52 protein-coding genes, 1 other RNA gene and 1 pseudogene (2 of these 54 only partly in view) are annotated in these 57671 nt (G+C 45.9%); 15 read left to right on the top strand and 39 right to left on the bottom strand.

Annotated elements, in window-relative coordinates; all coding sequences use genetic code 11:
• Both ispA and dxs read left to right on the top strand, forming a co-directional pair.
• Positions 1-213: the 3' end of a (2E,6E)-farnesyl diphosphate synthase gene (gene ispA / locus PK654_RS03630; protein WP_271697715.1), read on the top strand. Its footprint begins 672 nt before the window's first position; the window shows 213 of its 885 coding nt (coding positions 673-885); the start codon falls outside the window, past its left edge; the stop codon is at positions 211-213.
• 20 nt (positions 214-233) lie between these two features.
• Positions 234-2120 carry a 1-deoxy-D-xylulose-5-phosphate synthase gene (dxs, locus tag PK654_RS03625; RefSeq protein WP_271697714.1) on the top strand — a complete coding sequence of 629 codons (1887 nt, stop codon included), beginning with the start codon at positions 234-236 and terminating at the stop codon, positions 2118-2120.
• A 69-nt stretch (positions 2121-2189) separates the two neighbouring features.
• Here the strand turns inward: dxs and PK654_RS03620 are convergent, their stop codons facing one another.
• The 15 genes from PK654_RS03620 to PK654_RS03550 all read right to left on the bottom strand — a co-directional run bounded on the left by PK654_RS03620 (position 2190) and on the right by PK654_RS03550 (position 15935).
• Entirely contained in the window at positions 2190-3299 is a 1110-nt protein-coding gene (locus tag PK654_RS03620) for an HD domain-containing phosphohydrolase (protein WP_271697713.1), read from the bottom strand.
• Positions 3300-3557: 258 nt separating this feature from the next.
• A complete protein-coding gene (gene pgpA / locus PK654_RS03615) occupies positions 3558-4061 on the bottom strand; it encodes a phosphatidylglycerophosphatase A (RefSeq protein ID WP_271697712.1) in 504 nt (167 codons plus the stop codon).
• Entirely contained in the window at positions 4058-5032 is a 975-nt protein-coding gene (gene thiL, locus PK654_RS03610) for a thiamine-phosphate kinase (RefSeq protein ID WP_271697710.1), read from the bottom strand. The genes pgpA and thiL overlap by 4 nt, the downstream gene beginning before the upstream one ends.
• A gap of 77 nt (positions 5033-5109) precedes the next feature.
• Positions 5110-5577, bottom strand: a complete 468-nt coding sequence (nusB, locus tag PK654_RS03605) for a transcription antitermination factor NusB (protein WP_271697709.1) — start codon at positions 5575-5577, stop codon at positions 5110-5112.
• Positions 5577-6047, bottom strand: a complete 471-nt coding sequence (gene ribH / locus PK654_RS03600; protein ID WP_271697708.1) for a 6,7-dimethyl-8-ribityllumazine synthase — start codon at positions 6045-6047, stop codon at positions 5577-5579. The genes nusB and ribH overlap by 1 nt, the downstream gene beginning before the upstream one ends.
• 138 nt (positions 6048-6185) lie before the next feature.
• The gene (gene ribBA / locus PK654_RS03595; protein ID WP_271697707.1) at positions 6186-7298 is read right to left on the bottom strand and encodes a bifunctional 3,4-dihydroxy-2-butanone-4-phosphate synthase/GTP cyclohydrolase II; all 1113 of its coding nucleotides are present in this window, start codon (positions 7296-7298) and stop codon (positions 6186-6188) included.
• Positions 7299-7322: 24 nt separating this feature from the next.
• A complete protein-coding gene (locus tag PK654_RS03590) occupies positions 7323-7979 on the bottom strand; it encodes a riboflavin synthase (protein WP_271697706.1) in 657 nt (218 codons plus the stop codon).
• Between the two features lie 5 nt (positions 7980-7984).
• A complete protein-coding gene (ribD, locus tag PK654_RS03585) occupies positions 7985-9094 on the bottom strand; it encodes a bifunctional diaminohydroxyphosphoribosylaminopyrimidine deaminase/5-amino-6-(5-phosphoribosylamino)uracil reductase RibD (protein WP_271697705.1) in 1110 nt (369 codons plus the stop codon).
• A gap of 1 nt (position 9095) precedes the next feature.
• Entirely contained in the window at positions 9096-9545 is a 450-nt protein-coding gene (gene nrdR / locus PK654_RS03580; RefSeq protein WP_271697704.1) for a transcriptional regulator NrdR, read from the bottom strand.
• Positions 9546-9688: 143 nt separating this feature from the next.
• Positions 9689-10939 (bottom strand): glutamate-5-semialdehyde dehydrogenase, encoded by a 1251-nt coding sequence (locus PK654_RS03575; protein WP_271697703.1) that lies wholly within the window; start codon positions 10937-10939, stop codon positions 9689-9691.
• A gap of 10 nt (positions 10940-10949) precedes the next feature.
• Positions 10950-12089, bottom strand: coding sequence for a glutamate 5-kinase (gene proB, locus PK654_RS03570; protein ID WP_271697702.1), 1140 nt, complete (start codon positions 12087-12089; stop codon positions 10950-10952).
• A 119-nt stretch (positions 12090-12208) separates the two neighbouring features.
• Entirely contained in the window at positions 12209-12613 is a 405-nt protein-coding gene (gene crl, locus PK654_RS03565; protein WP_271697701.1) for a sigma factor-binding protein Crl, read from the bottom strand.
• 193 nt (positions 12614-12806) lie between these two features.
• Complete coding sequence (gene frsA / locus PK654_RS03560) at positions 12807-14048, bottom strand: esterase FrsA (protein WP_271697700.1); 1242 nt, start codon at positions 14046-14048, stop codon at positions 12807-12809.
• 91 nt (positions 14049-14139) lie between these two features.
• Positions 14140-14598, bottom strand: coding sequence for a xanthine phosphoribosyltransferase (gene gpt / locus PK654_RS03555; RefSeq protein ID WP_271697699.1), 459 nt, complete (start codon positions 14596-14598; stop codon positions 14140-14142).
• Between the two features lie 47 nt (positions 14599-14645).
• Positions 14646-15935: an NCS2 family permease gene (locus tag PK654_RS03550; RefSeq protein WP_271697698.1), complete on the bottom strand. Its 1290-nt coding sequence runs from the start codon at positions 15933-15935 to the stop codon at positions 14646-14648.
• A 1188-nt stretch (positions 15936-17123) separates the two neighbouring features.
• On the opposite strand from PK654_RS03550, the gene PK654_RS03545 reads away from it, so the two are divergent.
• The gene (locus PK654_RS03545; protein WP_271697697.1) at positions 17124-18593 is read left to right on the top strand and encodes an aminoacyl-histidine dipeptidase; all 1470 of its coding nucleotides are present in this window, start codon (positions 17124-17126) and stop codon (positions 18591-18593) included.
• A 197-nt stretch (positions 18594-18790) separates the two neighbouring features.
• Here PK654_RS03545 and purL read toward each other — a convergent pair whose 3' ends face one another.
• A complete protein-coding gene (gene purL / locus PK654_RS03540; protein ID WP_271697696.1) occupies positions 18791-22681 on the bottom strand; it encodes a phosphoribosylformylglycinamidine synthase in 3891 nt (1296 codons plus the stop codon).
• 278 nt (positions 22682-22959) lie between these two features.
• On the opposite strand from purL, the gene mltF reads away from it, so the two are divergent.
• Positions 22960-24540 (top strand): membrane-bound lytic murein transglycosylase MltF, encoded by a 1581-nt coding sequence (gene mltF / locus PK654_RS03535; RefSeq protein WP_271697695.1) that lies wholly within the window; start codon positions 22960-22962, stop codon positions 24538-24540.
• 266 nt (positions 24541-24806) lie between these two features.
• Positions 24807-24950: a hypothetical protein gene (locus tag PK654_RS03530; RefSeq protein ID WP_271697694.1), complete on the top strand. Its 144-nt coding sequence runs from the start codon at positions 24807-24809 to the stop codon at positions 24948-24950.
• Positions 24951-24971: 21 nt separating this feature from the next.
• Here PK654_RS03530 and tadA read toward each other — a convergent pair whose 3' ends face one another.
• The 9 genes from tadA to grpE form a co-directional block, all read right to left on the bottom strand.
• On the bottom strand, positions 24972-25502 hold the full coding sequence (tadA, locus tag PK654_RS03525) for a tRNA adenosine(34) deaminase TadA (protein WP_271697693.1): 531 nt from the start codon (positions 25500-25502) through the stop codon (positions 24972-24974).
• 137 nt (positions 25503-25639) lie between these two features.
• Positions 25640-26065, bottom strand: a complete 426-nt coding sequence (locus PK654_RS03520; RefSeq protein WP_271697692.1) for a type IV pilus modification PilV family protein — start codon at positions 26063-26065, stop codon at positions 25640-25642.
• Positions 26049-26447: a hypothetical protein gene (locus PK654_RS03515; RefSeq protein ID WP_271697691.1), complete on the bottom strand. Its 399-nt coding sequence runs from the start codon at positions 26445-26447 to the stop codon at positions 26049-26051. Before PK654_RS03515 ends, PK654_RS03520 begins: the two co-directional genes overlap by 17 nt.
• The gene (locus PK654_RS03510; RefSeq protein ID WP_271697690.1) at positions 26444-27061 is read right to left on the bottom strand and encodes a PilW family protein; all 618 of its coding nucleotides are present in this window, start codon (positions 27059-27061) and stop codon (positions 26444-26446) included. The genes PK654_RS03515 and PK654_RS03510 overlap by 4 nt, the downstream gene beginning before the upstream one ends.
• On the bottom strand, positions 27042-27545 hold the full coding sequence (locus PK654_RS03505) for a prepilin-type N-terminal cleavage/methylation domain-containing protein (RefSeq protein WP_271697689.1): 504 nt from the start codon (positions 27543-27545) through the stop codon (positions 27042-27044). The genes PK654_RS03510 and PK654_RS03505 overlap by 20 nt, the downstream gene beginning before the upstream one ends.
• Positions 27546-27767: 222 nt before the next feature.
• Complete coding sequence (gene dnaJ / locus PK654_RS03500) at positions 27768-28910, bottom strand: molecular chaperone DnaJ (RefSeq protein WP_271697688.1); 1143 nt, start codon at positions 28908-28910, stop codon at positions 27768-27770.
• A gap of 213 nt (positions 28911-29123) precedes the next feature.
• Positions 29124-31043 carry a molecular chaperone DnaK gene (gene dnaK, locus PK654_RS03495; RefSeq protein ID WP_271697687.1) on the bottom strand — a complete coding sequence of 640 codons (1920 nt, stop codon included), beginning with the start codon at positions 31041-31043 and terminating at the stop codon, positions 29124-29126.
• A gap of 227 nt (positions 31044-31270) precedes the next feature.
• Positions 31271-32548 carry a dicarboxylate/amino acid:cation symporter gene (locus PK654_RS03490; protein WP_271697686.1) on the bottom strand — a complete coding sequence of 426 codons (1278 nt, stop codon included), beginning with the start codon at positions 32546-32548 and terminating at the stop codon, positions 31271-31273.
• A 304-nt stretch (positions 32549-32852) separates the two neighbouring features.
• The gene (gene grpE / locus PK654_RS03485; RefSeq protein WP_271697685.1) at positions 32853-33473 is read right to left on the bottom strand and encodes a nucleotide exchange factor GrpE; all 621 of its coding nucleotides are present in this window, start codon (positions 33471-33473) and stop codon (positions 32853-32855) included.
• Between the two features lie 167 nt (positions 33474-33640).
• On the opposite strand from grpE, the gene nadK reads away from it, so the two are divergent.
• The 3 genes from nadK to bamE all read left to right on the top strand — a co-directional run bounded on the left by nadK (position 33641) and on the right by bamE (position 36863).
• The gene (nadK, locus tag PK654_RS03480) at positions 33641-34525 is read left to right on the top strand and encodes an NAD(+) kinase (RefSeq protein ID WP_271697684.1); all 885 of its coding nucleotides are present in this window, start codon (positions 33641-33643) and stop codon (positions 34523-34525) included.
• Positions 34526-34658: 133 nt separating this feature from the next.
• Entirely contained in the window at positions 34659-36320 is a 1662-nt protein-coding gene (recN, locus tag PK654_RS03475) for a DNA repair protein RecN (RefSeq protein ID WP_271697683.1), read from the top strand.
• A gap of 183 nt (positions 36321-36503) precedes the next feature.
• The gene (gene bamE / locus PK654_RS03470; RefSeq protein ID WP_271697682.1) at positions 36504-36863 is read left to right on the top strand and encodes an outer membrane protein assembly factor BamE; all 360 of its coding nucleotides are present in this window, start codon (positions 36504-36506) and stop codon (positions 36861-36863) included.
• A gap of 102 nt (positions 36864-36965) precedes the next feature.
• Here bamE and PK654_RS03465 read toward each other — a convergent pair.
• Together PK654_RS03465 and PK654_RS03460 are read right to left on the bottom strand one after the other, a co-directional pair.
• Positions 36966-37260, bottom strand: a pseudogene (locus PK654_RS03465) (RnfH family protein).
• Between the two features lie 19 nt (positions 37261-37279).
• Entirely contained in the window at positions 37280-37708 is a 429-nt protein-coding gene (locus tag PK654_RS03460) for an SRPBCC family protein (RefSeq protein ID WP_271698772.1), read from the bottom strand.
• A gap of 106 nt (positions 37709-37814) precedes the next feature.
• On the opposite strand from PK654_RS03460, the gene smpB reads away from it, so the two are divergent.
• Positions 37815-38300 (top strand): SsrA-binding protein SmpB, encoded by a 486-nt coding sequence (gene smpB, locus PK654_RS03455; RefSeq protein ID WP_271697681.1) that lies wholly within the window; start codon positions 37815-37817, stop codon positions 38298-38300.
• Here the strand turns inward: smpB and pbpC are convergent.
• Complete coding sequence (gene pbpC / locus PK654_RS03450) at positions 38297-40462, bottom strand: penicillin-binding protein 1C (protein WP_271697680.1); 2166 nt, start codon at positions 40460-40462, stop codon at positions 38297-38299. The genes smpB and pbpC overlap by 4 nt on opposite strands.
• A gap of 18 nt (positions 40463-40480) precedes the next feature.
• On the bottom strand, positions 40481-45118 hold the full coding sequence (locus PK654_RS03445) for an alpha-2-macroglobulin family protein (protein ID WP_271697679.1): 4638 nt from the start codon (positions 45116-45118) through the stop codon (positions 40481-40483).
• 246 nt (positions 45119-45364) lie between these two features.
• Here PK654_RS03445 and ssrA point away from each other — a divergent pair.
• Positions 45365-45731, top strand: a transfer-messenger RNA (tmRNA) gene (ssrA, locus tag PK654_RS03440).
• A 70-nt stretch (positions 45732-45801) separates the two neighbouring features.
• Here ssrA and PK654_RS03435 read toward each other — a convergent pair.
• Positions 45802-45960: a hypothetical protein gene (locus tag PK654_RS03435; protein WP_271697678.1), complete on the bottom strand. Its 159-nt coding sequence runs from the start codon at positions 45958-45960 to the stop codon at positions 45802-45804.
• 647 nt (positions 45961-46607) lie between these two features.
• On the opposite strand from PK654_RS03435, the gene PK654_RS03430 reads away from it, so the two are divergent.
• Both PK654_RS03430 and PK654_RS03425 read left to right on the top strand, forming a co-directional pair.
• Positions 46608-47660: a type IV toxin-antitoxin system AbiEi family antitoxin gene (locus PK654_RS03430; protein ID WP_271697677.1), complete on the top strand. Its 1053-nt coding sequence runs from the start codon at positions 46608-46610 to the stop codon at positions 47658-47660.
• On the top strand, positions 47632-48477 hold the full coding sequence (locus PK654_RS03425) for a nucleotidyl transferase AbiEii/AbiGii toxin family protein (protein ID WP_271697675.1): 846 nt from the start codon (positions 47632-47634) through the stop codon (positions 48475-48477). The genes PK654_RS03430 and PK654_RS03425 overlap by 29 nt, the downstream gene beginning before the upstream one ends.
• A 240-nt stretch (positions 48478-48717) precedes the next feature.
• Here the strand turns inward: PK654_RS03425 and PK654_RS03420 are convergent, their stop codons facing one another.
• The 5 genes from PK654_RS03420 to PK654_RS03400 form a co-directional block, all read right to left on the bottom strand.
• On the bottom strand, positions 48718-49029 hold the full coding sequence (locus PK654_RS03420; RefSeq protein ID WP_271697674.1) for a hypothetical protein: 312 nt from the start codon (positions 49027-49029) through the stop codon (positions 48718-48720).
• Between the two features lie 299 nt (positions 49030-49328).
• On the bottom strand, positions 49329-50588 hold the full coding sequence (locus PK654_RS03415; RefSeq protein ID WP_271697673.1) for a type II toxin-antitoxin system HipA family toxin: 1260 nt from the start codon (positions 50586-50588) through the stop codon (positions 49329-49331).
• Positions 50585-50908 carry a helix-turn-helix domain-containing protein gene (locus PK654_RS03410; protein WP_271697672.1) on the bottom strand — a complete coding sequence of 108 codons (324 nt, stop codon included), beginning with the start codon at positions 50906-50908 and terminating at the stop codon, positions 50585-50587. Before PK654_RS03410 ends, PK654_RS03415 begins: the two co-directional genes overlap by 4 nt.
• A gap of 176 nt (positions 50909-51084) precedes the next feature.
• Positions 51085-51417, bottom strand: a complete 333-nt coding sequence (locus tag PK654_RS03405; RefSeq protein WP_271697671.1) for an antibiotic biosynthesis monooxygenase family protein — start codon at positions 51415-51417, stop codon at positions 51085-51087.
• On the bottom strand, positions 51398-51754 hold the full coding sequence (locus tag PK654_RS03400) for an NIPSNAP family protein (protein WP_271697669.1): 357 nt from the start codon (positions 51752-51754) through the stop codon (positions 51398-51400). Before PK654_RS03400 ends, PK654_RS03405 begins: the two co-directional genes overlap by 20 nt.
• Before the next feature lie 88 nt (positions 51755-51842).
• On the opposite strand from PK654_RS03400, the gene PK654_RS03395 reads away from it, so the two are divergent.
• The 3 genes from PK654_RS03395 (at position 51843) to PK654_RS03385 (ending at position 55551) form a co-directional block, all read left to right on the top strand.
• Entirely contained in the window at positions 51843-52532 is a 690-nt protein-coding gene (locus PK654_RS03395) for an ArsR/SmtB family transcription factor (protein WP_271697668.1), read from the top strand.
• Positions 52533-53204: 672 nt separating this feature from the next.
• On the top strand, positions 53205-53363 hold the full coding sequence (locus tag PK654_RS03390; protein WP_271697667.1) for a hypothetical protein: 159 nt from the start codon (positions 53205-53207) through the stop codon (positions 53361-53363).
• Complete coding sequence (locus tag PK654_RS03385; protein ID WP_271697666.1) at positions 53353-55551, top strand: hypothetical protein; 2199 nt, start codon at positions 53353-53355, stop codon at positions 55549-55551. The genes PK654_RS03390 and PK654_RS03385 overlap by 11 nt, the downstream gene beginning before the upstream one ends.
• Positions 55552-55634: 83 nt before the next feature.
• Here PK654_RS03385 and PK654_RS03380 read toward each other — a convergent pair whose 3' ends face one another.
• The 4 genes from PK654_RS03380 to PK654_RS03365 all read right to left on the bottom strand — a co-directional run.
• Positions 55635-56411 carry an alpha/beta fold hydrolase gene (locus tag PK654_RS03380; RefSeq protein ID WP_271697665.1) on the bottom strand — a complete coding sequence of 259 codons (777 nt, stop codon included), beginning with the start codon at positions 56409-56411 and terminating at the stop codon, positions 55635-55637.
• Between the two features lie 142 nt (positions 56412-56553).
• Complete coding sequence (locus PK654_RS03375; protein WP_271697664.1) at positions 56554-57093, bottom strand: ATP-binding protein; 540 nt, start codon at positions 57091-57093, stop codon at positions 56554-56556.
• 39 nt (positions 57094-57132) lie between these two features.
• On the bottom strand, positions 57133-57621 hold the full coding sequence (locus PK654_RS03370; RefSeq protein WP_271697663.1) for an HAD family hydrolase: 489 nt from the start codon (positions 57619-57621) through the stop codon (positions 57133-57135).
• 20 nt (positions 57622-57641) lie between these two features.
• On the bottom strand, positions 57642-57671 hold the final stretch of the coding sequence (locus PK654_RS03365; RefSeq protein WP_271697662.1) for a nuclear transport factor 2 family protein. The gene runs 357 nt beyond the window's last position; only the last 30 of its 387 coding nucleotides appear in the window; the start codon falls outside the window, past its right edge; the stop codon is at positions 57642-57644.

Here is a 57671-nt window from a genome sequence, read left to right as displayed (position 1 = left end):
GATATCATCAGCGATACAGAAACCCTTGGAAAACCACAAGGTTCAGATCAAGATCTGAACAAATCTACCTATCCTTCACTGTTGGGACTGGAAGGTGCACAGCAAAAAGCACAAGCTCTTTTGCAACAAGCCCTTCAAGCACTGGACGCAATCCCATACAATACTCAATTACTCGAAGAGTTCGCCCGATACGTCGTCGAGCGCAAAAACTAACACAATAAGCGCTGAATACTATGACTCTTGATATAGCAAAATATCCTACATTAGCACTGGCAGATAACCCTGAAGAGCTGCGTTTGCTGCCGAAAGACACACTACCTAAACTGTGTGACGAACTGCGAACCTACCTTCTGAACTCAGTAAGTCAGTCCAGCGGCCATCTGGCTTCCGGTCTGGGGACAGTGGAACTTACTGTCGCCCTCCATTATGTCTACAACACCCCGTTCGATAAACTGATCTGGGATGTTGGTCATCAGGCTTACCCGCACAAAATTCTGACCGGACGCAGAGATCAACTGCCAACTATTCGTCAGAAAGAGGGGTTACACCCTTTCCCGTGGCGTGAAGAGAGCGAGTACGATGTTCTTTCAGTTGGTCACTCATCCACTTCTATCAGTGCGGCACTTGGTCTTGCTATTTGCGCCGAAAAAGAGGGCAAAGATCGTAAAGTGGTCAGCGTAATCGGTGATGGTGCCATTACCGCCGGAATGGCCTTTGAGGCTATGAACCATGCCGGTGATGTTCATCCGGACAATATGCTGGTTATTCTTAACGATAATGAGATGTCCATTTCAGAAAACGTCGGTGCACTGAATAACCACCTCGCACAAGTGCTTTCCGGCAGCTTATATACCTCAATCCGTGAAGGCGGTAAAAAAGTGCTGTCTGGTGTTCCGCCAATTAAAGAGCTGGTCCGCCGCACGGAAGAGCACCTGAAAGGCATGGTGGTTCCGGGAACCATGTTTGAAGAGCTTGGCTTTAACTATATTGGTCCGGTAGACGGACACGATGTAAACGAACTGGTTAAAACACTTAAAAACATGAAGGAACTGAAAGGCCCTCAGTTCCTGCATATCATGACCAAGAAAGGCAAAGGTTATGAACCGGCAGAGAAAGATCCTATCGGCTACCACGGCGTTCCCCGTTTCGACCCTGCCGAGAGCAGCCTGCCAAAAAGCAACGGCAGCAAGCCTTCATTCTCACAGGTCTTTGGTGACTTCCTGTGCGATATGGCTGCTCAGGATCCAAAACTGATGGCAATTACCCCCGCGATGCGTGAAGGTTCAGGTATGGTTCGTTTCTCGAAGCAGTTCCCTGAGCAGTATTTTGATGTTGCTATCGCTGAACAGCACGCCGTTACTCTGGCTACCGGTATGGCCATTGCAGGAAACAATCCCATTGTGGCTATCTACTCCACCTTCCTGCAGCGAGGCTATGACCAGCTGATTCATGATGTCGCCATTATGGACCTACCGGTGATGTTTGCTATCGACCGCGCAGGTATTGTCGGCGCTGATGGCCAGACCCATCAGGGCGCTTTTGATCTTAGCTTCCTGCGCTGTATTCCGAATATGGTGATTATGGCACCGAGTGACGAAAACGAATGTCGACAGATGCTGTATACCGGCCACAAACATAACGGGCCAAGTGCGGTACGCTACCCACGCGGTACCAGCATTGGCGCCTCCATTGAAAAAGAGATGACGGCTCTGGAAATCGGCAAAGGGCGCATTGTCCGCCAGACTCAAGACTCAACTCAAAATGAGAAAATCGCTATTCTGAGCTTCGGAACCATGCTGGAAAGCAGCCTTCAAGCAGCAGAAAAGCTCGATGCTACCGTGGCTGATATGCGCTTTGTTAAACCTCTGGATGAGGCTCTTATCCGGGAACTGGCAGAAAACCACGATGTTTTAGTTACAGTGGAAGAGAATGCCATTGCCGGTGGTGCCGGTGCCGGTGTGCTTGAGTTTATGATGAAAGAGAAGCTGATTAAACCGGTACTCAATATCGGCCTGCCCGATCAGTTTATTGCTCAGGGCTCTCAGCAGGAGATGCACCAGGAGCTGGGACTGGATGCAGAAGGGATAGAAAAAGCTATCCGTGACTATATTCACAAGTAAGCTTGTATAGCAGGCGCTTACTTAAGAATAAGGCTTCAGTTTTGAAGCCTTTTTTGTACCCGCTAATTATTAACGTGACAGTATCGACGCCATCACTTTATTGAACACCTCTATCCAAAAAGGACAAAACTGACTGCCGCCAGCTAAATTAATCTCCTGAATGGCTCTTTTCATAGGCCTTTTAAGGTGAACATCGTGTGCTCTGTTATGAGTCATGGCTTCGAATGCGTCAATCAGGGCGAGGATCTTAGCACCGTCAGTTATTTCATCTCCGGACAAGCCTTGCGGGTACCCTGTGCCGTCAAACCTTTCATGATGCTGATGGATATACTGACGCGCTTCAGCCCAGTGAGGCATCTCTGATAAAAAGGCCACACCCCGCAGTACATGGCCACGCAACCTTGCTATTTCAGCGTCAGTAAACTGGCCGTTTTTTCTCAGCAGGGCCAGCGGAAGAAGAGACATTCCCACATCGTGCAGATAGACCGCAGCCCTAAGCTGCTTTTCGTCCACCCGGTTACCGGCAAATTTGTTTAGCAACAGGGCAAGTTTAAGCTGTCTGCCACTCCTTCCCTGCCAGTTATCAACTCTCTGCTCCACCGGTTCCATTATGTTGTGAAAAAACACCAGATCCGGCTCAACTTCGCTATCCCAGTCGATCTGCAACTCATCCATCTCATGAGGCAAGTACGCCTTATCGTTCTGCTCTGCTAACGAAGGCTCAAGAATAACCAGTGCCCTATACAGTAATGCTTGATATCCGTCGGTCTGATCAGGGTTTACCTGAGCGATATAATCTGTCGCGGCAGCAAACATCTCATCGTCATACTCTGCTGCACCTTTTCGCACACAGTCATCAACAAATGCCTGCACATGGTCAAAGACTGTCAGCAATAAATCCGATATCAGGCTGTCATATTGAATAACACCATCTCTCATCATTCCTAGGATATCTTCTGTGGCAGTCAACAAGGGAAGCAGCGGAGACATCTGCCCCACCGCAACATCACCCTTAATGGTGTGTACAGAACGAAATACCTTATCAAGCAACTTACGATCTTCAGGCTCATGACTCAGCATAATAAGAGTGTTAGCCGTCTCTTCACTCAGCAGGTTCAATTCATCAACGATGTCGAACAGTAAATCATCTTCCAGCTCTTGCGGGGTAAATACTTTCATCCTTGGGTTCCACTCTTATCGACAAGCTAAACCTGATATCAATAGGATCACTTTGCCGTCCAACGTTAGGTATATAGAATTATAATTTCATCAGAAAAAGTATAACTGAGAGCTATGAATTTGAGGTGGGATAACCTCTAAATATAGACAAATAGTTTCACTGAAATCTATCAGACTTGGGAGTTTAAGAGGGAGAGGACAGAAAAAGGAGGGAAATCAGGACGATAATATAAGTAATCGCCCTGCTAAATCATTAATTTAGGCCAGCCAGCCTGCATAGCGGCCAATCAGATACAGGGCAATGGCAGACATCACACCGGCAACAATATCGTCCAGCATAATACCCAGCCCGCCATGAACACGCTTATCCAGCCAGCCGATAGGCCATGGTTTTACCATGTCAAAAAAACGGAACAAGATAAAACCGGCGATTAGCCATTTCCACTCAGTAACGGGAAGCTTAAACAGCGGCACAATGCTCATGGTAATCCAGAACCCGGCAAACTCATCCCAGACAATAGAGCCGTGATCATGTACGCCCATATCATCAGAAGTTACCTGACAAATCTTCACCCCAATAAAACAGGAGAGCACAACCAGCAACAGATATACCGGTAACGGAGCCTGAACCAGCAGCAGATAGAAAGGAACCGCCGCAAGGGTACCCATGGTGCCGGGTATCACCGGTGATAGCCCGCTGCCAAACCCGGTTGCCAGCAGATGCCAGATATTTGATAAAGAGAGTTTGTCTAAAGGGTTCATTGATTTACCTTAAAGTGATCGTAGCCGTCCAGTTTCCAGTCCAGCTTTTTCCCCTGTTTTGACAGCTGAAAATAGCCCTCAGGGCGTATCTGGCCTATACAGGTAACTTTGGTGCCGATATGAGACAGAGAGCTTTCAATACTGCCGCGGAATGCATCCGGTACAGTAAAGCAGAGTTCGTACTCCTCTCCGCTGGTCAATGCCATTTGCTGAGCCTGTTCCAGCGACGAACAGAAATCAATCAGAGAGCCTGACAGAGGCAGGGCATCCACATCGATATGGGCTCCGACTCCTGAACTGCTCAGGATATGTTGCAGATCAGAAACTAAGCCGTCTGAAATATCAATACAGGAAGAGGCGATATTCAGCAGTGCCTGACCTGCCAGAATTCTTGGTGTCGCCAGATAGTGTTCCTGTTCCAGTTTAGCCGCCCCCGGTTTGTCTCTCTCTTCAGGATTGAGAATAACATCCAGTCCGGCTTTGCTGCGGCCAAGATCCCCAGTGACATAGATCCAGTCGCCAAGTTGCGCTCCGCTGCGGCACAGCGCGCGGTTTTCAGGTACAAAGCCCTGAACCGTCAGCGTGATACTTAACGGGCCTTTGGTGGTGTCACCGCCTATCAGCTGAATACTAAAATAGTCTGCCAGCTTAAAAAACGAGTCACTAAAAGCCCGCAACCACTCATCATTCTGCTCCGGCAGAGTCAGGGCAAGGGAAGCCCATGCAGGCGTTGCCCCCATAGCAGCGAGGTCACTCAGGTTAGAAGCCAGTGCCTTATGGGCAACAAGTGCCGGGTCAGCATCTGCGAGGAAGTGAGTACCCGCTACCAAGGTATCTGTTGTAATCGCTATCAGGGAGTTTTCCGGCGCTTTCACAAGGGCACAATCATCGCCCACGGCCAGATGTACATCTCTGCGCTGGCTTTGGCGATGATTAAAATATTTATCAATTAAACTAAATTCACCGGACATAGTTACTGTTTAGCAATATTAATTAGGCAATAAAAAATAGGGCCAGCATTTGCTGGCCCTGTATTATAGTCGGATAACTATTTCTTGCGAACATGTGGTGCGGCTTTATCCAGCACCCCGTTAACAAATTTGTGACTGTCTTCCGCTGCGAACACTTTAGCCAGTTCAATCGCTTCATTGATAACCACCTTATAAGGCACATCATCACGGCGTGTCATTTCATACATAGCTAAACGCAGAAGAGCCAGCTCCATCATATCCAGATCCTGCATCGGACGGGAAAGATACGGACGAAGTTTACTATCCAGTTCAGTGTGACTTAGTACAACCCCGCTCAGCAGGTCGCGAAAATAAGCTACGTCTGTTTCCGGTGCAGCAAGTGAAGGTTCATCAGCATGATGCTCTTCTTCTTCATACTTACCACCTGATAAAAAGTGCTCTTCAAGTGTGGCAACATTTTCTTTAGTCACTTGCCAAGAATAGATTGCTTGTAAAGCAAATTGACGTGCATTACGACGTGCGGCTGGTTTCACACTGGCCCCCATTAGGAATCGATTTCTGAAAGAACGTTGATCATTTCAAGCGCGCTTAGTGCAGCCTCTGCACCCTTATTACCAGCCTTGGTTCCTGCGCGTTCAATGGCCTGATCAATAGTATCAACGGTCAGCACACCAAATGCTACTGGAAGGCTATATTCCAGAGAAACTTGTGCCAGACCTTTATTACATTCACTACAAACATAGTCAAAGTGAGGAGTACCACCACGGATAACAGAACCCAGTGAAACAATCGCATCAAACTTACCAGTTTTAGCTACACGTTGAGCAGTCAGAGGCAGTTCTACTGCACCCGGACAACGTACAACGGTAATATTGTCTTCACTAACCTGTCCATGACGCTTTAAAGTGTCGATAGCACCAGAAAGTAAACTTTCATTAATAAAGCTATTGAAACGGGAAATAACGATAGCAATTTTTGCGTTCGGAGCCGGGAATCCACCCTCGATCACTTTCATAAGCCTTCCTTCAACTAATCCATAAAGTGAGAATCGCCGGATTCTAGCACAAATTTGTGAGCAATATCTAGGAAAACAGCCCTATTGCTCAACTCCGGCGTGAAATAAATTTTCTGACGGTTTTCTCTGAATACCTGACTACTTGGTGACGTACTCAACCACTTCCAGTCCAAAACCGCCAAGAGCATGATAACGCTTGTCATCTGAGGAGAGCAGCTTCATTTTACTGACGCCTAAATCCGCCAGAATCTGGGATCCAATGCCGACGCGACGAGATGTTCCCTGCTTCTTAGCCATAGTAGGAACTTCACCTTTATCCTGCTGTTCGAACATTTTCACACGGTGGATCAGCAAATCGGTCGGTTCTTCATGGCCAAGGATAACCAGCACCCCGCCCTCTTCTCCGATACGTTTCATAGCCGTGTCCAGTGTCCAGCTGCGGTCAGCATTACGGTTGGAGCGCAGCAGATCGGTAAAGATATCGTGCAGGTGCACACGAACCAGACAAGCTTGATCAGCAGAGATGGTTCCCTTACGAAGAGCATAGTGAACTTCGTTATCAATAGTGTCGCGATACGTTACCAGTTCAAAATCACCAAACTCAGTCGGAAGCTTACACTCTGCCACTCTTTCAATAGTGGTTTCTGTGTTGTTACGGTATTCGATCAGAGAAGCAATTGTACCCAACTTAATATCGTGTTTTTCAGCGAACACTTCCAGATCCGGACGGCGTGCCATAGTGCCGTCTTCATTGAGAATCTCAACAATCACAGAAGCTGGTTCAAGGCCGGCAAGTCTGGCCAGATCACAGCCGGCTTCAGTATGTCCGGCACGGGTCAAAACACCACCTTCCTGAGCCGCCAGCGGGAAGATATGCCCCGGTTGAACCAGATCCGCCGCTTTGGCATCTTTTGCAACTGCGGCCTGAACCGTTACTGCCCTGTCTGCTGCTGAAATCCCCGTGGTTACACCCTCTGCAGCTTCAATAGAAACCGTAAAGTTAGTGGTGTACTGAGCGTTATTGTCCTGAACCATAGGTGCAAGTCCAAGATTAATGCAACGCTCTTTTGTCAGAGTCAGGCAGATAAGCCCGCGGCCGTGAGTGGCCATAAAGTTGATCGCTTCCGGCGTGATATGTTCTGCGGCCATAATGATATCGCCTTCATTTTCGCGATCCTCATCATCCATCAGGATAACCATCTTACCTAAACGAATATCTTCAATAATTTCTTGCGGCGTACTAATCGGCATTGTTCTGTCCTTTTTTATTATTTATTATGCAAATCCATTTTGTTGCAGGAACTCCATGGTCAGCCTTGAAGGCTTCTCCTCTTTACCACTATTACCTTGTAGTAAACGTTCCATATAACGGGCTAACACATCCACTTCCAGATTGACTTTTTTACCCACCTGAAAAGTATCTATGGTTGTCTCTTCTGAGGTGTGAGGCACAATAGTCAGCTTAAACGCATTCTCGCGTAAATCATTAACCGTCAGACTGATTCCGTCAACGGTAATAGAACCTTTATACGCGACATAACGGGAGATCTCTTCCGGCATATCGATCCAGTATTCCACCGCTCTGCCAACCTGATGACGCTCGGCAATAACGCCCACACCGTCAACGTGACCAGAAACAATATGGCCGCCAAAACGGGTTGTCGGCAACATCGCCTTCTCAAGGTTTACAGGGTCGCCCACATTGGCAGAGTCAAACCCGGTTAACTTAAGGGTTTCAAGGGATAAATCTGCGCTATAGCTGTTTTCGCTAAACTGCACCACAGTCAGGCAGACACCGTTGGTGGCAATACTGTCACCCAATTTTACATCGGACATATCCAGCTTGCCGCTATTAACGGTAATAGAGATGTCTTCTCCCTTGGGCGTAATGGCAGCAAGGGTACCTGTCGCTTCTATAATTCCTGTAAACATAATACTCAGTTTTTCTTTATTGCCGCGATTAGCCGGATATCTTTGCCGACCATTCGCATATCTTTAATTTCCAGGTCAATCACCTGATCCATGCTCTCAAGACCAAGCAGGTTAATCAGGCTACGGCCATCAGCGCCCATTAATTTAGGTGCCAGATAAATAATAAGTTCATCTACCAGATTTTGCTTAATAAAACCGGCCGCTAATGTAGCCCCGGCCTCAACCCAGATATGATTAATATTGTGTTCGCCACACATTGTGTCCAGAAGTGGAGCCAACTCTAATCTGCCTTCAGAGTCTGCAGAGCCTTTAATATCAGCCGGAGCTGTGTCTGAGACAGTTAAGATTTTACCGTCACAGCGAAACAGTTTTAATGAAGGATCAAGTTGGTGTTGACGATCAAGAATAACCCGTAACGGCTGACGAAGGTTCTGTTGTGGATACTCCATTTGCACTGAAGCGGGCAGATCATCCCAGCGCACATTCAGAGAAGCGTTATCGTCGGTTACGGTTTTACTGCTGGAGAGAATCGCTCCGGACATGGCTCTGAAACGCTGCACATCTTTGCGCGCTTCAATTGAGGTAATCCACTGGCTCTGGCCATTACTTAGTGCGGTCTGCCCGTCAAGGCTGGCAGCCAGTTTAAGCTGCACGAAAGGCTTGCCGGTTTTCATTGTTTTGATAAACGCAGGGTTAAGGGCTTCAGAGTCTGACTCTAGCAAACCAACCTCAACCTCTATACCAGCCTCTCGAAGAATTTTAATGCCCCTGCCCGCTACCTGCGGGTTAGGATCCTGCATCGCGCAAATCACCTTAGCCACTTTGGCCTTGACCAGAGCTTCAGCGCAGGGAGGTGTCCGGCCATAATGGGAGCATGGCTCAAGGGTCACGTATGCGGTGGCACCTTCGGCTTTCTCTTGTGCCTGACGCAAGGCGAATACTTCGGCATGGGGCTGACCCGACTGATAGTGATACCCTTCACCAATAATCTGCTCATCTTTGGTGATCACACAGCCCACCATAGGGTTGGGTGCAGTGGTGTAACGTCCTTTCTTGGCCAGTTTCAGGGCTCTGGACATCATTTCGATATCGAATGCAGAAAATTTGCTGCTCATATCAATCTTCCAGCTTGGCGATCTCTTCACCAAACTCACGGATATCTTCAAAACTGCGATAGACAGAAGCAAAACGAATATAAGCAACCTTATCCAGAATCTTCAGTTGTTCCATCACCAGATTACCAATCATTGCACTTGGTACTTCGCGTTCACCTGTTGCTCTCAACTTAGATTTGATATTGCTGATAGCCAACTCGATAGAGTCAGCACTTACCGGGCGTTTCTCCAGCGCTCTCTGAATACCACCCACCATTTTATCTTCATTGAAAGGTTCACGGTTACCGTTGGATTTAATCACCTTAGGCATAACCAGTTCTGCAGTTTCAAAGGTGGTAAACCTCTCACTACAGGCAAGACATTGGCGGCGACGGCGTACCTGATGGCCATCAGCCACCAGACGGGAATCGATCACTTTTGTATCATTCTCAGAACAAAACGGGCAATGCATATTACCTCCATAGCACTATTGCTTGGTACACTTCTGTACCAGAGTAGATTATTGTTTTTATTAGTCGGCACAGTGTAACGGAATTAAAAAACACTGGCGAGAGAAACAAAAAGGGCTCCTGTGACAGAGCCCTCTATTTTCCTTTAAGGTCGCGGCAGGTAATTCGCCTTGCCAACCCATTTATAGCTTGTCAGCTCTTCCAGCCCCATTGGGCCACGGGCATGCAGTTTCTGGGTAGAAACAGCTACCTCTGCGCCAAGGCCAAATTGCGCACCATCGGTAAAGCGGGTAGATGCGTTAACATATACCGCCGCAGAGCCGACAGAGTTAATAAACCGCTCTGCACTCTCAAGATTGTTGGTCATTATCGCATCGGAATGACTGGCGTTATGTACCCGCATATGATCAATGGCTTCAGCCAAGTCTTCTACTACTTTAACGCCAAGGGTAAAGCTCAGCCATTCCGTATCGAAGTCCCCTTCCCCTGCATCACGAACGCCGGAGAAACCAGCCAGTACCGCTTTTGCTTTGGCTTCAGCAACCAGTTCTACCTTATCGGCCAGCTTATTAGCCAGCATAGGCAGGAACTTCTCTGCAACAGCCTGATGCACCAGTAGTGTATCCAAAGCATTACAAGCTGAAGGACGCTGAACTTTGGCGTTCTCAACCACTTCAAGGGATTTTTCAAGATCAGCGCTGTCATCAACAAAGATATGACTGATACCAAAGCCACCGATAATGACAGGAATGGTGCTGTTCTCTTTACACATTTTATGCAGGCCTGCACCACCACGCGGAATGATCATATCTACGTAATCATCCAACTTAAGCAGTTGTGATACTAACTCGCGATCTGGTTTTTCAATATACTGAACCGATGCAGCCGGCAGTTCCGCCTTTTCCAGTGCATTCTGAATCACTTTTACCAACTCCATATTGGAGTGGAAAGTCTCTTTACCACCACGAAGGATGCTGGCGTTGCCGGTTTTCAGGCACAGTGCGGCAATATCGATGGTGACATTCGGACGAGCTTCATAGATAACACCCACCACGCCAAGAGGGACTCGGCGACGGCTAAGTGACATGCCATTTTCCAGCACTTTGCTGTCTATTTCACTGCCCACAGGATCATTCAGGCCAATGACGTTACGAACGTCACCGGCAATACCTGCCAGGCGCTGCGGGTTTAAAAGCAGGCGATCCAATAAAGCTTCTGTCAGCCCGGCCGCTCTGCCGTTTTCAATATCCTTTTGGTTAGCCGCCAGAATACTCTCAGCATTTGCTTCCAGCTCATCAGCAATAATGGCCAGTGCCTTATTCTTTTGCGCCGTTGGTGCTGTTGCCAGATGAAAAGCAGCCTCTTTGGCCGCTTTTCCCATTTGAATGAGTTCCATGTTCTGTTCCTTACTCATGAATCACCACCAGGTCATCTCTGTGGATCACTTCCGAACCATAGTCATAACCTAGTGTTGAGTTAATATCTTTACTGTGTTTACCGGCAATCTTGATCAGATCGCTACTTGAGTAGCTGGAAATGCCTTTAGCAATCAGCTCTCCCTTGCTGTTTTTCACCCTTGCCACTTCACCGCGGGCAAAGCCACCGGTCACCTTAACCACACCTTTTGCCAGCAAACTGCTGCCACGCTCTACAACCGCTTTAATGGCTCCGTCATCAATAACGATATCACCGGAGGCAATTGGCCCGGCCAGAATCCATCTCTTTCGGTTTTCCAGTGACTCAGGCAGAGGCAAAAAACGGGTTCCGTGAGGCTGTTCTGCTAACGCATCACAAATAACATTGTCAGCACTTCCGGCGGCAATAATCACTTCAATACCAGCCCTGCGGGCAATATCGGCCGCCTGAAGCTTAGTCGCCATTCCGCCGGTACCAAGAGTGGTTCCGCTGCCACCCGCTATTTTAATTAGGGTTTCATCAATAGTAGTGACTTCGCGAATAAGCTCGGCGTCAGGATTGCTTCTCGGATCAGCAGTAAATAAGCCCGGTTGATCCGTCAGTAGTAACAACTTATCTGCACCACATAAAATTCCCACCAGAGCTGACAAGTTATCATTGTCGCCAACCTTGATTTCAGAGGTTGCTACGGCATCATTTTCGTTAACGATAGGAATAATATCGTTATCTACCAGCGCATTAATGGTGTCACGGGCGTTGAGAAAACGCTCCCGGTCTTCAAGATCGGCCCGTGTCAGCAGCATCTGTCCAATTTTGATTCCGTAGATAGCAAACAGAGATTCCCAAACCTGAATCAGCTGGCTCTGGCCGACTGCAGCCAGTAACTGCTTACTTGCCATTGAGTTGGGGAGTGCGGGGTAACCGAGATGCTCACGACCGGCAGCAATTGCACCGGAAGAAACCATTACCACAGAGTGGCCTCGTTTTTTTAGCTCGGCGCACTGACGAGCCAGCTCAACCATATGAGCTTTATCCAGCTGCAGAGTACCACCAGTAAGCACACTGGTTCCAAGCTTGACAATAATTGTCTGCTTTTCTGAAGCTTTCCCGCTTTGTTGATTCACTGTCATACTAACTACATAAAAAAGGTCAATAAGAGTGATGTTTTATCAATCAATCCCTGATTACACAAGCAGAAAAGGCGCTAAAAAGCGCCTTTTAATACAATTAACCTGTTTAGCCGGGAAAATCAGCTGATTTCCTCAGACTCTTCATGAATCAGCAGCTCTATTTCAAACCGTTCCAGTAATACTTTTTTCAGTTTTACCACAAATTCACTTTGCGTGCGGGCGACTTCCGGCTGAGCTTTCTTAGGGACATCCGCTCCGTCCCACTTCCCGTCTTTGTTGTATATCCCATATCTGAAATTCGCCACATAACTCAGGCTGGCGCTCTGTTCATTTAGTGCATCCAACTCCATCCACCAGCCCCAGAACTCTCTCTCTTCTGGTGATTTTTTGTCGTTTACACAGACAGACAGGCAATCAAACAGATAGTGCCCCTCGTTAGAGTCTGATTCTCTTAAGTAAGGGCCAATGGCCCTTAACGCAGTAAGTAACCTGAAATGTGTCGGTGCTGCTGCTAATTCTGTCATATAAACTCCCTTTTATATCAAGAAAAATACTGCAAATCGTCCGCTGTTACTCTTCCCCGGAGCTGCGGAAATTATTATTTCCAGACATCAGATGAAGATTTCAACTCACCATCTTCCCTTATCTGGATATATTAGTTTTGTACGAAAAACTAACTTAATAAACCTATGCTTACAAAAAAAGCCTGATATGTCATTAGATTAATTCATCTTCAAGCCATTTTATCGCTAAATCTAGCGATTGCTCATATCCTGAAGAGATGGATTTGGCTGAAATCTGCTTTGCTTTTCCGTAATGGCTAAACATTGCAGCCAGACGATTATCAGACAGAGGAGAGACAGGGTCGCCTTCTAAAGCCATAGCCAGAATCGGCACCTTGGTACGTTTACTGGTCAGAAAGCCCTGTACTTTAAGAGACCAGGCCATCATCTGACCGGCCAGACTATTAATATCGACGGCGGTTTTACCCAGCCTTGATGCCAGTACATCTAAGTACATTTTTGACATGGCTTTTACTTTGGCCGGAGAGGAAAATACATCGTGAATCGGAGCGCCGAGCGCAACACAGGCTTTAATTCTGTTCTGCTCCATAAAGGAGAGCCGTAACATGGCATTACCACCAAACCGGTAACCCAGTAATCCGACTTTATGGTGGTCTACCCATGGCAGGTGCGGTAACTCATCCAAAACCGCTTTGTGTAGCTTGCAGGAGTCTTCTGTCAGTTGCCAGTGGCTGCTGGAACCAACCGACGGCATATCCACGGTCAACATGGCAATCTCTTTTTCCGCCAGATAATCGCGGAAAATACGCCATAAATCGGTCTGAAGAGTATCCAGTCCGGCACTGACGATAACCAGAGGTAGCTGTCTTTCCGTATGAGGAAGGTGCAAGTTAGCCTGAATGTTTTTTCCCTGATAAGGCACATTGATCTGTCGGGTAATGTAACGGCTGGCCTTCATCGCCTCTTCATATGCAGAAGTGGCGAGTACCTGAGCCTGAATAGCCAGATTATCTCCCCGCAAATGAGGGTAACCGGCAATACTAAAACAGAGGCTGGCAGTAAAGAACTCCTCTGCCGCTTCATCGCCACTCAGCTCAGCAGCCTTTTTCTGATGCTGCATTCCGACATTAGTCCATTCATAGGCCCAGTTTCCCGGACGGTAACCAATCACCGTATCCAGCCACTCGTCTTCGGTGCGTGAATGTTCAGAAGAAGCAATCCGGGCCAGAACCTCTTCCTGCTCAATCGGATCAATTCCCTGCCAGATCCACTGATATCGCCTCAGGTTGCGGTACCATGAGTAGTGCTCCTGCTGTTTTTTTTCATCCAGAAAGGTAACACTGCTGGGCATATACTGGGTCAATCGGGAAGTTTCTTTTGCTTGTTTATGTTTTTTAAACAAGGTTTCCGAAAGGTTTTTATGGTCTTCAGACATAGCAACAACTAGAACTCGAATAAGTTTTTACATGATATAAAAAAAAATGCCCCTATACAGGGGCATTTTCGCAATATAGTAAAGAAATTACTTATTTCTTATTGATTGGATCAACAAATGCGATTTCCATATCCCATGGCTGCTCAATCCAGGTGTCCTGAGGAATATCGACGATATACTCATCAACCAGAGCGGCTCCGGCAGGTTTAGCACATACGGTAACCAGTTTCGCTTTAGGATACATTTCACGTAGCTGGCGTGCAGTGTCACCACTGTCAACCAGATCATCAACAATCAAAAAGCCTTCACCGTCACCTTCAACAGCTTTCAGTACTGTCATATCACGCTGGTGATCATGATCGTAGCTGGAGATACATACGGTATCTACATAACGAATGCCCAGTTCACGAGCTAGAATTGCAGCGGGTACTAAGCCTCCACGGCTTACACCAATAATACCTTTCCATTGTTCTGCAGGCATCTGACGCTCTGCTAGTTGGCGACAATACATTTGCATATTGTCCCAAGTAATGATGAATTTATTACTCATAATTATAATACCCGTTCTGGCTCGATAAATCGCAAAAGCATTAGCCGTTAAGCTAATGCAAATTTTAGTGCAAAAATGGCAGCAAGAACCCAGACACTGGCCGAAACTTCACGACCTTTGCCGCTAAATGCCTTAATAGCCGCATACGCGATAAAGCCAAGGGCAATACCGTCTGCGATAGAATAAGTTAATGGCATTAATAGACAAATAACAACAACCGGAGCCGCTTCCGTAAGGTCACGCCAATCGATTGCTACTAAGCCCGACATCATAAGAATCGCTACATAAAATAACGCACCCGATGTCGCATATGCTGGGATCATACCTGCTAATGGCGAGAAGAATAATGCAAGTAAGAATAAAATGCCAACCACAACTGCAGTTAATCCGGTTCTGCCACCGGAAGCGACACCAGAAACACTCTCAATATAAGAGGTTGTGTTAGAAGTACCAAGCAAAGCACCAACTGAGGTTGCCGTCGAATCAGCAAGAAGTGCGCGGTTAAGACGAGGAATTTTTCCGTCTTCTTTGATCAGGTTTGCTTTAGTCGCTACCCCTACCAGAGTTCCGGCAGTATCAAACAAGTCAACAAACAGGAAAGCAAACACAACAGAAATCATACCTACTTCAAATACTGCCGATAAATCCAGCTGCATAAAGGTAGGAGCAATACTAGGCGGAGCAGAAACAATACCGGTGAACTGAACATCTCCGAACAGAACGCCCAGAGCCGTTACTGCAAGGATAGCGATCATTACCGCTGCTTTAAATCCACGGTGCACTAAGGCAATAGTAAGGAAGAAACCAACGGCAGCCAACACACCTTTCAGGGAAGTTACCGAACCAAGGGAAACAAGGGTTGCCGGATTATCACCAACAATACCGGCGCCTTGTAGAGCAATGAAGGCAAGGAACAGACCGATACCGGCAGAGATGCCCGTTCTCAGAGACATTGGAATAGAATTAATAATCCACTCTCGAATCTTGAACACACTTAAAAGAATAAACAGAATACCGGAAAAGAATACTGCGCCAAGAGCAACCTGCCATGTATAACCCATACCAAACACTACTGAATAGGTAAAAAAGGCATTCAGTCCCATACCCGGAGCCTGCGCAATCGGATAATTGGCGATAAGCCCCATGATAAAACAACCAACCGCTGCGGCAAGGCAGGTGGCAACAAACACAGCCCCGCGATCCATGCCTGTTTCTGACAGAATGGCCGGGTTAACGAAGATGATATAAGCCATAGTAAGAAAAGTGGTCATCCCTGCGATCACTTCAGTGCGGACATTAGTTCCGTTTTCACTGAGCTTAAATAGCTTTTCCAGCATAATAAAGTTCCCTAAAACTATAAAACAACAAAATAGTAAACGTTTGCGTAAACGATTGGCACGAATTATAGAGTTATCAATTTTCAATTTCCAGCCCGAATTAGCGGTTAATGGCTAAAAACATATAAAAAGCAGTTATCACGTAGCGTTTTCGCAACATGATCAGAAAATAACCATTTGAATTACATTGATTAATAATAGAAAAACACCATTCCATCTGACTGATGTTTTTTTGCGCCAAATCAATATTTATATAAGGAAAAAACTCAGATATTGCGAAAGTATTAAGCCTATTTAAGCAGCTCTTAGAAAAGAATGAAACGAACAGCATATAAAGGCAATTAATGTAATGGATTACATTAAAGGATAAAAAAACGCTACCTAAAGCAGGTAGCGTGCGAATAACTCTGACCCAGTATAACTGGTATAAATTCGAAATAATTGGGGGGTGAACTTAACGTTCAAATCACAAATAATTGTGAATTCTGTTAGTAGCCAAAGCTTGTTGGATACTGGAAATTCTGTGTGTAGATTGATGGTTCAACCCAAAACAGTGTAGAAACTAAACCTTTCATATTTATCACCTTTTAATCAATTTGTTGTTGACTCTCAGTTCCCTGGAGGCGATTCGCCGCTCTTTTCCCTGAGCTTAAGTTCATTTGAACTCTATTTTTCGTAATTTTGTTACAGAATCATCTGTAAAAGTGTGAATTAAGCACAACCGGTGCTTATTTCAATTAGTAACCAAAGCTTGATGGGTACTGAAAATTCTCTGTGTATACTGATGGCTCAACCCAAAACAGTGCAGAAACTAAACCTTTCATATTTATCACCTTTTCAATCAATTAAATCATGTTTGACTCTCGGTTCCCTGGAGGCGATTAGCGGGCTCTTTCCTTGAGCATTTGCTCTTCATCTCAGAAGATGGTGCTACTATAACACCATGAAATTTTATTACAAGATAAAAGTGATACAAATCACAATTTTTTATTTAAATTGACCTCGATCACTATTGATACGTAGGTAAATTACGGAAATATTCCCCATGTAAAGTTCTCATTACTACCCATATCAACTCTTTGCCCTTACCCTCTTCAGTCATCAGATTGGCAGTGATATGATGCTGCATTCTTAAAATATGACCTATATATAAATAGAGGCTTTCCGCCTTTAATAAGGAGCTACCCTGTGTCTAATTATCATTCGGAAATAAGCACGCTTTCTCCAGAGCCTGTTTGGCAGTTTTTCGATAAAATCTGCTCTATTCCTCACCCTTCCAAACATGAAGAAGCATTAGCTCAGTACATTGTCGGCTGGGCCAAAGAGCAAGGGTTGGATGTAAAAAGAGATGCAACCGGGAATGTCTTTATTAAAAAACCGGCAACGGAAGGTATGGAAAACCGTAAAGGTGTTGTGCTTCAGGCGCACATAGATATGGTTCCTCAGAAAAACGAAGATACCAAACACGACTTTGAAACCGACGCTATCCAGCCTTATATCGATGGCGAATGGGTTACCGCAAAAGGCACTACCCTTGGTGCTGACAATGGTATGGGTATGGCTTCATGCCTTGCGGTTCTGGCATCAGATGAAATCAAACACGGCCCACTGGAAGTACTGCTGACTATAGATGAAGAAGCGGGAATGACTGGCGCATTCGGTCTGGAAGAGGGCTGGCTTGAAGGAGATATCCTGCTGAACACTGACTCTGAGCAGGAAGGCGAAGTCTATATGGGCTGTGCCGGTGGTATCGACGGTACTATCACTTTCGATGTAAAACGCGAGAAGATTCCTGCCGGCTATGTTACCCGTGAACTGTCACTAAAAGGCCTTAAAGGTGGTCACTCTGGCTGTGATATTCATACCGGTCGTGGTAATGCTAACAAACTACTTGGTCGTTTCCTTGCCGGACACGCGGAAGAGCTGGAACTTAGAGTTATTGATTTCCGTGGCGGCAGCCTGCGTAACGCAATTCCGCGTGAAGCCTTTGTTACCGTTGCAGTTCCAATGGTAAATGAAGGTATGCTTAACGAGCTATTTACCAAGTTTATTAATATTCTTAAACACGAAATCGGTAAAGTAGAAACAGGCATCCTGCCTCTTTACGAAGTGGTTGAAACCGATGCACAAATGTTTAGTCAGGAGTCTCAGGATCGCTTTATTGCCGGATTAAATGCCTGCCCGAACGGTGTTATCCGCATGAGCGATGATATTCAGGGTGTGGTAGAAACCTCTCTGAATGTTGGTGTGATCACCACTAAGAAGAGCAAGGTAATTGTTCACTGCCTTATCCGTTCACTGATCGACTCCGGCCGCAGTCAGGTTGAAGGTATGCTTAGCTCAATTGCCCAGCTTGCGAAAGCCAAGGTAGAGTTTGACGGCGCATATCCGGGCTGGAAACCGGATGCAGACTCAGAAATCATGCACATATTCCGTGATGTTTATGAAGGTATCTACGGCAACAAGCCAAATATCATGGTCATCCACGCCGGCCTTGAGTGTGGCCTGTTTAAAGAACCATACCCGAATATGGATATGATCTCTTTCGGTCCGACGATTAAATTCCCTCATTCACCAGATGAGAAAGTGAAGATCGATACCGTTGCCCTGTTCTGGGAGCAGATGGTGGCTATTCTGGAAAATATTCCTAAGAAATAATCGCTAATCAGAATAATTAAGGGGTTATACGCTAACGTATAACCCCTTTTTGTTTTGACCAGAACAATATTTCTAATTGTTCTGCAGCATATGTCATTAAGCTGATATCGATAAGCAAACCCTACGCGCCAAGCTTGGCGCGGCGGAGCCCCACTCAGGAGATTAGGCATGTTCAAGCCGAATCTACCAGCAGCTATTTAACCTATATTCACTCTGGCATTGCGGAACATACGCATCCACGGGCTATCTTCGCCCCATGAATCCGGAGCCCAAGAGTTAGCTACGGTACGGAACACCCGCTCAGGGTGCGGCATCATAATGGTTACACGACCATCCGCCGTAGTTAATCCGGTAATGGCGTTCGGTGAACCGTTCGGGTTATTCGGATACTGCTGAGTCGGGTTGCCGTTATTATCAACATACCTGACCGCAACAGTACCTGACTGCTCTATCTCAGCCAGATGAGCCTGACTACGGACTTCCACCCTGCCCTCACCGTGAGACACCGCAATTGGCATTCTTGAACCTGCCATACCACTGAAGAAGAGGGACTCCGACGGCTGAATCTCTACCAGACTGAAGCGCGCTTCAAAGCGTTCTGATTCGTTGCGGACAAAGCGTGGCCAGAGGTCAGCACCCGGGATCAGCTCCTTCAGGTTAGAAAGCATCTGACAACCATTACAAACACCAAGGGAGAAAGTATCTTCGCGTCTGAAGAAGCTCTCGAACTGGTCTCTGGCAAGATTGTTAAACAGAATTGACTTCGCCCAGCCTTCGCCGGCACCTAGCACGTCACCATAGGAGAAACCGCCACAAGCCGCCAGTCCATTGAAGTTATCAAGGTTTACCCGTCCGCTGAGAATATCACTCATATGAACGTCCGTTGCATCAAAACCGGCACGGTCAAATGCAGCAGCCATTTCAACATGGGAGTTAACCCCCTGCTCGCGCAAAATCGCCATTTTCGGCTGCGCACCTTTCATAATGTAAGGCGCGGCAATATCCTGATGAACATCGAAACTCAACACAGTATTCAGGCCGGGATCGCTATTGTCAGCCTTGGCAGCGAATTCCTGATCGGCACAGTCAGGATTATCCCTGAGGGCCTGCATTTTATGAGTAGTTTCAGCCCAGATAGTACGCAGCTCGCTTCTTGAACGCTCCAGCAGTGCTGATGAACCGTGAACAATGCTAAAGCTATCAGAATCGGTCACTTCACCAATAACATGGCTGTTTTCAGCAAGGCCGAATGAGGCCAGTGTGGCAAGCACATCACCCAGAGCATGGCTCTCCACCTGAATTACAGCACCCAGCTCTTCATTAAACAGTGCCGCAACCGGCTCACCCAGTGAACTGATATCAGCACTTACGCCACAATGTCCGGCAAAGGCCATCTCTGCCAGCGTTACCAGCAGGCCTCCATCACCCTTATCATGATAAGCCAGTACCTTATCCTGCTTAACCAGACTCTGAATAGCATTAAAGAAGCCTTTCAACTGCTCAGCACTGTCCACATCTGCCGGCTTATCACCAAGTTGCTTATATACCTGTGCAAGGGCTGTCGCGCCCATACGGTTTTTGCCTTGTCCCAGATCGATAAGCACCAACCTACTCTTTCCTGCATCGGTGCGCAGCTGAGGTGTAATGGTCTTACGTACATCTTCAACTCTGGCAAAAGCAGTAATAACCAGGCTTAGAGGGGATGTAACTTCTTTCTCTTCCCCGTCTTGTTGCCACTTGGTCTTCATGGACATTGAGTCTTTACCGACAGGAATGGTCAGGCCAAGGGCAGGACAAAGTTCCTCACCTACTGCTTTCACCGCCTGATACAAGCCGGCATCTTCACCGGGGTGGCCAGCCGGAGACATCCAGTTAGCGGACAATTTAATATGTTTCAGGTCGCCAATATCTGTCGCGGCAATATTGGTGATGGACTCCCCCACCGCCAACCTAGCAGAGGCGGCATAATCCAGTAGTGCAACGGGAGTGCGCTCCCCCATTGACATGGCTTCACCATGATAGCTGTCATAACTGGCAGCCGTAACGGCGCAGTTAGCCACAGGTACCTGCCATGGGCCTACCATTTGGTCCCTTGCAACCAGACCGGTCACGGTACGGTCGCCGATAGTGATCAGGAAGGTTTTCTCCGCTACCGCAGGAAGGCGCAGAACCCTGTCTATCGCCTCATTAACATCAATACCGGCAAGTTCAAATGCAGGGTTATCCGCTTTCAGGGTTTCTGCCGTACGATGCATCTTAGGAGTTTTACCCAGCAGAATATCCATTGGCATATCAATTGGAGTATTTGAGAAGTGTGAATCTTCCAGCGTCAGATGGCGCTCTTCCGTAGCAACACCAACCACAGCAAAAGGCGTTCTTTCGCGCTTACAGATAGCTTCAAATACCGCCATATCTTCAGGAGCAACAGCCAGTACGTAACGTTCCTGAGATTCGTTACACCAGATCTCAAGCGGGCTCATACCCGGCTCATCATTAGGAACATCACGCAGCTGGAAACGGCCGCCACGCTCACCATCATCCACCAGCTCAGGCAGTGCATTCGAAATACCACCGGCACCTACATCGTGAATAAAGGCGATTGGGTTGTCTTCACCCATCTGCCAACAGCGGTCAATAACTTCCTGACAACGTCGCTCCATTTCCGGGTTTTCCCGCTGAACCGAAGCAAAATCCAAATCTTCAGCCGACTGACCGGACGCCATTGAAGAGGCAGCTCCGCCACCAAGGCCGATATTCATAGCAGGGCCACCTAATACAATCAGGCTGGCACCAACAGGGATCTCTCTTTTCTGTACATGTTCTTCTCGGATATTGCCCATACCACCGGCGATCATAATGGGCTTGTGATAACCACGCACCTCTTCGCCATTATGAGAGTTAACCTTCTCTTCATAAGTACGGAAATAACCAAGCAGATTAGGACGGCCAAATTCATTATTAAAGGCAGCGCCGCCAAGGGGGCCTTCCAGCATAATATCCAGCGCACTGACAATGCGATCCGGTTTACCAAAATCGCTCTCCCACGGCTGTTCAAAGCCCGGGATTTTAAGGTTAGATACTGAGAAGCCCACCAGGCCGGCCTTTGGCTTTCCGCCGATACCGGTAGCGCCTTCATCACGAATCTCACCGCCGGAGCCCGTTGATGCACCCGGCCAAGGTGAAATAGCAGTCGGATGGTTATGTGTCTCCACCTTCATCAGGATATGCGCTTTCTCCTGATGGTAGTTATATTGGCTAGACTCCGGATCAGGAAAGAAGCGCCCGACACTTGAGCCGGTCATAACGGCGGCGTTATCTTTATAAGCAGACAGAACATTATCCGGCGTGGTCTCAAAGGTGTTCTTAATCATCTTAAACAGGGATTTATCCTGCTTTACACCATCAATAGTCCAGTCGGCATTAAAAATTTTATGCCGGCAGTGCTCAGAGTTCGCCTGTGCAAACATCATAAGCTCAATATCATTCGGCTTACGCTGCAGGCCGGAGAAGCTTTCCAGCAGATAATCTATCTCATCTTCCGCCAGAGCAAGACCTAAGCTAATGTTAGCCTGCTCTAGTGCAGCACGACCTCCGGAGAGAACATCAACTTCAGTCACCGGCGCAGGTTCTGCAACAGTAAACAGCTGTTCAGCCATATCAAATGAAGTGAAAACGGTTTCCATCATGCGATCATGAACCAGCCCTCTCAGTACTCGCTGTTGCTCATCAGTAAGCTCTGAGGAGCTACTAATGTAATAGGCCGTACCACGTTCTAAACGCTTAATCTGCGACAAACCACAATTATGGGCGATATCCGTCGACTTCGATGACCATGGAGAGATGGTTCCCGGACGGGGAGTGACTAACAAAAGAGAACCTTCAGGTTCATGCACCTGAATTGTCGGGCCGTAGGTAAGCAGTTTTTCCAGCTTCTGCAGATTTTCCGCCGTCAGATCTTCACTCAGATCGGCAAAATGGACAAACTCGGCGTAGATATCTGTTACTGGTAAATCTTGTTCGTGACAAAGTTCAATCAGTTTTCTGACACGAAACTGCGAAAGAGCAGGTGAACCACGCAAAATTCTCATGTACTTAAGTCTCTTTGGTTAGGTAATATTGGTATAAATTCAGAGAGTTATCAGCATTCCTTGCTAAACTCACACCAATTTCACCTCAGGTTCGGCGGTATTATAGAGGAATTTTTTTTGTGACGTAACACAAAAAGCAACCGTTTGCGTCATTTTTTAAAAAAACTTTGTCTGCGCAGATAAATTGAAAATTATCACTGTTTTCCCGAATGATTCTTTGCCGCTTCCCCTAGCTTTGATATAAAGAGCCTAGTCAATTTTTGAGCATGCTGTATTTAATGTTAAAAACATCCATTGTTAACCCGGCAAAAGCCGTCTTTCTGTTGCTGTTTGCTTTGCTGATATCCGGCTGTCAGATCGACTCTGATCCGAAAAGCGAGCTGGATAAAGTTCGTGAGCGCGGCGTTCTGCGTGTCGGTACGCTGAACAACCAGCTGGCTTACTATATAGGTCCCGACGGTCCGACCGGTCTGGATTACGAAATAGCAAAACGGTTCGCAGATGAGCTGGGAGTCAAACTGGAGATCAAACCGGCTTACCGTTTATCCGGTCTGTTTCCTGCACTAGATAACAATGAAATAGACATTGTTGCTGCCGGCCTGAGCCAGACAGCCAAGCGCATCGGAAAGTACCGTGCCGCTCCAGCCTACTACTATGTCAGCCAGCAGGTAGCCTACAAAAAAAACGAATGGCGTCCCCGCAACAATGAAAAACTGGCGGAGCATCTGAAGAAAGGTGAATCGACTCTGGCGGTTATTTCTGACTCGCACTTTGTACAGACATTGGAAAAGCTGCAACAGCAGCATCCGGATCTGACCTTCTCAATTGACCACAATTCAGACGTAAAAGATCTACTGAAGAAGGTTTCTACCGGAGAGCTCGATTTTACTGTGGCTGACTCCGTAGAACTCTCACTGACACAGAGACTCTATCCGGATATCGCCGTGGCTTATGAGCTGACGGAAGACCAGCCAATCTCATGGTATATGCGCAAAGGCGATGACGAGAGTTTATATGCCCTTCTGATTGAGTTTTTCGGCGAGATAAAACAGTCCGGAGAACTTGCCACACTGGAGGAGAAGTATTTCGGCCATGTAGAAAGCTTCGATTACGTAGATACCCGTGCCTTTATCCGGGCACTGGACAGCAAATTACCTAAATGGGAACCACTGTTTAAAGCCTATTCTCAGGAGTTTGACTGGCGCTTGATTGCCGCTCTCTCATATCAGGAATCGCACTGGAATCCGAGGGCGGTTTCTCCTACCGGTGTTCGCGGCATGATGATGCTGACGCTGCCTACCGCTAAATCCGTCGGAGTAAAAAACCGTCTCGATCCAGAGCAGTCTATCCGCGGCGGCGTTGATTATCTGAGAGGGATTGTGGACAGGGTTCCTGATTCCATTCCTGAACATGAAAAAATCTGGTTCGCTCTCGCTTCCTATAACGTGGGTTACGGTCATATGATGGATGCCCGCCGCCTGACCAAATGGCAGAACGGCAATCCCGATTCATGGGGAGATGTAAAAGATCGTCTTCCGCTGCTGAAGAAACGCAAATACTACAGCCAGACCCGTTACGGCTACGCCCGTGGTGATGAAGCCAGAAAGTATGTAGAGAATATCCGTCGCTATTATCAATCCATTATTGGTCATATTGAAAAACAGCAAGCTTTGGCAAACGAGGTTGATATTGAAGGGTTACAGGTTATTGATATCCCTCTGGATGAGTTTGTCGGCCCGCTTCAGAAAGACCAGCAAGCTGAGACTCCACCGGCTAAAGTTTCAAACTCTGATAAACCAGCCGGTGATGAAAGCTCCGTTGAACCTGATAGCAGAAATCAGACGGAATCAGTTAAGTGATAAACCATCTGAAAAACGGGCCTTTTAATGGCCCGTTTTTTTATTTTCTTTCCTTCTGACTAAGTAACTCTCACCGGCAGCTTTAGTTAAACGTCCTTGAAAACCGGCGTATTTATCCGATACTTAATCATTCAGGGGATTGAAATTGCTCAGCAGATAATTTCATCTGTTGGTCATAAATCTTACTTATTACCGCAACATAAATTCAGCACTATCCGCTTAACAAGTTAGCACCACTATAAAATTAAACGGTAACGGAGAAAGGCATGTTCCGGAAAAAACTACAGAGAAAGCGCCTGACAAGTATCTCATCGGCCAACCGCCGTAAAAGGATGCAGGCAAACAATAAAAAGAAGATTATCTGGAGACACAGAGCTTTTGTGCAGAGTGAAGCCTTTGCTGATGAGTAGCTAAAACTCAAATAGAATTTACTAATTATCAGAGTTATCAGCCAGCTTTTTTGCCTGTTTCAGGGCTTTTTTCTCTTTTCTGCGGCGCTTAAAAAATGCCTGAAGCTGGGCACGACACTCCTGTTCCATTAACCCCTGCTCCACCTCGGCATAGTGATAGGCGGCCTGATGTTGAAACAGGTTAAGCACAGTACCGGCCGCACCGGCTTTCAGATCAGGAGCACCAAAAACAACTCTTTTTACTCTGCTGTGCAGCAGAGCACCGGCACACATAGGGCAGGGCTCCAGAGTAACGTAAAGGGTGGTATCCAGCAGACGATAATTTTCCAGCGCGCTACCCGCTTTGCGTAGTACCTGAATCTCAGCATGGGCAGTAGCATCATGATCACCGATAGATCGGTTCCACCCTTCAGCAATGATCTCGCCATCTTTTACCAGCAAAGCTCCGACGGGAACCTCACCTTCCAGCTCAGCCTGATGAGCAAGCTCAATAGCGCGTTGCATAAAGCGAATGTCTGCTTCAGAAAAGGAGTTTGAACTGCTGGTGCTCACTGAAAATAATCTCTATGGGGAAAAATTAACGGCCACTAGTATATAACCAGCCAGAGGGGTTAGAAAAGTACATCTAAATAGCTGTTCCTAAATATGTGTCACTTTGACAAATATCGAACACAATTAAGAACCGTTATTTAGTACTCTGCCCGATACAGCACTGTTATAAAGGAGAGTTTCTGCTCTGCTCCGTTACCGTCCTGCCAGCTTACCTGTAAGCTAATCTTTTTAATTCCCCCGCCACTATTAATACGCTCTGTCACCACCCAGTTAAGCTGATAGGGTTCAGGTAAGCGTTGCTCTTCACTTCCCGATTTTACTAAATCAAAAAGCCCGTTTTTCTTATTGGAAGCTTTCATCCCGGATACAGTGGCATAAGCACGAAAAGTCTCCAGTTTCGCTTCAGCAAGATACAGTGCTGTCTGTTTTCTGTTGGCTAAATCTGCATATCTTGCACTGCTTATTTGTAATTGCGATAACCCGGCAACGGATACAGAGACGAATAGTAGGGTAACCAAGACCTCTATAAAGCTAAATCCTTGCTGGTTAGAAGGGATAATCAAACCATCCTCCTTCCAGTTTCACAACTTTAACAACACCATCTGAATCTGCCCGCAGGAAAAAATATCCGGAGTGAGCAGCTCCTTTATAGCGGCTGATAATACGGTAAAGTGTATTGCTCTGTTCAATAACAGAAAGTTGCAGCTCTTCTGGTAACCCGCAGTTATCCAGAGGATGACTCGGAGGCCACGGTTCCGTTAGCTGAGAAAAAGCGCACTCAAGGCCTCCTTCTGCTATCCAGAAGTTCTGTCGCGCAGCCGTCTCGTTATGCACTTTTCGGATCTGATACAGCACCAGTTGTGAATAGGAGAGAGAGACAAGCAAACTGAGCAAAATAAGTACGGAACTCAGTAACAGAACAGCAGCTCCGCGTTGCCTTTTCATTGAACACCAACAGACAGTTGACTGGGCTGATTGCGCACAAACAGGGTACTGCTCGCCGTAACAGGCTCCGAACCGGAGGCCAGCTCGGCGGTTAGTGTTAAAGTAGTCAGATAGATAAGTGGCTGTCTGCTGAGCTCTTTCTGGCTGAGCTGAAAACTCTTCAGGTGAACCTGCTTATCATCCAGCAGGGAGAAAAACGGCTGACAGGCGTTACTGGCGGAAACCATACCTCTCCGGGCAGAACAGATTAACAGCTTGTTCTTCTGAGCATCATGTTTTATCGCCGATATCGTATACCCTTGTTCAAATCGATATATGTAGCTTAGTTCTCCGTCAGAGCTGTTCAGCAAAGGAGAACTTCCCGCCAGAGTCACTATTTCGTTACCACTGCCGTTATAGCCTGCCCTGCGAATATCGTCGCTCAGATATCTAAGCACATCTGCAAGACTCTGTCGGAGATAGAGCTGTTTTATCTGTGCTGTCAGGTTCCTCTGTGTCACCACAAGAGTTTGCACCAATACTGCCGTCATAATTAAACCGATAGCAGATGCCAACAGCAGTTCAGGCAGGGAAAAACCACGCGAAAAGCTGATGCTAGCAGAGCGGATAGCCATAATTGGCCTCCTTAACACTGCATAATCTTACCCGGCCGGTAATATGATGAAAGATAAGTTTAATTGAATTACTGCCGTTGGTCTGGTGGCTAACTTGCAGGTGACCACTTTTGCCGAATTTGCCGTTGATTCCCTTTACCTTAATCAAACTGCGGTTAGCCTTAATAAAAGCAATACTGCCCTCGGTCTGCGCAATAATGTTGTCCTCAGCAATGGAGGCTGTTAAGGGATTGATATTAAGCAACTGAAGCTGATAGCGCTGCTCTGCTTCAGCAGAATCTATATGCAGTTGTATCCAGATATCCCGGTTTGCTTTTACTGCCTCGCTTTTTGCCAGTAAAAACAAACCCTGAAGATCTCTGGCTGTCGATTTTATCTGGTAGGAATCAAAAGTCCGTCTCCAGTCCGGAAGCGCCACAGTAAACAGCAAGGCAATAATAGCCATGGCAATAGCCAACTCCGCCAGTGTAAATCCCCGCTGCATAGTTGCTCCTCCTGACTATGTAAGAGCCGGCTATGCTAGCAATGCTCAATCCCTCTGGTTAGCGGTAATACAAAGAGCTTGGAACAGATTCAAACTCCCTGTAAAGCAGGTAACAGAGGCTGCATTGAATGCTATGAAATAACTCGAAGTCTTCTCCTTTTCTCAGGACGCAAAAAAGCCAGCATAACGCTGGCTTTCAGAAAATAGGATTGATGTCTGGCCTTAGCTGGTCAGGTCGTCAAAGAACTTTTTCACACCATTGAAAAAGCCTTCTGATTTCGGGTTGTGCTTATTAGCCGCTTCACCTTCACAGGTTTCAGCAAACTCACGCAGCAGCTCTTTCTGACGGGAGCTGAGTTTCACCGGAGTCTCTACCACCAGTTTCACCAGCAGATCACCGACACCGCCGCCACGAACCCCTTTCACACCCTTACCACGCATACGGAACATACGGCCGGTTTGAGTTTCAGAAGGCACTTTCAGGTTTACACGGCCATCAAGGGTAGGAACTTCTACTTCTCCGCCCAGTGCAGCCTGTGCAAAGCTGACAGGAACTTCACAGTATAGGTTGTTACCGTCACGCTCAAAGATATGGTGTTCACGCACATGAACCTGAACATACAGGTCACCGGCAGGAGCACCGTGCTCTCCCGCTTCACCTTCACCAGACAGGCGAATACGGTCACCAGTATCCACACCGGCAGGAATCTTAACGTTAAGGGTCTTGGTTTTCTGCTTACGGCCCTGACCATGACAAGAGTTACATGGGTCCTGAATGATCTTACCTTTACCGTTACAGGTAGGACAGGTTTGCTGCACCGCAAAGAAGCCCTGACGCATCTGCACCTGACCGTGGCCATGACAAGTTCCGCAGGTTTGCGGGCTGGAGCCTTTCTTAGCACCTGAACCGTCACACACTTCACACTCTACAAGGGTAGGAATTTCGATCTCTTTTTCACAGCCGCGCACAGCATCTTCAAGAGAGAGTTCCATATTGTAGCGAAGATCGGCACCACGCTGGGCACGAGACTGGCCACCGCCACGACGGCCGCCGCCAAAGATGTCACCAAATACATCGCCAAAGATATCACCGAAATCTGCACCGCCGCCGCCAAAGCCGCCGCCACCCATACCACCTTGTTCAAAGGCAGCATGACCATACTGGTCGTAAGCCGCTTTTTTCTGTGGATCGGTCAGAATCTCATACGCTTCTTTTACTTCTTTAAACTGCTCGGCTGCATTTTCATCACCCTGATTGCGGTCAGGGTGAAACTTCATTGCCAGACGCTTATACGCCTTTTTAATATCTCGCTCTGAGGCATCACGGCCGACACCTAAAACTTCGTAAAAATCACGCTTTGACATGTGTTTTAATACCGTCTCTTACTTCAGACAGCGCTTGCTGTCTATACAACTAAATCGATCTGGGAAATCTCATTTCTGCCAATATTGCCCAGATCGATTTACTCGATCATATTTACAAAACTGCGGGCGAATGAGTCAAACTCAACGCCCGCAACATAAATTTCTATCTGAAGCATTCAAAGTGAAAACCTGAACGCTTCATCAAATCAGAAATTACTTCTTATCGTCTTTAACTTCTTCGAACTCAGCGTCAACAACGTCTTCTTCAGGAGCTTGTTGCTGCTGACCAGCCTCTGCACCTTGAGCTTGCTGAGCCTGAGCTTGCTGCTGAGCGATTTCCATCAGTTTCTGAGCGGCAGTCATAAGCGCCTGAACTTTCGCGTCGATAGCTTCTTTGTCGTCGCCGTTCTTCACTTCTTCCAGCTCTTTGATTGCTGCTTCGATCTTCTCTTTCTCTTCAGCAGGAAGTGCTTCACCAGCTTCTTCCATCTGCTTACGAGTACCGTGGATCATCTGGTCAGCTTGGTTACGGGTAGTGACAAGTTCTTCGAACTTCTTGTCCGCTTCTTTGTTCGCTTCCGCTTCCTGTACCATCTTCTCGATTTCGTCATCGTTCAGACCGCCAGACGCCTGGATTGTGATCTTCTGCTCTTTACCAGTAGACTTATCTTTAGCAGATACGTGCAGGATACCGTCCGCATCAAGGTCGAAAGTTACTTCAATCTGAGGCATGCCGCGAGGTGCAGGCTGAATACCTTCAAGGTTGAACTGACCAAGAGACTTGTTGTACATCGCCTGCTTACGCTCACCCTGAAGAACGTGGATAGTTACCGCGCTCTGGTTGTCTTCTGCAGTAGAGAAAACCTGGTTCGCTTTAGTCGGAATAGTTGTGTTCTTCTCAACCAGCTTAGTCATCACACCGCCCATGGTTTCGATACCAAGAGACAGAGGAGTTACGTCAAGAAGAAGTACGTCTTTAACGTCACCAGCCAGTACACCACCCTGAACGGCAGCACCCATAGCTACTGCTTCGTCCGGGTTCACGTCACGGCGGGCTTCTTTACCGAAGAACTCAGCAACTTTAGACTGAACCATAGGCATACGAGTCTGACCACCAACAAGGATTACGTCGTCGATGTCACCAACAGATAGGTCTGCATCAGCAAGAGCAACTTTTAGCGGCTCAAGAGAACGCTGTACCAGATCTTCTACAAGAGACTCAAGCTTAGCGCGAGTCACTTTGATGTTCATGTGCTTAGGACCAGTTGCGTCAGCCGTTACGTAAGGCAGGTTAACGTCAGTCTGTTGTGCAGAAGAAAGCTCGATTTTCGCTTTTTCAGCCGCTTCTTTAACACGCTGCATAGCCAGAGGATCGTTCTTAAGATCGATGCCCTGCTCTGTTTTGAACTCATCTACAAGGTAGTTGATCATACGGTTATCGAAGTCTTCACCACCAAGGTGAGTGTCACCGTTAGTTGCCAGTACTTCGAAAGTCTTCTCGCCTTCAACTTCGTCGATTTCGATAATAGAGATATCGAAAGTACCACCACCAAGGTCATAAACAGCGATAGTGCGGTCGCCGCCTTTCTTATCAAGGCCGTAAGCTAGTGCAGCAGCTGTTGGTTCGTTGATGATACGCTTAACTTCAAGACCAGCGATACGACCGGCATCTTTAGTAGCCTGACGCTGAGAATCGTTAAAGTATGCAGGAACAGTAATTACTGCACCAGTTACCTCTTCGCCAAGGAAATCTTCTGCTGTTTTCTTCATCTTCTTAAGAACTTCAGCAGAAACCTGAGGAGCCGCCATTTTCTGGCCTTGTGCTTCAACCCAGGCATCACCATTGTCAGCTTTAACAATGTTGAAAGGCATGATTTCGATATCGCGCTGAACTTCTTCGTCTTCAAAACGACGACCAATCAGACGCTTGATTGCGAATAGAGTGTTTTGAGGGTTGGTTACCGCTTGACGTTTCGCAGGCTGACCTACTAGCGTTTCGCCGTCAGTATAAGCGATCACAGATGCTGTTGTACGCTCACCTTCAGCATTTTCAATTACGCGTGGTGCGTCGCCGTCCAGTACAGCAACACAAGAGTTAGTAGTACCTAAGTCAATACCAATGATTTTACCCATCAGGTTATCTCCGAGAATTCAGTTATTCGTTTTGCTATACCCCCTTAGATGGGGGCGGTCGGTAAGGTTTCAACCCTACTGACACTATGTTTATTTTCTGTATGCCCCTTAGATAAGGGCTGTGAATAGCTTTTCAAGGGACAAGAGGAAAAAAATAGTAACTTTTTCGCTAAAAAGCAGAAGCGGGGCTAACTGCCCCGCTTCATAATCGTTAGCTTAAACAGAGTTTACGCGTTGGCCTGAGCAGGTTTTGCCTCAACGTCTTCAGCAACAACCGCTTGTTCACCTTCTGTTTTGGCAACAATGGTGTTCACTGCTGTATCACCAACCACGTTAGAAGAGGTACAGAACATATCGTTGATACGGTCAACGGCAGCAATAATCGCCAGACCTTCCGGTGGCAGACCCAGTTGGTGCAGAAGAACACCAACCATTACAACACCACCACCCGGAACACCACCGGCACCGATAGAAAGCAGCAGAATAGTCAGACCCAGAGTAAACATATCTGCCGTATTGATTGGCTGACCGAAGGCGTTAGCGACAAAAATCGTTGCCAGAGCGATATAGATAGACACACCTGACATGTTCATGGTTGCCCCCAAAGGCACACCAAAACCAGCAACAGATTTAGAAACGTGCAGCTTCTCCGTCAGGGTACGCATAGTTACCGGAATAGTAGCATTGGAACTGGCCGTTGAAAGAGAGAACAGGATCTGCTCGCGTGTTGCACGCAGGAATGTTTTTGGTGATGTACCAGTCGCAATCGCTACTGCCATCGGATAGAAGATAAAGATCCAGAACACCAGCATAGCCACAACAAGAGCCACATAGCCTGCTACCGATGCCAGAGTATTGGCATCAAGAGTAGCACCCAGTTGAATCATAAGCGCAAATACACCATATGGCGCAAGGCTCATCACCAGACCAACCAGCTTCATCATGATTTCGTTTGCCATTTTAAAGGTACGGATAGCAGGGCCGCCACGGGAATCCAAAGCCTGAATCGCTAGACCCGTCAGGATCGCCATAAAGATGATTTGCAGCATATCGCCGTTAGCAAACGCCTGAACAGGGTTGCTAGGAACAATATTAACCACCAGAGAGAAAATATCCGGTGTTTCTGTTGTGGTTAGTTTTACGGTTTCAGAAACCGTACCGGCAAGGTTTGCATCAGCACCCGGCTGGAAAATCATTCCGACAGTCAGTGCTGCAGTAATCGCAATAATGGTGTTAATAATGTAGAGAACAAAGGTTTTGCCACCAAGGCGACCAAATGCAGTGATATCTTTCAGATCGACGATACCACAAACGATTGAGACGTATACCAGAGGTACAACAAGCAGTTTGATCAGCGAAACGAACATGCCGCCGGCACCTTCAGCTGTACCTAACAGGTAAGTATCAAATAGGGCTACACCACTAAACAGGTACTGAATAGCGGTACCAATTAGCAGACCAGCAAACAAGCCTATAAATATCTTGCTTGAAAGAGATTTATCCATCTTCTATCTCCAGAATGTTGTGTTTATATATTTTGGTTTTATAGTTTTTTACGCCAGCTTCAGCGCTACCGAATCGCAAATAATACACACAAAAGTTACAAATGAAAGCATTTATTCACAATAATGTAACAAGTTTCGTATAGGAAATTTATCTGCAATTTGGTGGATAAATAGACGTTTCCCCATACGGAGATGAAATAACTGGTGGGATAGAGAGTTCAATCAGAAAGCCTGCTTCGGCAGGCCGAAAAGAAAAAGGAGAGGCATTGCCTCTCCTTTACGTTTAACCATTCAAGGGGATGAATTACTTAGATACCATCACCATCGCCGGACGAACGACACGGCCGTTCAGCTCATAACCTTTCTGCATAACAAAGATAACGCTGTTAGGTTCGTGATCGGCACTCTCCTGAATAGACATCGCCTGATGCAATTCAGGGTTGAAGGCTTCACCTTCAGGGTTGATCTCTTTAAGGCCAAACTTAGCCACCGCATCAATAAAGGTTTTATGAGTCAGCTCAACACCTTCAACGATAGGTTTAACTACTTCGTTTTCAGTGTCTGCTGCCTGAATCGCACGCTCCAGATTATCAATAACCGGCAGCAGCTCTTCAGCAAATTTGTTCAGTGCGTATTTACGCGCTTTATCGATCTCTTGTTCAGTACGACGACGCATGTTTTCGATTTCAGCTTTAGCGCGTAGTACAGAATCCTGCTGATCTTTTACTTTTGCTTCACTCTGAAGCAGCGCAGCTTCAAGCTGAGCAATTTTGGCTTCCTGCTCGTCCTGAACGGTTTCTTCATTCCAATCGATATCAGCATCAGTACCAACAGCTTCTACTTCTGCTTCAGCATCTATCGCCTGCTCTGCAGCTTCCTGCTGTTGTAGTTCTTCTTCCTGTATCTTTTTTTCGTCGTTGCTCATGATATCTCCAGACTTCGAAATTCGACTTTTCTACACAAGTTTTGCGGCAAACCAACCTAAATTTAAAATAAAACTCGCGTATTAGATTTAGTTGCCTTTATTATGGGGATTGATATTAATGATTCAAGCGTAAACCGCTTCCTTTAATCTGTATTTGGATTATCTGCATGAAAAAGCCCTTTAAAGTCGTCGGAATTATCGGTAAACCACGAGACCATAAAGCCGTTCAGACCCATAAAGACCTGTTTAACTGGCTTATCGCTGAAGGCTACCGTGCTGTAATCGACGACAGATTAGCCGATATTCTGGATGATATTCCAAATGAGTACTTTACCAACCTGCTTTCCATCGGGGAACAGGCCGATCTGGCCATTGTTGTCGGTGGTGACGGTAATATGCTTGGCGCGGCGCGGGTACTCTCCCGCTTTGATATCTCTGTTATAGGTATTAACCGTGGCAACCTCGGCTTTCTGACAGATTTAAATCCGGAAGATTTTAAGCTAATTCTGAAAAACGTATTGGAAGGCCACTACACAGTAGAAGAGCGTTTTCTGCTTGAAGCGGAAGTTTACCGCCATGGTCAGCTAAGAAGCCATAACGCTGCACTAAACGAAGTGGTTCTGCACCCGGACAAGATCGCCCATATGATTGAGTTCGAGGTGTATATCGACAGTACTTTCGCCTTCTCTCAACGCTCTGACGGCCTGATTGTTTCTACCCCGACCGGTTCTACTGCCTATTCCCTTTCCGGTGGCGGCCCGATTCTTTCACCCAGCCTGAACGCTATCTCTATCGTCCCTATGTTCCCGCATACCTTATCCAGCAGACCATTGGTGGTCGACGGTGATAAAAAAGTACGCTTAGTGGTATCGCCAAATAACCGCGGAACACTAGAAGTAAGCTGCGACGGCCAGATCTCCCTGCCCGTTTCTGCCGGTGACGAAGTAAGCATCTTTAAGAGCAACAATGTCCTTAAGCTTATCCATCCGGAAGAGTACAGCTATTACCATGTACTAAGGAACAAACTGGGTTGGTCGAGCAAACTGTTTTAGATCGCCCCGTTATTAACCGCAGTCACAGTTTCAGATCTACTGTATAAAAAAACAGCCTCGCAACTTTACTGTACAAAAAATCAGTATATACTGTTCGAGCATACAGTATTGATTATTTACACAGGTATCCGACATGCTGGCTGATTTAAGCGTTAATAACTTTGCTATCGTAAAATCGTTACAACTCGAACTCTCCTCAGGAATGACCACCATCACAGGTGAGACCGGCGCCGGTAAATCCATCGCCATTGATGCGCTGGGGCTCTGTTTAGGCGGCCGCGCTGAAACCGGTATGGTTCGTCAGGGAGAAGAGAAAACGGAAGTGTGCGCCACTTTCCAGCTCGACAATAACCTGCACGCTACCCGCTGGCTGGAAGATAACGACCTACTGGACGGTAACGACTGTATATTACGCCGCCTGATCAGCAAAGACGGCCGCTCACGTGCATTTATCAACGGCAGCCCTGTCCCTCTCTCTCAACTTAAAGCCATCGGCCAGAAGCTTATCAATATTCACGGCCAGCACGCTCACCACCAGCTAATGAAAAGCGACTATCAGCTCTCTATGCTTGACCAGTACGCCGGTCACCTGAACCTGCTGGACAAAACCCGTCAACATTACGCTACATGGCGTCAGGCGAAAAACCGCCTGAAAGAGCTAAAGCAGAACAGTCAGGAGAATCAGGCACAGAAGCAACTGCTGGAGTATCAGATTAAAGAGCTGAATGAACTGGCTCTGGGCGAAACCGAATTTGCTGAGCTGGAGCAAGAGCATAAACGCTTAGCCAACAGCGGTGAACTGGCTGTTAACTGCCAGCAGGCCATCGATGTACTGTATGAAGGCGAAGAGGTGAATGCCCTAAGTATGCTTCAGTCTGCCAGCCAGTCCCTTCTGCAACTTGCCGAACTGGATAAGCAGCTCGCTAACCTGCCGGCTATGCTGGAAGAAGCCATTATTCAGGTTGAAGAAGCCAGCAGCGAACTGCGTGGCTACGTTGACGGTATTGAAATGGATCCGGAGCGCATGGCCTTTGTGGAAGAACGCTTCTCAAAAGTAATGTCCATTTCCCGCAAACACCATGTAATGGCTGACGACCTGTACCAGCACCATCAGGATCTGCTGCAACAGATCGATGCGCTGGACTGCTCAGATGAAAAACTGCAAGCCATCGAAGAGGAAGTAGAATCCCTCTATCAGTGTTTTGTAACCAGTGCCGAGAAACTGAGTAAGTCACGCAGGCGTTACGCCAAAGAGCTGGATAAGCTGATCAGCAAAAGCATGCATGAACTGAGTATGGAAAAAGCCAAGTTCCATATTGAGGTAGAAAGTGAATCCGGACACGCCTCTCCACTGGGTATTGACCAGATCACCTTCCTTGTCTCTACCAACCCCGGCCAGCCAATGCAGCCAATCGCGAAAGTGGCATCGGGTGGTGAACTTTCACGAATCTCACTGGCTATTCAGGTGATTACAGCGCAGAAAGTTGATACCCCAAGCCTGATTTTCGATGAAGTGGATGTCGGTATCAGTGGCCCGACTGCTGCCGTAGTGGGTAAAATGCTGAGAACATTGGGTGAGTCCACTCAGGTACTGTGTGTTACTCACCTGCCCCAAGTTGCGGGATGTGGTCATCAGCAGCTGTTTGTTGCCAAGCAGACCAAAGCAGGCAAAACCGAAACCCAGATGCACGTTCTCAGCGAAGAACAGCGTATTTCAGAGCTGGCACGTCTGCTGGGCGGCAGCCAGATCACCGATTCAACTCTGGCCAACGCCAAAGAACTGCTTGCTGCATAAAGATCAAGCACTTGTTGTACAAAGGGAGCGCTGCTCCCTTTTCTTTTACTTAATTTGCAACAAAACGCAAAAAACGTGGTCATAAAAAGAGCCAAATGAACGGCACCTTTTACTTCTTGGTCAAGCTTGTTTATCATCTGCCGAGTTTTGTTTAAACCTTTTACTAGATAAGATTTACCGACTATGCAATTTAAGAAGTGGTTAGTTGCAATTCCTCTAGCCTTCACCATGCTAACGGGCTGCTCAGTAGTTGAGAAACTCGTTTACCGAATCGACATTAATCAGGGCAATTACGTAGAGCAGGAAGCAGTCGACAAACTAAAATTTGGTATGACCAAGGAACAGGTTCGTTTCGTAATGGGCTCGCCAATGCTGGTAGAGAACGGCTACCCGGATACCTGGTACTACATTTACCTGCACACCGAAGGCCATAACGATCCAATCCAGAAAAACCTGATCGTCAAATTTAATCCTGAAGGTAGCCTGCTAAATATCAGCGGCGACTTCCCTGAAGGTGAAGGCTTCTTCGAAGGTATTCGATAAACGCCTGATATCCTGATCGAAAAAGGCTCCTGACGGAGCCTTTTTGCTATTCGCTATTAATTACTTAGTACTATATTTGTTGCTTAGTACAGTAAACACAAGCTATTTCGCCTCTTTCTCTTTTTGTTTGGCCTGCTCAGCTCTTTTACGGCGAATCTCTTTTGGATCGGCCAGCAGCGGGCGGTAAATCTCGATTCTGTCTTGATCGCGTACCGTCGCATTTAGCTTCACATTGCGGCTAAAGATACCAACCTTATTCTTTTTCAGATCGATTTCCGGATACACTTCCAAAATACCGGAGTGAAGAATAATCTCTTCTACGGTCAGGTTTTTATCAATGGTCTGGGAATACGCGCTGCTCATGTGGCAGGGCATACACCACCTCTACATGGATCATATTGGATTCAATACTCTCATTAATACACCTGCTTCGCGCGTTGAGTGAAAGCGTTCACCATATTATTAGTCAGCTCATTAAAAACTTTACCAAACGCCATCTCAATCAGTTTACTGGAAAACTCAAAGTCCAGCTTAAGCTCTACCTTACAGGCCGACTCGTCCAGCTCAGTAAAATACCATCCGCCTTTCAGGGTTTTAAACGGCCCGTCCACCAGCTCCATCAAAATGGCGCTGCCATTTTCAAGAATATTGGAGGTAGTAAAGGTTTTGCTGATGCCGGCTTTGGACACATCCACAGAGGCAACCATGGCAGATTCGCTCTGCTGTAAAACTTGTGCACCGGAACAGCCGGGCAGAAACTCCGGATAACTGGCTACATCGTTCACCAGCTTATACATTTGCTCGGCACTAAAAGACACTAATGCAGAACGTCTCACTTGCGGCATAACTTCTCTCGTCACTTTGCGGTTAGCAATTTTTTCTAATATATCAAGGGATACAGCCAAAATAAGGATTTCCCAACCAAGGGAGTATCCGTATAATGACGCCATTATGGCAAAGAAAAAATCAAAAACCAAAGCAACTAGTAACACTATTGCGCTAAATAAAAAAGTTCGCCACGAGTATTTCATCGATGATGAGATAGAAGCGGGGCTTGAGCTTCAGGGCTGGGAAGTAAAATCACTTCGCCAGGGCAAAGTTAATATTGCGGAAAGCTACGTGTTTATGCGCGACGGTGAAGCCTTTATCAGCGGCATGACCATCACCCCGCTAAATCAGGCCTCTACCCATGTTGTGGCTAACCCGACAAGGGTTCGTAAACTGCTGCTTTCCAGAAGAGAGTTAGACAACCTGTTCGGACGCATTAACCGTGAAGGGATGACGCTGGCTGCGCTGTCACTTTACTGGTCTCGCTCATGGGTAAAAATCAAAATCGGTGTGGCGAAGGGTAAAAAACTTCACGACAAACGTACTGATATGAAAGAGAAAGACTGGGCACGCGATAAAGCTCGAATCATGAAGAGCAGCTTGCGTTAATCGTGGATATAGATAACCTTTTTATCGCATACCGCATTTAAACAGGCTGTTATATTGACCTCGTTCTTGAAGTCTTTAAGAACGAGTGTCTTTTCGTTGTACGGTTTATGGTTAATAAACCAACTCACCTCCGGTGACTGCAAATTTGTTTTAAGAGGCAAACGGTCAAGCTGTGACTGATAATAATGTTGCCCGGAGCGAAGCGTTGTAATCATCACTTTCTCTTGTTGTTCTTCACGGTTTACTACCGCCCGCTGCTTTTGCCATACATGTAATCGGCTCGGCCATTTATCCCCCAAAACAAAGTTTCCATTACTCTGCATAGTCGGTGGGGTTAACTTGTCTATGGTTAAGGTGTACTTTTTACGCAGACAGCGCCCTTCAGGACTATTGGCATAAGCACGCCCACCCGGCCAACAAGTGAGTACCCTTTTTACCTTTTCTGGTTTAGTAAGTTGTAATTTATCCCTTGGTAACAGATCAAACAGATCAAACATTAACGGCGCAGCCTGCGTTGCCCCTAAATAGCCGACAACTGGACTAGAGTCAGGCCTACCAATCCAAACTGCTACCGTATAATCAGGGCTTACCCCTACAGACCAAAAATCACGATAGCCGTAGCTGGTTCCCGTTTTCCAGGCTATTTTTCTTCGTGACGTAGGCACCACCCTATCGGGTGCGCTTAAGTCACTTAAGGTATCAAAGATAATCCAACTGCTCTCAGGACTTAGCAACGACTTCCCCCGGCCCTGTGCTTGTGAAGGAGATATCTTTAAACTAGAGACCATTCCTTGATTAGCAAGAGAACGATATAAAGCAACCAGATCAAACAGATTGGTGCCTGTCCCCCCTAAGCCGATACTTAAATTGGCCTTTTTGTGCTGTAAATGGATACCGGCCTGCTTCAGCTTCTGGTCAAACACTTCTGGTGTCACCCGGTTCAGCACTTGTATCGCTGGTACGTTTAGTGACAGTTTCAATGCATTACTCACGCTTACCGCCCCAAGGAACTTACCGTTCAGATTACTTGGCTTGTAACCAGAGAAAGAAGAAGGCACATCACTTAACAGACTTTCACTATGGATAAGCCCCATATCCAATGCCACTCCGTAAATAAACGGCTTTAATGTAGAGCCGGGTGAACGTGTTGCCTGAGTCATATCAATATGGGCAAAACGCTCCAGATCGGAAAAGTCGATTGAGCCTTGATAAGCAAGCACCTCTGCACTGGCGTTATCCACAATCAGTACCGCTGCGGAAGTTTTGGCTGGCAGCGCATATTTTTTTTGGGCGAATACCTTGTTTATTTTTTGCTGAAGGCCAAAGTCTATCGTGGTCGTAATGACTTCATCATCGGGCTTATCTCTATGTAACTTCTGGCTTAACAAAGGTGCAAAAAAAGGTGATTGATGCCAACGAACCGCAACCGGTTCTTGTATAAGTAGCTGATACTCTTCTTCGCTAAGCAAGCCACTTTCCGTAATACGTGCGAGTACCTTATTGCGAACTTTTTTCGCTCGTTCGGGGTATCTATCCGGACGATTTAAGGATGGCATTTGAGGCATCACCACTAACATGGCAGCCTCATTTTTGGTTAAGTTGGATGCTGATTTTGAAAAGTATCGCTGGGCGGCCGCTTCCACCCCTTCGATATTACCGCCAAAAGGAGCAAGGTTTAGATAAAGTGTCAGCAATTCATCTTTGCTATAACGCCACTCTAACTGCAACGCTCGCCATATCTGTTTCAATTTGCCAGATATCGACCTTGAATGCGGATCTATCTGCCTCGCTATCTGCATAGTCAAGGTAGAGCCACCCGAGATCACCCGACCATTGACTCCCCACTGCCAAAGCGCCCGGACAAGAGAAAATGGGTTCACTCCGGGGTGATAATAAAACCAGCGGTCTTCGTAGTTCAGTAGTGCTTCAATATAGAAGGGATCGACCTGTCCGACAGAGGTTTGATAACGGTGCACACCTAGTTTGTTACCAAATGAGCGTAATACCACGCCCTCCTTTGAAACAACCACAGTAGAAGGGCCATCGGGATAGAGGGGAGGAAGCGGATAAAGAAAGTTCGCCAAAGCAACCAATAACGCCAAACTTAAGCCTAACGCAACCAGCCATCGAGCTTTTCGATATTCCGCTCCTCTATTAAACACCTTTAATCAACCCTTCACTTACTGCTGCTCAGAAGTAATAACAACTGAACTCTGTTGGTTGTCAGCATCCACTGCATGGCCGCCTATAAAGTGAAGTTCAGGCTTATACATGGCTTCAACAAAGAGTGGAGGCACAACAAACTCTCCCGGAACCTCTGCTCTCATGGTGTAACCAAACTTGTATCGGTATCCCTTTTGCAGATCACCGGACACCACAAAGCGATCTTGACGATACTCAATAAAGTCACTCTCACTGATTTTAATATCAGGGTTACCTATGCTAGCGAGTGGTAAGCCTTGGCCTAAGTTTGGATTTTCCAACACAAAGCCTGCTGGAATTCTATCGATAACCATGGCGTTATGTATGGTTTCATCTAACTCAACAATTAGGTATACCGCAATGCGATCACCAACTTTTACCGCTTTTCGGCTTGGCTTATCCGCACTGAAGATACTTAATCTCTTATTGTCCTGATACCAAACTCGTTTAACGTTTGAGTCCCTTACCACATTGATAGTATTGAAAGGATGCTGCTTAGTCAGAGATTGTTCGCTCTTCAAGTAACCTGTAGCCAAAGCTTTAACATAAATTGGGCTCTGCTCTTTATTGGCGATCATAGTATTGGCAATAAGTGGTAGGCTAGCTCTGTCTTTAATGGTCTCTTCTTTGCCATTAATCAGTAGGTTTAACGAACGGTTGTTCTCTTGATTGGTTAGTACCGCTGCTCTTAACAGAGCCGCACGCTCTTGGGTGCTTATCCAGTTATCTTCAGCCGAACGTCGCGAAGCTTCTTCGATATAGTCAATTTGCAGTGCCCTCGCCTCAGCCTCCAACTCCGCATTTTCAGCAATCTTGTCCAAAATAAGGATGCCGGCAGCCAGATCTCGTAGCTCTGATCCGTAATCACGATGATAAACATCTCTATTACGACTCATCTTCATTTCTTTAAGCTTACGCTTAGCTAAATCCGTTGCCCCGACATTATTAAAACTAGCGATGAGCTGAAGGTTTGAAAGCCCGGTTCTCATCTCCTTATCGATCTCGATATCTAAGTCACTGTAGCTTATCCACCCCTTTTCACTGAGAAGATAAGCCGCATAAGCTTTTGCTAATGCGTAACGATCACTAGAATCGTAGTTCAAATATTCGCGGAGACGTCGGTAGGCATCGTCTAGCATTTCTTTTGGCACTACCCCCGGATAGTGCTTATCCGCTTGAGCCAAAAACTCGGTAATGTACGCTGTTAACCAATATTGCTCATTGCTATAGCGATCCCACAGGCCAAAACCACCATTGGCTCTTTGCATGTTTCTCAAACGCTGAACCGAATCGGCAATCACGTCTCGATTACCGGTAACCGTTTTACCCTGTTGCTTTTGACTTTCTCTTGCCTTGGCCTGCATGGCTTGCAACTCAGGGCTTTCTAATAAGAAAGGCCACGCTTTACTGGTGGTCTGCTCAGCACATCCGTATGGATACCTTATCAACCCTTTTGCCTGCTCTGTGACACTCAAGATAGGCGTAGCACTAATATGCAGTTCACCTTCTTTACCTGTTACTGTGTTCATTTGCTCCCACAGTGATGGCTCAACCACATAGCTTTGGTTCGCCGCCAACTTCACCGCCTTCGCCTGTATTATCCATGGCATAGAGGAGCGAACAGGAATTCGCCATTGACGGTCAATATTGATCTCAGGCTTGAACTCTTGATCTTTGTTCTCACCAACTGGCAGCACCTTCTCTTTCATGGCTGTCAACACAGAGCCAACCCAACCATCAGGGTGATAAGCCAAAGGTTGCTCAGAGACCTTAATCCCTACTTCTACCTGTTCCACTTTGCTTTGTTTAGCAATTGAAAATGGAACATTACGACTCCAGCGCTCACCGTCATCAAGCACTACTTGCTCATTGATTAGTGCTTTCGCCTGACCATCCTGAAGAACCTGCACGGAGAAGGCTTTCTTCTGACCACTATTATTAAACAGGTCCGCGGTTGTTGTGGTTTTATCTCCCGCAACCACAAAGCGAGGCACGCTCAACTCTGCCACAACCGGAGCACTGATCGCACTGTCTTGTACTAACTGACCAACTTGCCTGTCATTAAATACCGTTGCAACAATCTGCCCTTCGCCGTTGTAGTCAGGAATATCGAACTCTACGACGGCCATGTTACCCAGTAACTCAACGGGAGAAGACATTAGAATAACTGTCTTACTTTCTACCAAGTCATCTTTATTATTGGCTAACCTTTGGTTAAGGTCGCCACCAAAACGCGGCTGAGCAAAAGGATTAGGTCTGGTATCGTATAAACGCGAGAAAAGATCGACAATATCCGCACTGTATCGTCTCTGACCAAACAGATATTGATACGGATCTTTTGGCGTATAACGTGTCATGTTGGTAATGCCTTTATCGACAATCGACACCGTTACCCAAGTATTCCCTACTTGATCATCATCTAAATTGGCCACCTCAACCGGAATTGAGAGGGTTTTCATTGGCTCAATACGTTCAGGCAGCGTCATGGTGATGTTTAGCTTACGTTTTTCACGATTAAGCTTGAGAGGAACCACACCAAAGTAACGCTTAGGCACACCGGCCGCCTGCCCGGTTAGGGTTGCCGTTAGGTAGACATCATGTCTATTTAGCGGTTCACCATTGTTATTCAATAGAGGCACATCGACAGTGACATCGCCCTTGTCAACCTGAATTCGCTTTGACCAAACAACTTGTTCCGTTTCCAAAGTCACAAGCAATGAACCTTGCATTGGACTCACTATGCTCACTTGAGTTTGCTTATCTTCTTTGCTGTAAGAAGGTTGGTTAGCATGAATAGTCAGATGCTCCGGCTTCGCCTTCTGCTGATCGTAACCTTGAAACCATCCTGCATAAAATGGATAGACAGACTCAACACCGGAAGCAAGATCCGTCACTTTAAGGCGATAATCCCCCCAATCCACACTATAACTAACGCTTTTTGGAGCCTCAGCCAGGGTAAGAGCTTGCTTAGCAATTTGCTTCCACTCAGGCTGCTCTTCTCTACTCCAACCGCTGCCTTCTTCATAAACCCAATAATAAGGGCCTTGGTTGTATTCCAGAATAACCTCGACTTCACCCTCTTTAAGCGACTGTCCATCAGCCGCTAATAGAGCGATATCGAACTGAGCACTGCTTTGGTACGCAAAGCTTTTTGAAGCAGGTTTGATACCCGGAATAAGCTTATCTTTCCAGCTAATAAATGTCGCGTTACGTTGAATCGCTGCGCCACCGGATTCTTGCAGAGCAAAGTTTGCTGCTACTTTTACCGGGCTTTTAATATCTGAACTCTCAGGAGTGGGTAGTTGAAGCGTCAATGTACCTTGTTCGGACATGGTTTGCCCCTCTAACGCTTCGTAGTAACGGTTTAGTCTGAATTTTTTACCGACAAAGAACCCTTTATACTCACCTTCGAAATAATGTACTGGCTGATAAGAGAGCTCAGCTTTTAGTACATTACCTGCCGCAGGTGCACCAAATAGATAACGGCCTGCAAGCTCAACTTGGTTTTTCTCTCCTGCAATCGTAAATGGAGAGAGTCCAGAGAGCGTAAGATCCATACGCTCGGGGACAAACTCTTCTAACTGGAATTGATACTGACTGACAGGTTCTGGGCTACTAGGATCCAGACGCACTTCAACCGTATAACGACCCGCTTTCCAGTCACCCGATGTTCTTAACGAATATGAGTAGTAACCAGCGGCTTGCGCGGACAATGTTTCCCGAACCATGGTACTGGCTCTAGGATCAGTCACGGTCAAATACAGTTGGTCCACTTCTTCTAGTGGCAAAACCTCACCATCTTGGTTTCTGAGCAGCACATTGATCGGTAAGCTTTCACCCGGTTTCACCAGATCACGGTTACTGTAGATATAAGCTTCATAGTCTCTGAACTTGCGGCCTCCAATCTTATATTCAGAGAGATCAAGCGGTACTTCACGCATAGAGAGCAGGCCGAACTCATCCCCTTTAGCAACAATAACCAGATCGGTGCGCTTTATCTGTCGATTAAAGTAAGCAAGCCCCTTTTCGTCAGTCAGTTGAACTTGTTCACTCTGTTCTTCTTGCAACAGTTCAATCTCTGCACCTTCTATGGCTTCCCCCGTAGAGAGACGAGTGACCGCAAAGGCAGCTTGCTGTTTATTGACTCTCGCCTGAATACCAATATCGCTCAGCAGCATATGTTTAATTTCGAAGTGGCTGAAATCACCGGGCGCTTTCACCACGACCAGGTACCAACCAGAAGGCAGGTCTTGTGGAATAGGAAGTCTTGCTGAGGTAATAACATCCTGATCCGCTTTCGGTAGCTGATATCGATCAGAGAAAACACTTTTATAAGCGTGCTTAAGCTGACGAAGATTCCATGTATCTAAAGAATCCAGCAGATAATGATGCTTCAATAGGCGCTTGGCATCGGTCACTTGCAAGATTTCGATATCCACCTGTTCCATATTAGTAAAACTAACAGGGATAGATTGCTGCGCCGATTTCGGCACTAACGGCCCGTTACCAATAACGGTAATAGACGATTCTTGCAGGGCGTAAGCCGAGAAAGAAAGTAGGGGTAAAAGTAGTAAAGGAGAAAACCGAGCTAAGTAACGTATTATGTTATTAATCATTATGTTATTCCTTTTTTCCTTGCCGATTTTTCTTTCCGGCAAGCTCCAAAAGCTGAGAATGAACTACGCTGCAGCATACATGATATTTGCTATGGCATGAACTTCTGTTCTATCAATAGCTTATAATAGATCTTGAAAGTTGGTATTTCGCTGCCATCTTTCACTAAAACAGAATAAATCTTCATCACTTAAACGCGTATTGCTAGACAGATATAGCTTTTCTGTTACTATTCACCCCTAACACTTGGGGCTGATTCAGGATTCGACGGGAATTTTGCAGTCTGAGGTGCATGCCGTGGGGCGGTTGGCCACGTAAAAAGCCGCAAAAAAATAGTCGCAAACGACGAAAACTACGCACTAGCAGCTTAATAACCTGCTGAGAGCTCTCTTGCCCTAGCTTCCGCTTGTAAGACGGGGAACAACAAGAGATCAAACCCAAACGAGCTAGCCCGGATTCTCCCGCCTGAGAGATGAACGGCGAATACTAATTCAGGATAGTCATCTACTAGCGTGTCGGTTCGCAGGTATTTGGTGAATGTAAAGATCGACTAAGCATGTAGTACCAAAGATGAATGATTTTCGGACGCGGGTTCAAATCCCGCCAGCTCCACCAATCGATTGGAAAGGGCGATAACTCAATGAGTTATCGCCCTTTTTGTATTTATCCCTTTCTAATCGCTTCCTTAGCCTTCATGTTCCTTCTTATAAGCCAGCAACAGCGAAATCAGGAAAATACCTATTTCATTATTCAGATTAGCGTCACCGCAGGTATCTTCTGAAATATGGCGGAGAACAAAGTCTTCGACTTGGTCATAAAAATCGGGGGATTTCGATTGGTTCATAGAACCTCCTGTGTATTTAAATTAATCACCACACAAAGGTTCGAATCAGAGGGTGGTGAACTGAACAGGGTTCGAACTACCGCTACACAGGAACGGCGCGCCTAAGCGCCCCCGCTCAGCCCACCATAATTTTCAGGTACGCTAAAGCCGCACATAAATACTGCAAAATGCAGTTCTTATACGCCTGTGTATGTAAACTCAGGGTTCGAATCCTGACACCGGATTTTGCCGGTGCCAAACAAGGTTAAAGAGAGCGTTCCGGCTTGTCAATTAAGTGGATGAAATGGTTACGGGAACTGGAGTTATTTCATGTATTGTGCGATTCAAAGGCGCTTAGATAAATAACAATCACCCATGCTCTTTTAGCCACTCTTTCTGCTATGAACTGAATCATAACACCTCTAATCAGGTGGCCAAATTCAATGTACCACTACAATTACATAACTATCATAGTAATTCATACGCTAGTGAGGCCTTTTCAAGATAAAGACACATTCACAGTTCACTTTTTTCTTCTGTTCATTTTTTGAACGCAAAAAATCAATGAACAAACCGTTCACTTTTGTTGAGCGTTCATTTAAAATGTACACGCTATAGAAATGAACATAAGATTCTGATACAGACTCTGTAAGAGTCGGGAGCAAAGGATGAATAATCACAAACCTCACTTCACTGAAAGTAAGCTTCTTGAAGATGCATACTCACGACTACGTGAGGAATACCGCATTCCAGTTGAAAGCTTGGAGATCTTTCATAGCCCAGAACATGGCATTGCAGGGATCGTTGACTATCAGTTCTCTGAATTACCTTTATTCATTCACTGTGTGGACAAAAAAACACCATTGACAGTGGTACAGATAGCAAACTACAAAAATCAGTACCAATCGCCTTCCCAGTACGTTTTTCTGACAAGCTATATAAATCCAGCTTTAGCTGAACGATTAAAGGGTGCCCAAATACAATTTATCGATCACTGCGGAAATGCATATCTTAACCAAAACGGATTCTTTATCTTTGTCAAAGGTAACAAACCGAAAGCTCATAGCATGCCAAAAGAAAAACAAGCTCTAGGAAAAGCTTTTGGAAAGAAAGGCTTACAGGTTGTATATGTATTACTAAGTAATCCTAAAGCTATCGTGTGGTCTTATCGAGAATTAGCAAAAAACTCAAATGTCTCCCTTGGTACAATAGGGGATGTCATGCTTGATTTAGACAATCAGGGTTACATTGACAAGGACAGAAAAACGCTTCTGAAAGGAAAAAATCTTATGCAGGAGTGGGCAAAAGAATATGGCTATCTGTTAAGAAAAAATCCTCCTCAAATCAAATACACGACAGGCAATATCGATTGGTATAGTGACAAACTGTTAAGTCAATGCAATGCATTACTTGGTGGGGATGCAGCAGCCGATCGATACACTCACTTTTTAAATTCAAACAAAGCACGTATATATATCTCCAAAGAACATCACCAGTTATTGTTAAGACACGGGCGTTTAAAACAGATTCGTGAAGATGAGCACTCCTCTGTACAAATAGAGCTAGTAGAGCCCTTTACAGAATTAGAAGTTTTAAAAGGCCCTCTAGAAAGTTTAGTTAACCCTTTAATTGTTTATGCTGAGCTATTAGCGTCAGATAATGTAAGAAACCTTGAGGTTGCAGATAAGCTATATGACCAATACCTACATCACCATCAATGAGAAATTCTCTAGGGGTCTTACTGAACTCTACTTCGATGTTAACACTGAGGCTCAAAAACTAGATATCCCTTATATGATTGTTGGAGCAATGGCTCGCGATCTCGTGCTCGTTCATGGATTTGGCGCGAAAATCGAACGAGGCACTAGAGATGTGGACTTTGGTATCTGCATAGAATCCTGGGAGCAGTTCCATAGTCTAGCCACAAATTTGATTGCCATAGGTTTCACCCAAGATAAACAGGTAAGTCATCGCTTTCATAGAGAATGTAGTGACGGCATGCCTTGGGAGCTAGACATCGTGCCATTTGGAGAGATCGCCGACGACAACAACATCGCTTGGCCTCCCAAAGGAGACTTTGTGATGAATGTGTTAGGGTTCCAAGAAGCATTAGAAAACTCGTGGCAGGTGCTAGTGCATGAAGACCCTAAGCTGGTTTTGCCTGTTTGCGCTCCTGCTGGTATAGCACTTTTAAAATTGGTTGCTTGGCTAGACAGAGAAAGCGATAAGCGAAAAAAAGATGCGACAGATCTGCTATATCTGATTAGTACATATAGTAAGATCCCTTTTGTTTTCGATGCTCTTTACGACGACGGTTTCATGGAGGCACAAGAATATGATGAACTAAGAGCCAGTGCTTGTAAGCTTGGAGCTGATATCGCAGCTATTGCTTCAGAACAAACTAAAACGTTTCTACAAGATGAGCTATTTAAGAAAGAGGCGTTGATGGATGTTCTTAGCAGAGAGATGAAGTATGACTCTAAGTTTACAAATGAAGAGGTATCGATTTTTCTTAAGCTACTTGCTGAAGGAGTTTAAGAACCATGATTTGTGTAGATTGAAGAAAACTTACTAAACAATCTTCATTGCACCTTGTTAGAATATTTTGGTCTATATCGCCAGATAAGGCATGACAAAGGAGGAGGAAATAAGCCACCGATGCCTGCTATCTTCTGGGCCCGACGGCATTACTTTTATGAATTTCTGAGTGAAAAGTGAAAGCGCCCCACCCTCGGTACGGCCTAAAGGTGACTGAAAGGAAAATTTATATATGGACTCTCAGAGTTTTGATTCTGACTGCATTTTGTCTATACTTGTAGTTTCGAATGTCAACCAAGTTTCATTCTCCCTTAAGGTAATAAAATGAGTGCCATGTTCAGAAAACTCTTTAACAACTTTTGCATGATTTAAGTCTTCTTCTGTTGGTTCAGCATATATATGGCAGTGGCGAGCACCATAAGGGACTCCCCAGTAATCGCAGTTAGTACGACAGTAATGACACCCATCTGAAGCCGTTCTTCCCGGATGAGCTGCTGTAACAGAAGCCCATAAACACATTAAAAGCGACGTTGCTAATATTCTCTTGTTCATCAGTTAATCCTTTTTATTGTATGCCATTCGCTTTATACCGTATTTACTCAATAAATGTATGCCACAAATCACATAATAAGACTCTATATGAAAATACTCCTTATCGTCATACCAGCTAATTGCCTCAACGACCCATTTGAATGCCAATTAACGAAAACTACTAAGCAATCAATTAATCGTTTTTTGAGAGAGTACGGAGCTACACGAGAAATGAAAAGTTGAATCGCCACCGACTCACTGGTGCCTGTTTCGGCTAGCCTTCTAAGCTCTGTACGTAACAGTCATGATGAGTAAAGTGGTCATTCGATTAGAAAGTCTGCACTTAATTGCTGCCAATGATTCTTCAAAGCGGCTTTATGTTCACTTTCCATAGGTAATTCATTCAGCAGTGCAGGCCAGTTTTTGCGAGCTAACGCCATTACTTCAAGCAAGTGTGGCTTAACAGCAACCCAAGGCACTGCCGCTTTCTCTGCCCACACCTGAAAGTGATTCATCGTGATATCGAACCACAGCTTGGTACCTGCTATGTTGAGTGCAAGACTATCGTGCTCAATATATGGTGCGGTAAAGAGCACATCGTAAAGCGGTGACAAACGTGGCGAATACATATCACTATAAATCAACGTCCAGTTTTTTAAGTGAGCGTCACCATTACCAAGCAAGATATTGATAAGCAGTCTTCTTGCCATTTGTTGAATATCCTTCAGCCGCTCTGTACTTGTCCGGTAGAGTACATTACCGAGTTGCTCATAGTTGACTCGTTGATACTTGTCTGAAGGATAGAGGCCAAAGACCTGTGCAAAGTCCTCGGTATGAATACGACCAGTACTACCACGATCAAACCGCTTGATACCATAAGCGTACTGCTCATCCGGCAACTTGATGCTTGGTAGCCCTTCCAGATCACTAAGCTCGATTAATCGCACTTCCGGAATATCTGCACCTGCAGCTTCGGCCAGCTTCATACAGGTATATTCATTGACGGGTACACCTTTGTGAACGGTCGATGGTGTTTTTATAATCCACATATCCTCAGAGATTTCCTGATTGATGTGATAACGGCCATCCAAATGAGACGAGGAAAACTTCATCTGTACACCAGCCAATGAAAACTTAGTATCTGCATGCTTAACATCGATCTGTTGAGGCTCTGTCGACAGTCGTTGCTTCAATGCCCAATCTGGCAATCCCCCAGCTTTTATTGGCTGGGCGATAATGGCACCCGGCAAGTTAGCCCCCAAATAGGCAAGGATTGAAAACTCATTGTTGATATGACACCGAAGTGCTTGAGCTGTCAGTTCTCTCAACGCCCCTTCAGGCAACAGATTAGACAGAACAGGGGGAATCTTATCCGTTCTAATCTGTGGTCTGCTCAAATAGCTAGGATCAAGCAACTGCCTTAAAGTCAAAACAGGCCGTTTATCCGTTGGCATCGCAACAAACTCAGGGTTGAAAGTCAGAATGTTCTTCCCGCCAGCATAATGGGCAATCACTGCAACATCAACTCCATGTAACTGGATGTTTAAACCTTCAACTTTCTCGATCTGCTTGCTCATCATTTATCTCCGGAGCCAAACCAAAAACCAAGATCATCACCATCGTCTTGCAACTGGTCACTTTTAGGTACGTCTCTCTGACCTTGAATAACAGGCTCTTCAAGAACAGAACATGCTTTGCTCCCTTTAGGCGTGATCGAGAGTTCCAAATCAAGCCCTTCCAATACTCGGAGTAAGGTCGACAACTTCACATCACTGCCCGCCTCAATACGCTGATATTGTTGCTGCTTCATGCCAATTCGCATGTACATCTCTTTTTGCTCAATACCCAGCTTTTTACGTTGCTCTACAAGTAGCTTTGCCAGTTCATCAATGTCCTTCACGAAACACCTCAAACAACTTTAATGTTGTTTCAATCATCACTAACAACATATTAGTTGTAATATACACTTGTGACAACTTTAGAGTTGTATATTACACCAAAAACAACTTAAGTGCTGTAAAACAGGGAACATTACGTTCCCTGTTTTATGTTTATAAACCTCTATTGGCAAGATAGTTAAGAAAGATCCGCAGGTGCCTGCTCCCGCTCATCCAGCCCGTAATCGCGGACTATCTCTGCTACCCTTAGCCGGTAACCGGCAAACAAGTCATGCCTTCCCAACTGCTGGGCAAGCTGATGCTTGTTGTTGCTTCGCCATTTCAGTACCGCCTCTTCATCACGCCAGAATGAGAGCGAAAGAAAAGTATCCGGGTTAACAAGGCTTTGAAATCGCTCGACAGAGATAAAACCATCTATCTGGCTTAACTCTTCTTTTAACATTTTTGCCGTTTCAAAGTATTTGTCTTTACCACTCTGTTTCGGCGTCACCTCAAATATTACCGCAATCATAGACATCTCCTTCTGGTGCTCTCTTATAGCTGGACTGAACGACTTTCAAAAAAGAACGCTTCTCTTCGTTAATAAACTGCTCTGTCTGCGCAAAAACAAAGTTAGCCTTGCCTAAATCCGATTTGCGTAGTCTGTCCCGGTAAGCTTCATAGTCTGCTAAGCTATTGAAACTTATCAGCCCGAAAGCTCTGTCGTTAGAACCTTCATAAGGCAAAAAATAGCCAAGCAAATCTCCCCCGCATAGTGTAATAATCTCGCTCCAGTTCTCAGCATACTGCTCAAACAGTTCAGCCTTAAATGGATCAATCCGGTACTCAATAAAACATGTGATTTTCATTATTGTTGTCTCCTGCTTTGTTTTGAGGCAGTCTACCTGCTACTGCTTTGCATGCTTCGATGTGCATCGAACTAACCGGTAATCTCTTATGGAACCCAATATTGCCTATCTGGCAAACCTGATTGGCGATCAAGCCCGTTCAAAAATGCTAATTGCGCTAATGGGAGGAAAAGCCCTGACAGCGACAGAGCTTTCTGTTGAGGCAGACATCACACCGCAAACCGCTAGTAGCCACCTGCAAAAGCTGGTCGAGGGAGAGTTACTTATTGTCCGCAAACAGGGGAGACATAAGTACTTCCAGTTAAAGGACGGCAAAATTGCCGATCTGCTGGAGCAGCTGTTAAACATAAGCTCGGAAATGGTCACCGCTCAGGTATCTACCGGGCCTAGCGATAAAAGGCTTCGCAGAGCGCGGATTTGCTATGACCATCTTGCCGGTGAGCTTGGTGTGGCTCTGTTTGATGCTCTGATCTCTGAAGGGCTGATTATTGATGCCGGAAATGACGCAACATTAACTGAACAAGGCAAAAGCTTTTTTGACGAGCTGGGTTACGACTTCAATCAGCTAAAAAGCAGTAAGCACCCACTGTGTAAGGCCTGTCTAGACTGGAGTGAAAGGCGCAGCCATCTGGCAGGAAAATTAGGAAGCTGGATTCTTACGGACGCAATTGAGCAAAAGTGGGCAACTCAGGATCTCGACTCCAGAGCCATTAGCTTTTCTCAGAAAGGATTGACGGCCTTTTCACGCAAATACAGGATTCCGGCTTCACTGCTGTAACTTCCTTCCCACACTTTAATGCGCATAAAAAAAGATTAAAACTACATTTTTGTGCGCGTAAAAATGTAATTTCTAGCATTTAACTCACCATCTCAAACAAAATTAATTAGCTTCTGCTAGCTGACGAGCCACTTCCTTTATAACTAACAAAACAATCAGCATGGTAACGCTCAGTTAGAATCTAAAAGCTAATTATTCTCACTATTAGCACAACAAAAATATTCAACAAAAAGCTCAGTCGTTATTCATTGGCTCATTCTAAAAAGTTTAACTACAAGTTTCACATGATATATTGATGTATGTGATATGAGTAAAAACTCGATGTTCACCCAGTTTCAATCATGGCATACAGCCATTTAGAGTACTTACTCAATCAATAAGTTACAATTAAAACACTATTAAACCAGTAGCGTTTGCATTGCGATAATCTGGCCAAAACAACTTAGTTTTACTCATTACTCCTGACGTATTATTTCTGACAAACACCACTCAGATCACTTTCTTATTAAGCTCAATTACAAATAACTTACATAAATAAGTGTTGGTCATCTTATTATAGATATTTATATCAATTAACCGTTTTTTAATCACTTCAAACAACCCTATTCTTACTGTGTGTTTTGATTTTATTCTTTAGATATCGGTTAAACAGCTCGTGGTTAAGGAGTGGTTATGTTTAAAACTGTAATAAGTGCATTGAGTGTGTTGTTGCTGGCTTTCGGGTTAGTCGCATGTGGTGGTGGCGGAGGTGGTGACGGCAGTGCAACAAAAGTCGCCACGGCAACTTTGACTTTGCCTCAGCAACTGGAGGTAGTCACTAATGAAAATTAATAAAATTGCTTTTGCTATCGCCCTGCTTTCACCAACAGCATCACTTGCCGCTTATAACGACCCCGGCACAGATTACAGTAATGCACAAACCAACTCTCATATCTGGAATGCCGCACTTGAGCCGATTAACTTAGTCAACAGCATTCTCTGCTTTACCGATCAGTTCAACAGTACAGAGTTTGTAAATCAGGGGGCTTATTCTGTATTAGCAGACGAATCCGCCTGTTTTGATGAGCAGGACGACGGTTCACAAGGCCAGTCTTCAGGAGCGGCAAACACGCCCAGCTATATGAAGGCCATTGCCAACGTTACCCGCGAAGATGACTTTTCCCCTTTGCAAGCGCACTTCTGGTTGCCGGAAATCGGCTCCGGTGGAGATGAACAGGCAATCCGGTTTAAAGCAGAAGTAACCGGCGGTGTCAGCGCAGATAATCCTTTCGGTCAGTTCCAGTTTAATTTTGACTTCTTCGACAACTTCACCGCGAACAATCAACGTGGCGGTGGTGAAGTAAAAACCGTTAACTCTGTACCGGGATCCATCGGCTTTACCATGTATGAGTCGTCAACCAACGGCTCTGACTCTTATACCCAGAGAGCCAGTGTAATTATGTCGAGTGATCGCTCAAGCGGTATTGCACTGACAGGTGTCAGCCGTACCGGTAGCGGAGCCGGAGAGACCTCTTACGCATTGGCTTACAATACCACCCATGTACTTGTTCAGAGTGTCAGTGGCGACTTTTCAAGCCTGCCATATAAGTCAAACAGCTTTACCGGACAGTGCTTAAGCCGCACTAACTACGATAGTTTTGTGCATCGTTACGGTTTATACAACGCAACGACAGGTGCTAAGGTCGACATCAATAGCGGCTTCCCAGTCAAGTACGACAGTGACTCTAACGGCAGCTATGAAAGCTACGGATATATAGGCTATTGGGGAGCATGGACTGAAACAGATGGTGCGCTCTCCAACGGTGATACCATTGTCAAAGACGATAATGGCGTTCAGACAAACTATACCTATATCAATGCTCCGGGACGCTTAATCAAAAACACGGTTAAAAGCCTGAACTTAGCCAATGCCCGCGGTATCAGCTTCTCTTACTGGGACGATGCTATCTTTGCTGACAGCAGCTACGATCAGTGGGTTGTAAACTACCTCACCGCAGCAGACGACTCTGTAGGCAGTGATGGTTTCTACAAAACTGGTAAGCTGGCCTGGGGCAGCAATGGTTCGACAGTTACTTCGCAAACCCCTGTGCAGATCGTATTAGCGGCTAACGAAACTTTGTATATGTATTCAGAGCAGTTAGGCGGGGAAGTGAAATACCTTGATGGTCAGCCAGCACTGACCTATTACGAGCAATCTTTTGTTAACGGCAGTGAAACCGGCTCTGGTGAGTTGCTACAGTCTGGTTCCGTTACTCTTACCTGTTATGACAACTGTCCGATTGGTAATCTGGAACTGGGCGATCTGACTAACTACAGTGGTGCAGGCAGTCCGTTCGAAACAACCGCAGGTCCGTTTACCTATACTTTTGCCACAACAGGCGGTAACGCATTAACTCTGGTGAGTGTCACCAGCGGTGAGCCAGTGCGTTATGATGCCGCACTTACTCAAAGCAATATTGACCCGACACCTCACAGCTGGGGTGTACGCAGCGGACCTATGATTCCGGGTACCGTCAGCAACAGCTATGACATTTATGATCCGGGCGTGGTAACTGAATTTTATGTCTGGGAAACCGGTATTCAGTCATGGAATCAGTTATCCACTGTCAGAGATGGCTCGAACAATATTGTCAGCTTTGAAAAACCACTTCAGATCGTATATCAACATTCAGATGCCAATGACCGCAGCGGCAGTGCCGGCAGCTATGACGGTCAGACTTACATGGTAAACTATGGTGGTAATGGCGATTTCTGGGGTATTCCGGCAACCAATAGTGGTGGTCAGTACCGTCCGCTATTCTCTATTGCTGATGGCGTTCTGCTTGGCGACTCAAACCAATATGTCATAAAGGCGCTGGATGTTGAACAAACTATGCAAACAGCAGCAGGACAATGCGGCAGCCTTGTGATAACCGATCCACCAGTTCCTGTACCAAGCGGAGTAACCGGAAGTGCAAATATCGGAACCATGCCTGTAGTAACCGGTGATCCTTCTGTAATCGCTGGTGTGACGCAGTAACCTCGCTATCAGGCTGATAATCAGAAAGCAATAAAGCCACTGCCCCCTTATTGGGAACAGTGGCTTTTATTTTTTAATCAAGTTTAACCTTGCTTGATCTGCCCTACCCGCTCCAGCAACTTAACAATTTGTCTGACTATCATCTCGTGATCTTTCCACAACACAAAATGGCCTTTTTGCCTGAGTATGGTTAATGTTGCATCCTGCTGTGATAGCTTGTTATAGACATATTCGGCATTGTCAGGGTCAGCCAGTTTATCTTCATCACCATGAACGATATCAATAGGCATAGTTAGTCGCGACCAATCCTTAGAGCTCAATTCTGTCAGCTCTTGCGATAACACCATCATCTCTTCATTTGAGTTATTCATATCTTTTGATAGCAGCCATTTGACCACAATGGTATCTGCCAGAAGGTTATACCATTTAGGGTGTTCCAGTTCAGGATCAAATGCCGACGCCACCAGCACCATACCGGCTACCTTTTCAGGATCTAACAGAGCCAGTTGCAGAGCTATCGGACTGCCAAGAGAGTGCCCGACTAAAATATTCTTTTTGTTGTCTGACAAAAAAGGCTGCAGCGCAACTGCCTGCTGCATTATTGATGGTTCGGGAATACGGGGATTGGCTCCATAACCAAGCCTGTCGGCAGAAATCAGTTCAGCACGCTGCGCCAAATCAGGGTGGTCCAGATAAGCCTGATACCCCTCTTTACTACCGGGAGAGCCGTGAATAAACAGAATTCGGTAATCTGATTCTTCCTGCCCGGACTGAATATAAGCAAGATCCTTTTTCTCCTCGCTTTTAACGCATCCAGTCAGAAATACGGAGAGGCAAAAGGTCAGTAGTGTTCGTGGCAAAAGTGCTTCCTTAATCGATTAGCTCTTGTTCATTAAAGAATTAGAAAGGCAGCAGTTGGAAAAAATTTCGTTGTTAGTTCAGTTTGACATGGTTTTTATGTGCTACATAACCGCTTACAATATCGGCGCTTAGTCGAACCAACTAAACACATTCAGGCTCATCTGCGCATAAAGGATACAAATTTCGGATAATGGCATCCATACACTCTCCCGAACAGAAGTTCATCAGCGGAATGTTAAGATCAGCCGCTATCTGAGCGGCTTTTTCTGTCTCTTTCAGTTGCATCTCATCTAATAACTCAACGGAAAAAGTGGCACTATCCCGCTTCATTAATCTTTGATGGATAACATCGGCAGGGCAAGTGATATGGACAATGGCCGAAGGCGATATCCGGTAAGCAATTTCATCGTTAATCTCAACCACTTCGCCTTTATGATTCAACAAACAAAAATGGCCATCAAGAATAATGGCTGGATCTGTTAGTTTGGACAGTGCATCCAGAAGAATAAGCTGCTTTTCATCAATATTGCTGGCCAACTTCTGCAGCTCGGCATAACCCGAGTTGGCTTTAATCAGGCTACTACTTGAGTAATGTGCTATTTGCAACCTATGTTGTAACTCTTCACAGAAGGTTGACTTACCGGCGCCATGAATCCCTGATACAAATACAACCTTTGCCATTTATGCTCCTAAGCTATAAAAATCAGAAGATCGCCCCTTCTATCTTGCTTCTCGCTTAACGAGTATATCCCGCAGCTTATCTATCTGCTGAGCTTCGTCATTTAAATGAGAATGATCATTTTGAGAGGAAATCCAGATGGCATGAATACCTGCAGATATAGCCGGCGCAATATCATTATTATAGGAGTCTCCAACCATGGTAATCATATGCGGAGACACTTTAAGAGATTTTATAATCCGGCTAAAAAACTCCGGCGTCCCTTTACCAACACCCAGATTAGTCTTACAAAAATAGCCATCAATATATTGGGCCAGTTCTACCCTCTCAAAAGCCTTCTTAATGTCAGATTCCGTCGAATCTGCGGCATTAGTCGCAACATAAATAAGATGATTTTTTGACAACTCAGCCAGAACGTCTTTTGCCCCATCAGTCGCCTGAACCTTATTCCAATGGCACATCTTTCCCTGTTGACCCTTAAAGTCGACCATCAGAGTGTCTCCCCAGTCAAACAGATAGATATTTTTCATTAAAGCCTCCCTGCTTTAACTTAGTTATGCTCTTTTACCACCTTAACCCA

Origin of the sequence: Vibrio sp. SCSIO 43137 (assembly GCF_028201475.1) — a bacterium.
Taxonomy (GTDB): domain Bacteria; phylum Pseudomonadota; class Gammaproteobacteria; order Enterobacterales; family Vibrionaceae; genus Vibrio.
This window is presented reverse-complemented; position numbering and strand designations above follow the sequence as displayed.

Excerpts from the sequence above, each read along its gene's own strand:
- PK654_RS03385 (WP_271697666.1), top strand. The coding sequence starts at position 53,353 with ATGAAAATTAATAAAATTGCTTTTGCTATCGCCCTGCTTTCACCAACA.
- dnaK (WP_271697687.1), bottom strand. The coding sequence starts at position 31,043 with ATGGGTAAAATCATTGGTATTGACTTAGGTACTACTAACTCTTGTGTT.
- nadK (WP_271697684.1), top strand. The coding sequence starts at position 33,641 with ATGAAAAAGCCCTTTAAAGTCGTCGGAATTATCGGTAAACCACGAGAC.
- PK654_RS03430 (WP_271697677.1), top strand. The coding sequence starts at position 46,608 with ATGAATAATCACAAACCTCACTTCACTGAAAGTAAGCTTCTTGAAGAT.
- grpE (WP_271697685.1), bottom strand. The coding sequence starts at position 33,473 with ATGAGCAACGACGAAAAAAAGATACAGGAAGAAGAACTACAACAGCAG.
- PK654_RS03400 (WP_271697669.1), bottom strand. The coding sequence starts at position 51,754 with ATGAAAATCACATGTTTTATTGAGTACCGGATTGATCCATTTAAGGCT.
- PK654_RS03445 (WP_271697679.1), bottom strand. The coding sequence starts at position 45,118 with ATGATTAATAACATAATACGTTACTTAGCTCGGTTTTCTCCTTTACTA.
- PK654_RS03375 (WP_271697664.1), bottom strand. The coding sequence starts at position 57,093 with ATGGCAAAGGTTGTATTTGTATCAGGGATTCATGGCGCCGGTAAGTCA.
- crl (WP_271697701.1), bottom strand. The coding sequence starts at position 12,613 with ATGACAGAATTAGCAGCAGCACCGACACATTTCAGGTTACTTACTGCG.
- smpB (WP_271697681.1), top strand. The coding sequence starts at position 37,815 with ATGGCAAAGAAAAAATCAAAAACCAAAGCAACTAGTAACACTATTGCG.
- bamE (WP_271697682.1), top strand. The coding sequence starts at position 36,504 with ATGCAATTTAAGAAGTGGTTAGTTGCAATTCCTCTAGCCTTCACCATG.
- gpt (WP_271697699.1), bottom strand. The coding sequence starts at position 14,598 with ATGAGTAATAAATTCATCATTACTTGGGACAATATGCAAATGTATTGT.
- recN (WP_271697683.1), top strand. The coding sequence starts at position 34,659 with ATGCTGGCTGATTTAAGCGTTAATAACTTTGCTATCGTAAAATCGTTA.
- PK654_RS03510 (WP_271697690.1), bottom strand. The coding sequence starts at position 27,061 with ATGGCTATCCGCTCTGCTAGCATCAGCTTTTCGCGTGGTTTTTCCCTG.
- PK654_RS03490 (WP_271697686.1), bottom strand. The coding sequence starts at position 32,548 with ATGGATAAATCTCTTTCAAGCAAGATATTTATAGGCTTGTTTGCTGGT.
- frsA (WP_271697700.1), bottom strand. The coding sequence starts at position 14,048 with ATGTCTGAAGACCATAAAAACCTTTCGGAAACCTTGTTTAAAAAACAT.
- PK654_RS03435 (WP_271697678.1), bottom strand. The coding sequence starts at position 45,960 with ATGAACCAATCGAAATCCCCCGATTTTTATGACCAAGTCGAAGACTTT.
- ribH (WP_271697708.1), bottom strand. The coding sequence starts at position 6,047 with ATGAAAGTGATCGAGGGTGGATTCCCGGCTCCGAACGCAAAAATTGCT.
- PK654_RS03395 (WP_271697668.1), top strand. The coding sequence starts at position 51,843 with ATGGAACCCAATATTGCCTATCTGGCAAACCTGATTGGCGATCAAGCC.
- pgpA (WP_271697712.1), bottom strand. The coding sequence starts at position 4,061 with ATGAACCCTTTAGACAAACTCTCTTTATCAAATATCTGGCATCTGCTG.
- PK654_RS03390 (WP_271697667.1), top strand. The coding sequence starts at position 53,205 with ATGTTTAAAACTGTAATAAGTGCATTGAGTGTGTTGTTGCTGGCTTTC.
- purL (WP_271697696.1), bottom strand. The coding sequence starts at position 22,681 with ATGAGAATTTTGCGTGGTTCACCTGCTCTTTCGCAGTTTCGTGTCAGA.
- PK654_RS03550 (WP_271697698.1), bottom strand. The coding sequence starts at position 15,935 with ATGCTGGAAAAGCTATTTAAGCTCAGTGAAAACGGAACTAATGTCCGC.
- PK654_RS03460 (WP_271698772.1), bottom strand. The coding sequence starts at position 37,708 with ATGCCGCAAGTGAGACGTTCTGCATTAGTGTCTTTTAGTGCCGAGCAA.
- PK654_RS03505 (WP_271697689.1), bottom strand. The coding sequence starts at position 27,545 with ATGCAGCGGGGATTTACACTGGCGGAGTTGGCTATTGCCATGGCTATT.
- nrdR (WP_271697704.1), bottom strand. The coding sequence starts at position 9,545 with ATGCATTGCCCGTTTTGTTCTGAGAATGATACAAAAGTGATCGATTCC.
- dxs (WP_271697714.1), top strand. The coding sequence starts at position 234 with ATGACTCTTGATATAGCAAAATATCCTACATTAGCACTGGCAGATAAC.
- dnaJ (WP_271697688.1), bottom strand. The coding sequence starts at position 28,910 with ATGTCAAAGCGTGATTTTTACGAAGTTTTAGGTGTCGGCCGTGATGCC.
- PK654_RS03415 (WP_271697673.1), bottom strand. The coding sequence starts at position 50,588 with ATGATGAGCAAGCAGATCGAGAAAGTTGAAGGTTTAAACATCCAGTTA.
- PK654_RS03370 (WP_271697663.1), bottom strand. The coding sequence starts at position 57,621 with ATGAAAAATATCTATCTGTTTGACTGGGGAGACACTCTGATGGTCGAC.
- PK654_RS03420 (WP_271697674.1), bottom strand. The coding sequence starts at position 49,029 with ATGAACAAGAGAATATTAGCAACGTCGCTTTTAATGTGTTTATGGGCT.
- PK654_RS03405 (WP_271697671.1), bottom strand. The coding sequence starts at position 51,417 with ATGATTGCGGTAATATTTGAGGTGACGCCGAAACAGAGTGGTAAAGAC.
- PK654_RS03515 (WP_271697691.1), bottom strand. The coding sequence starts at position 26,447 with ATGAAAAGGCAACGCGGAGCTGCTGTTCTGTTACTGAGTTCCGTACTT.
- PK654_RS03590 (WP_271697706.1), bottom strand. The coding sequence starts at position 7,979 with ATGTTTACAGGAATTATAGAAGCGACAGGTACCCTTGCTGCCATTACG.
- ribBA (WP_271697707.1), bottom strand. The coding sequence starts at position 7,298 with ATGCCGATTAGTACGCCGCAAGAAATTATTGAAGATATTCGTTTAGGT.
- PK654_RS03425 (WP_271697675.1), top strand. The coding sequence starts at position 47,632 with ATGACCAATACCTACATCACCATCAATGAGAAATTCTCTAGGGGTCTT.
- proB (WP_271697702.1), bottom strand. The coding sequence starts at position 12,089 with ATGACAGTGAATCAACAAAGCGGGAAAGCTTCAGAAAAGCAGACAATT.
- ribD (WP_271697705.1), bottom strand. The coding sequence starts at position 9,094 with ATGAGCAGCAAATTTTCTGCATTCGATATCGAAATGATGTCCAGAGCC.
- mltF (WP_271697695.1), top strand. The coding sequence starts at position 22,960 with ATGTTAAAAACATCCATTGTTAACCCGGCAAAAGCCGTCTTTCTGTTG.
- PK654_RS03530 (WP_271697694.1), top strand. The coding sequence starts at position 24,807 with ATGTTCCGGAAAAAACTACAGAGAAAGCGCCTGACAAGTATCTCATCG.
- PK654_RS03575 (WP_271697703.1), bottom strand. The coding sequence starts at position 10,939 with ATGGAACTCATTCAAATGGGAAAAGCGGCCAAAGAGGCTGCTTTTCAT.
- thiL (WP_271697710.1), bottom strand. The coding sequence starts at position 5,032 with ATGTCCGGTGAATTTAGTTTAATTGATAAATATTTTAATCATCGCCAA.
- PK654_RS03620 (WP_271697713.1), bottom strand. The coding sequence starts at position 3,299 with ATGAAAGTATTTACCCCGCAAGAGCTGGAAGATGATTTACTGTTCGAC.
- nusB (WP_271697709.1), bottom strand. The coding sequence starts at position 5,577 with ATGGGGGCCAGTGTGAAACCAGCCGCACGTCGTAATGCACGTCAATTT.